The organism is Tabrizicola sp. (genome assembly GCF_030694085.1).
In the GTDB taxonomy this organism is placed as follows: domain Bacteria; phylum Pseudomonadota; class Alphaproteobacteria; order Rhodobacterales; family Rhodobacteraceae; genus Tabrizicola.
Window position 1 is genome coordinate 165902 of record NZ_JAUXZE010000073.1, and the last position, 47367, is coordinate 213268.

The following is a 47367-nucleotide window of genomic DNA, read 5'->3' on the forward strand; positions in this document are numbered from 1 at the left end:
TCCGCGATGGCGTGTCGTCGTTTCATCAGGCAACGCTGAACTTCCCGGTCGAACTGACGGCAGAGACGCTTGACCCGAAGGGCAATCGCAGCCGAGAAGAAATGGTCAAGGTCACCACGGTCGGCTACCAGAAGGTCTTGTCCCAGGCGCTTCTCGCCGAACTTCAGGCCCGCGGCATTACGCAAGAAGGCGTCACAGACAAGCAGATCGCCGACCTGATCTCGAAGGACGCGGCTGGCGCCCTGCGGGCCAGGATCCTTGCGAACCCGGATCTGGTCGGAACCACGATCGACGCAAACATCCTGGCCGCCGGTCGGGTTGACGGCTTCCTGAAAGGCCGGGTGACCTATGGGACGGCCGAGCGTGACAACCAGATCAGCCCCGACCAACTGCGGCTTGTCGAACAGTTGCGCGATGCGGGGATCGTCCAGTCCTCGTTCAACTGGACCTTCTTCACCAACCCCGACGCCTCCGACCAGCGTCCCGAAGCCGCGGGCCTGGGCGTCGCCCTCCTTGGCTCGGCCTACATGATGCTCATGGTCCTGGTGATGTGTGTGCCCGTCGGCGTCGCGGCCTCGATCTACCTGGAGGAATTCGCGCCGAAGAACCGCTGGACCGACGCGATCGAGGTCAACATCTCGAACCTTGCTGCCGTGCCCTCTATCGTCTTCGGTATCCTGGGCCTTGCGATCTTCATCAACTTTGCCGGGATGCCGCAGTCTTCCTCGGTCGTGGGCGCCCTGGTCATCAGCCTGATGACGCTGCCCACCATCATCATCGCCACAAGGGCCTCGATCCGCGCCGTGCCGCCGTCGATCCGCGATGCGGCGCTTGGGGTCGGCGCATCGAAGATGCAGACCGTCTTCCACCACGTCCTGCCGCTTGCCATGCCGGGCATCCTGACCGGCACGATCCTTGGCCTTGCCAGCGCGCTGGGTGAAACCGCGCCGCTCCTTCTGATCGGCATGGTCGCCTTCGTCGACAACTATCCCTCGGCCCCGCCGGAGGGCTTCCTTGACCCCGCGACCGCCCTGCCCGTGCAGGTCTATTCCTGGGCCAGCCGCGCCGATCCGGCCTTCATCGAACGTTCGAACGGCGCGATCATCGTGCTTCTGGTGTTTCTCGTCGTGATGAACGTGGCAGCCATACTCCTCCGCCGCCGGTTCGAGCGGCGCTGGTAAAGCCGCTTACAGCAAAGGCAGCATCAGCGCGAAAAGCTCGGCCTGGGACGAGATTCGGCAGCGCGCGTAAAGCTGCTTGCGGAAGACCTTCACCGTCTGCGGCGACAGCCCCAGGTGCAGCCCAATGGACAGCGTCGAATGACCTTTCAGGATCAAAAGCGCAACCTGAGCCTGCCGGGGTGACAAACCGATCCCCAAGGTCCGCTCTGCCGCTGCCGCAAGCTTAGCCGGCGTATCCTCGATCGGCTGCGCGGCCAGCTTCGGCACCGGCCAGTGCGCCCGCGCCAGTTCGGCGACGACGGGGGCTATCCGGCGACAGGCTGCCAACTCGTTGGCAGAGAAGACTTTGCCCGACTGACCATCCCGACCCAGGAACAGGTTCAGCGACAGCCCCGCGCCCAGCCAGACCGTGAAGGCCAGCTCGTCGATGATGGTCGTCTGCCCGAAATACTCGACATAGAACCGGCTCCGCTGGAACGCATCCGGGGCGATGTCCCGCAGCCGGTAAAGCCCCTCCTCGGAACGCTGAAGGTGCAAGCCGTAGAACGGGCTCAGCCGAAACGCGCCCGCCATGTAGGTGCTTTGCAGCCGCGCAAAGACCCGCACGTCCCCGGCCCGCCGGAACAGCTCCAGCGCCGGCCCGCCATCGCTGTAGGCCAGCACCAGCATGTTGTCGGGCCGCGCCAGGGCGTGAAACATCTGCCACAGCGCCTCTTCGAACCCCGGCCGACCGAGGGTCGCTATGACCTTTGCCAATAGCGGCTCGACGCCTTGTGCCGGGTCCCTCATGCATACCTCGCTGGGGGTATATACCCCCCCAGGGCAATTAAACTAGCACTGTCCCGAAGTCCAAGGGGTATGGCCTAAGCACCGGGCCCGCTTAGGATTGCCGAACTGAAGAAGGAGCACCCGATGCGTTTGGCACTCTGGCAGGGCACATCGCCCGCCTCCGACCTCAACACGGCCTGCGACCAGGCCGAAGCTGCCCTGGCCGCCGCCGCCGCGATGAGGGCCACTGCCCTCGTCCTGCCCGAGGTCTGGCTGCCCGGCTACAACCAGCCCGACATCGCCGCCCGCGCGCTGCCCCTGGACAGCGCCCCCCTCCACCGCCTCGCCGCCGCCTCCAGACAGCACCGCACCGCGCTTGTCATCGGCTATGCCGAGCGCGACGGCGACCGCCTCTACAACTCTGCCGCCTGCTTCGGCGCAGACGGGACACTCCTTTGCAACTACCGCAAGGTCCAGCTCTACGGTCCCCACGAAGCCGCGCTCTACACGCCCGGCGACACCCTTCCCACCTTCCGCCTTGGCGAAGCAACCGCCGCAATCCTGATTTGTTACGACGTCGAGTTCGCTCCCCACGTGAAGTCCCTCGCCACCCGCGGCGCGTCGGTCATCCTCGCCCCAACGGCGAACATGGCCCCCTTCACCCATGTCCCCCGCGCCACCGTCCCTGCGATGGCCGCGAACCACGGGGTGACCATCGCCTACGCCAACTATTGCGGCACCGAGGGCGACCTGACCTATATCGGCAACTCCGTCATCGCGGGCCCCCACGGCGAAATCCTCGCCCAGGCCGGAGAGACACCCACCCTCCTCGTCACCGACCTGCCCCCCCGCGACCCGGCGCGCCTGTCCACCCAAGCCGCCGACTTCCGGGCCCTCTGATGCGCGATCCCCGCCACGACATCCTCTTCACGCCGCTTCAGATCGGGCCGAAGATCGCCAAGAACCGCTTCTACCAGGTCCCCCACTGCAACGGCGGCGGCTACCGCGACCCCTCCGCCGTGGTCGAGATGCGCCGCACCAAGGCCGAGGGCGGCTGGGGCGTGATCTTCACCGAGCAGACCGAAATCCACCCGACCTCGGAAATCACCCCCTTCATCGAGCAGCACCTCTGGGACGACCGCGACATCCCCGCCCTCGCGCGCATGGCCGAGGCGATGAAGTCACACGGCGCGCTTGCCGGCATCCAGCTGGCCTACTCCGGCATCAACGGCCCGAACCTCTACAGCCGCGAGGTCCCCCTGGCTGTCACTGGTGGCCCGATCCTGACCTTCACCTCCGACCCCGTCCAGGCGCGCACTATGGACAAGGAGGATATTCGAAACCTCCGCCGCTGGTTCCGCAACGCCTTCCGCAGGTCGCAGCAGGCCGGCTTCGACCTGATCTGCCTCTACGGCGCACATGGCTTCGGCATCCTGCAGCATTTCCTCTCCCGCGCCACCAACCACCGGACCGACGACTACGGCGGCACCCTCACAAATCGGGCGAGGTTTCTGCGCGAGATCGTTGAAGATGCTCGGGAAACGACAAAGGGCGAACTCGCTGTCACCCTGCGGATGTCGCTGCACGAAGCCGGGGCCTACGGCTTTTCCAATGCCGAGTTGCGCGACTTCATCGCCATGCATAGTGACCTCCCCGACCTCTGGGACCTCGCCAACGGCACTTGGGAAGACTGCTCGGGCACCTCGCGCTTCAGGGACGAGGGCGCGCAGGAAGACCTAGTGAAAGGCATCAAGGACCTGACCCCGAAGCCGATTGTCGGGGTCGGCCGCTTCACGTCGCCCGATGCGATGGTCCGCCAGATCAAGGCCGGTATCCTCGACTTCATCGGGGCCGCAAGGCCCAGCATCGCCGACCCTTTCCTGCCGCTCAAGGTCCAGGAAGGTCGCTCCGAAGACATCCGCGAATGCATCGGCTGCAACATCTGCGTCAGCGGCGACATGACCCAAGGCATCAGCCGCTGCACCCAGAACACTGCCTTCATGGAGGAATGGCGCAAAGGCTGGCACCCCGACCGCGCCCGGCCCAAGGGCGCATCGGAAAGCGTCCTTATCGTCGGCGCAGGCCCCACCGGGCTCGAAGCCGCCCTGCAGGCCGCCAAACGCGGCTACAAGGTCACGCTGGCCGAAGCGACAACCACGCTCGGCGGCCGCGTGGCGAAGGAACGCCAACTCCCCGGCCTCTCCGCCTGGGGCCGCGTTGCCGACTATCGCAGCGGCCAACTGGCTCCGATGCCGAACGTCGAGATCTACCGCGACAGCCCGCTCTCTCCCCAGGACATCCTCGCAATGGGTGCCGATCACGTCGCCATTGCGACCGGCGCCACCTGGCGCAGCGATGCTGTCGCCCGCCTCCACCTCCACCCGATCCCGACCGACCCCGCGATGCCGATCCATACCCCCGACGACCTGATGGCGGGCCGCATCCCCGAAGGCCAGACCGTCGCGCTTTATGACGACGACCACTTCTACATGGGCTCGGTCCTGTCCGAACTTCTTGTTGCAAGGGGCAACAAGGTCCACTTCATCACCCCCGCAGTGAAAGTGGCGGAATGGACCGACAATACGCTGGAACAGGGTGCGATCATGCGCCGCCTGCTGGAGATCGGCGTCGAAATTCACCTGAGCAAGGCCCCGGAAACCATTGGTGGAAATGAGATTACCCTTGCCTGTACCTGGACCGGCCGCCAGACGGCTCAGCCCTGCGAGGCGCTTGTCTACGTCACCTCCCGCAGCCCGAACGACCGGCTCTTCCACCAGACGAAGGCCCTCGACTGGCAGGACACTGGCCTCAAATCCCTGAAACTCATCGGCGATGCCGCCGCCCCCGGCCCCATCGCCTGGGCCACCTATGCCGGTCGCAACTGGGCCGAAAGCCTTGATCAGCCCGACCCCGGCGACGCCCTGACCTTCCGCCGCGAGATCACCGCACTCGATCCGGGCGAAACGCTCCTGCCATGACCTCCCCATGCAAATTCACCTGTTCGCAAATATCCCCGCCGGAGGCACCTCCGAGCGTTTCTGCGTCCTTCACGCAGAAACGCGAGACAAAAGGCTCGCGCCGCAAGGCGCTCATTTCGATAACCGCCCTCACCCAGGACCCGACATGACCCACTTCCGCCACCGCAAGTTCAACACCCGCGACACCTACCCCGAACAGAAGCTCGACAACGACCTGGCCCAGGCGGTCGTCGCAAGGGGCAGTATCGTCTTCCTGCGCGGCCAGTGCCCGCAGGACCTCGACACCGCGAAAGACATCGGCAGCCACGACCCGGTCGAACAGACCCACAAGGTGATGCAGAACATCCGGCAGCTCTTGGAGGAGGTTGGCGGCAACATGAGCCACCTCTGCAAGGTCGTGGTCTACCTGACCGACGTCCGCCACCGGGAAGCTGTCTACCGCACGATGGGCGAATACATCAAAGACGTGCACCCGGTCTCGACCGGGGTGGTCGTCACCGCGTTGGCCCGGCCCTCCTGGCTGGTCGAGATCGACGGAACCGCCGTGATCCCGGATGCCGAAGCATGACCTTCTCTATCGTCGCGCGCTGCGCCCGGTCCGGGCAGTTCGGCATGGCCATTTCCTCCTCTTCCCCCGCTGTCGCGGCGCGCTGCGCGCATGTCCGGGCGGGGGTGGGGGCGGTGGCCAGCCAGAACATCACCGACCCCGCGCTGGGTCCGCTGGTCCTGGATCAACTGGAGGCCGGTCTCCCGGCAACCGAGGCACTTGCAGCTGTGACCGCCGACCGTTCCCACATCGACTACCGACAGCTTCTGGTCGTCGACCGCGAGGGGCGAACGGCAATCCATTCCGGCCGACAGGTCCTGGGTGTCTGGGGTGAGGCGCGGGCAACGGACTGTGTGGCGGGTGGAAACCTGCTGGCGGCGGACCTTGTGCCAATGGCGATGGTCAAGGCTTTCACGCTGGCCAAGGGCCACCTCGGCGAACGCCTGATGCGGGCGCTGGAGGCCGGCCTCGCGGCTGGCGGCGAAGCGGGGCCGGTATTTTCGGCGGGGCTGAAGGTCGCCGACACGCTGTCGTGGCCGCTGGTCGATCTGCGGATCGACTGGTCGCCTGATCCCATCGGACTGCTGCGTGTGGCGTGGGACGTCTATGCCCCGCAAATGGCCGCATACGTCCAGCGCGCCGAGGACCCGACGCAGGCTCCTTCCTACGGCGTGCCGGGAAATGAGTAGGTTTCCACAGATGAAGAAACAGTTAACGACCACGCTTAAATATATGATTTATAGTATTAATACGAAAATGTCCACCGTGGACACTGGACCTGTCGGGGGCCTGAAAGCATGACCGAAACCATCCACACCCTTGTTATCGGCGGCGGGCAGGCGGGCGTCGCGACCTCGGCCCATCTGCAAAAGCGGGGCATCCCGCACCTCGTCCTGGAACGCGACCGGATCGCGGAACGCTGGCGGTCGTGGCGCTGGGACAGTCTGGTTGCCAATGGCCCCGCCTGGCATGACCGCTTCCCCGACGCCGAGTTCACCGACCTCGACCCCGACAGCTTCGCGCCCAAGGAGGCCGTGGCCGACTATTTCGCCCGCTTCGCCAGCGACCGGAACCTGCCGATCCGCACCGGGGTCGAGGTGACAAATCTCAAGCGCCAGGGCAGCTCCTTCCATGCCACCACCTCGACCGGCATGATCGCTGCGCGGAACGTCGTCGTTGCCACCGGGCCGTTCCAGAAGCCGGTGATCCCGACGGTCGTGACCGGCTCCGACATTACCCAGCTGCACTCCAATGGCTACCGGAACCCCGCAGCCCTGCCCCAGGGCGCGGTCCTGGTCGTCGGTGGCGGCTCTTCGGGTGCGCAGATCGCCGAAGAGCTTGTTCGGGCTGGTCGCCGCGTCTACCTGTCGGTCGGCCCGCACGACCGCCCGCCTCGTCGATACCGGGGGCAGGATTTCGTCTGGTGGCTGGGCAAACTCGGCAAGTGGGACATGAAAGCACCCACGCCGGGCACGGAACACGTCACCATCGCGGTAAGCGGGGCTTACGGCGGTCACACGATGGACTTCCGCCGTCTTGCGGAGTTGGGCATCACTCTGCTGGGGCGGGCGGGCAAGTATCACGACGGGGTGCTGCATTTCGCGGACGATCTGGCGACCAACATCGCCAACGGCGACCGGAATTACCTGTCGGTGCTGGACGAAGCCGACGCCTATGCCAGGGCCAACGGACTTGACCTGCCCGAGGAGCCAGCGGCACGGGCGCTTCTTCCCCTGCCCGACTGCGTCACGACCCCGACACTGGCGCTGGACCTGAAGCGCGAGGGCATCGCCACCGTGATCTGGGCTACCGGCTTCCAGCTGGACTTCGGCTGGATCGACCTGGACATCTTCCAGAAGGACGGCCGCCCGCGCCATCAGGATGGGGTGACCGAGGTCCAGGGCCTTTACTTCGTGGGCCTGCCCTGGCTGTCCTGCCGTGGCTCGGCCTTCATCTGGGGGGCATGGAAGGATGCTGATCGGCTTGCGGCCCATATCTCGGCGCGCGGCTGACGGCGCATCCCCCACATGACGCCGTCTTGTCTTGCCCTGCGGGCCCTGCCGGCGGCGTCATGAAACCTTCAGCACCCCGCGGTCGATCTGGTCCTGCTCGATCGATTCGAACAGCGCGCGGAAATTGCCTTCGCCAAACCCCTCGTCGCCCTTCCTCTGGATGAACTCAAAGAAGATCGGGCCGATCACGGTCTTCGAGAAGATCTGCAGCAGGATCTTGGTCTCGCCACCGTCCACAACACCTTCTCCGTCGATCAGGATGCCGTGCTTTGCCAGCTTTTCGATCGGCTCGTCGTGACCCGCAACGCGGGTTTTCGACAGTTCGTAATAGGCCATCGGCGGCTTCGGCATGAATTTCAACCCGGCCTCGGCGATCGCGTCCGTCGCGGAATAGATGTCGTCGGTGCCGACCGCGATATGCTGGATCCCCTCGCCCTTGTATCGCTTGAGGTATTCGACGATTTGCCCTGTCTCGCCCCGGTCCTCGTTGATCGGAATGCGGATGCGGCCGCAAGGGCTGGTCAGCGCGCGCGAATGGAGCCCGGTGAACTTGCCCTCGATATCGAAAAAGCGGATCTGGCGGAAATTGAATAGCCGACCGTAGAAGTCGAACCAGGTGTCCATGTTGCCGCGATGGACGTTGTGGGTCAGGTGGTCGAGGTAGTGGAAACCCACACCCTTCGGCTTTGCAGCCGTCAGCCAATCGAATTCGGCGTCATAGGGATTGGTGGCGCCGTAGCGATCCGTGAAGTAGATCAGCGATCCGCCAATACCGCGAATCGCGGGAAGATCCAGAGTTTTTCCTGATCCATCATAGGGTTCAGCACCGTTCTTCACAGCATGGTTGAAGGCATGGTTCGCGTCGGCGACCCGCCAGCCCATCGAGGGGGCACAGGGACCGTGTGCATCGACGAAGGTTCGGGCGTGGCTTCCTGGCTCGTCGTTCAGGATGTAGGTGATGTCGCCCTGCTGCCAAAGTTCGATGGCCCTGGTCTTGTGCCGGGCCGTCAGCTGGTAGCCCATGCGGGTGAAGAGCGACCGCAGGTCCTCGGGGTTGGGATGGGCGAATTCGACGAATTCGAATCCGTCGGTCCCGGCGGGGTTCTCGGTTGAGATCACTGCGCGGGGGGCGTCGTGCGGAAAGGGGCCCATGATTGTTCCTTTGGGAAAACCTGATCCCATTCAGGATGACACGTTGCGTGCGTGAATGGCGCGCATTTTAGTGCTTGCATTGCCGAAGATGTGCGCGCTTTCTTCATGTTATCTGAAAAATGCGCGAGAAACCCGCATGATCGACGCTACCGATTCCCGCCTGTTGGACGCCTTGCAGGCCGATGCCCAGATCACCGCCCAGGACCTGGGAGAGCGTGTCGGCCTGTCCGCCAGCCAGGCCGCCCGCCGTCGCGCGAAGCTGGAAACCGATGGGCTGATCATCGGCTATGCCGCGCGCCTTTCGCCTGCCAAGCTGGGACTGACTGTGCAGGCTTTCGTGCAGGTGCAGATGGCCGCGCACTCTCCCGAGGCAGCGCGGGAGTTCCTGCGCCTGATCGCTACCCTGCCCGAGGTCGTGGCCTGCTGGACCCTGACGGGCGAGGCGGACTATCTCTTGCGGGTGTGGTGCGCGGACCTGCCGGCGCTGAACCTGCTGATCCACCACAGGCTGCTTCCCAACCCTGCAGTCGCACGGGTGCAAAGCCAGATCGTCATGGACCAGCCCAAGGCCGATGCGGGGCTTCCGGTCTAGGCTCCTGGCAGGCAGCGGAGCAGTACATCCCGAATCATCGCTTCCCGCGCTGCAGGGGATTTACCCTGCAAAGTCCGCATCTTATGCCCGGCAGAGAGGTCGGCGATGCCGTGGCTGGTGGCCCAGAGTGCGAGGACATCCGTCTCGCCTCCGCCCAGGGTCGTGACCAGCCCGACAAGGTGCTCATAGGCCCGGTTGGCGGCTGCAATCAGGTCGGGTGAGGCAAAGTCGGGCCGGGCAGACGAGAATATCAGCCGGAAAAGCGCCGGTCGGGCCAGCGCGAACTCAAGGTAGCCAAGCCCGGCCCTGACGGCCTTGTCACGGGCATCCGTCGCGCCGACCTCGCGGGCGTCAAGGGTGTCCTGGAACTGGGTGAAACCCTCGGCTGCCAGAGCGGTCAGAAGCCCCCCGGTGTCGCCGAAGTGATGTGCCGGGGCGGCATGACTGACCCCGGCCCGCTTGGCGACCGACCGGAGCGAGAAGCCCTCGACGCCCTTTTCGGTCAGTTCATCTTCCGCAGCGGCCAGAAGCGCCGCGCGCAGATCGCCGTGGTGATAAGGTTTTTCCGCCATGTCCAAGGCTTATCGGGCCATCTTTCCACCGTAAAGATTTTTCTTGACGTCATGCCCGCTCACACCGTAATCCTGACAGTGTAAAGATATGAGGCAGCGATGACCCCCGACCAGATCTTCGAACTTTCCAACCCGCTGGCCCTGCTGGGCTGGCTGGTGCTTCTGGCCTCGCCGCTCGCTCCCCGGGCAGCACAAGCCGTTTCGGCCGCCGCGATCCCGCTGCTCCTGGCGCTGGCCTATACAGGCCTGGTGCTCGCCTACTGGTGGGAGGCGCCCGGCGGGTTCGGCTCCTTGTCCGAAGTGCAGGCACTATTCACCCACCCCCACATCGCGCTGGCCGGGTGGGTCCATTACCTGGCCTTCGACCTTTTCCTTGGTGCGTGGGAGGTCCGTACCGCCCGCGCCGAAGGCATCCCGCACTGGGCGGTAATCCCCTGTCTGGTGCTGACCTTCCTCTTCGGTCCCGCAGGCCTTCTGGCCTTCGCGATCCTGCGTTTCACCCTTGTCAGAAAGGTTCTGCCATGACGGCCATCCTGACCGCACCGCGCATTGCCGCCCTCTCACTCCCGAACGTCCAGCTTGTCCGGTTGACGTCTTTCATCGCCCTCGCCGCGCTGCCGCTGCTGGCGGCCTACGGGCTGGACGACCGGCAGTTCCAGGGCGACAGCGTCTGGTTGAAACCGTTGAAGTTCCATCTGGCGCTGGTCGTCTATGCCGGGACGCTGGCGCTATACGCCATGTTGCTGCCGGAAGGCAGGTTTTCTTCCCGTCGCTGGCGGATCTATATCGGCGTCGTCAGTGCCGCCATTCTGGCCGAACTTGTCTGGATCGGAGCTGCCGCCGCCCTTGGCACGGCTTCGCACTTCAACCAGTCCGGCCTTTGGGGGGTGATCTATCCGGTGATGGGGGCGGCGGCGGTGATCCTGACCTCGCTGTCGCTAGCGATGGGGGTGGCGTTCTGGCGGCATCGGGCCGACCCGCTGATGCTGTCGGTCGCGGTGGGGCTGATCCTGACCTTCCTGCTGACCGTCCCGATCGCCGGCACGATGTCCAACGGCACGGGGCATCTTGTCGGCACGCCCGTGACGGATGCGCGGTTTCCGCTGATGGGCTGGTCACGTGAGGTGGGCGACCTGCGCCTGCCGCACTTTCTGGCGACGCACGCGATGCACTTTGTGCCGCTGGCAGGGCTGACCGGCAGCCGTGGGGCGGTTTGGGCTGCGGCGGCGGGGTTCACGGCGCTCACCCTGTGGTGCTTTGTCCGCGCGCTGATGGGCCTGCCGCCCTTCTGACGCTTTCCCTTCCGCGCGGGTCAGGCTAGAACCCGCGCGGACGCAAGGGGATTGCCAAATGCCGATGGAAAAGACCTTCAACGCCGCCGAGGCCGAAGCCCGGATTTCGAAGACCTGGCTTGACGCCAAGGCGTTCAAGGCGGGCGCGAATGCCAAGCCAGGCCACCCGGCCTTTTCCGTGATGATCCCGCCGCCGAACGTCACCGGCTCGCTTCACATGGGCCACGCCTTCAACAACACGCTGCAGGACATCCTGACCCGCTGGCACCGGATGATGGGCGACGACACCTTGTGGCAGCCCGGCACCGACCATGCGGGCATCGCGACCCAGATGGTGACCGAGCGCGAGATGGCTTTGAACCAAGAGCCCGACCGCCGCACCATGGGGCGCGAGAAGTTCCTCGCCCGCGTTTGGCAGCAGAAGCAGAAGTCTCGCGGCAACATTCGCGGCCAGTTGGAGCGGCTGGGGGCGTCGTGTGACTGGGACCGTGAGGCGTTCACCATGTCGGGCGCTCCGGGGGCTCCGGCGGGTGAGGAGGGCAACTTCCACGACGCGGTGATCAAGGTCTTTGTCGACATGTACAACAAGGGCCTCATCTACCGCGGCAAGCGGCTGGTGAACTGGGACCCGCATTTCGAGACCGCGATTTCGGACCTTGAGGTCGAGAATACCGAAGTCCCTGGCCATATGTGGCACTTCAAGTACCCGCTCGCCGGGGGGCAGACCTATGAGTATGTCGAGAAGGACGCCGAAGGCCGCGTGACCCTGCGCGAGACGCGGGATTACATCTCCATCGCCACGACGCGTCCCGAAACCATGCTGGGCGACGGCGCGGTTGCGGTTCATCCATCGGATGAGCGTTACGCGCCAATTGTCGGGAAACTTTGCGAAATTCCGGTGGGACCTGCTGAACACCGGCGCCTGATACCGATCATCACCGACGAATACCCGGACCCCACCTTCGGCTCCGGTGCCGTCAAGATCACCGGCGCGCATGACTTCAACGACTACGCCGTCGCCAAGCGCGGCGATATCCCCTGCTACCGCCTGCTCGACACCCGCGCCCAGATGCGCTCCGACGGCGCGCCCTATGCCGAGGCGGCGGAAATTGCTGGCCGCATGTCCCGCGCCTGGCTGGTCGCCAAGGGCTACGCCACCCCGGGCATCGCCGAACAGCCCTTCACCCTGTCGGAATCCGAGATCGACGCGCTGAACCTCGTCCCCGACGACCTCCGGGGCCTTGACCGGTATGAGGCCCGCAAGCGCGTGGTCGAGGCGATCACGGCCGAGGGGCTGGCGGTCACCACCCTGAAGAAATCCGTCGACAAGGAAACCGGCGCGGAGCACCTGGAACTGGTGCCTTACGTCGAGTCGAAGCCGATCATGCAGCCCTTCGGCGACCGCTCGAAGGTGGTGATCGAACCGATGCTGACCGACCAGTGGTTCGTCGACACCGCCAAGATCGTGGAACCCGCGCTGGAGGCGGTGCGTACCGGCCGCACCAAGATCATCCCGCCCTCGGGCGAGAAGACCTATTATCACTGGCTGGAAAACATCGAACCCTGGTGCATCAGCCGCCAGCTTTGGTGGGGGCACCAGATTCCGGTTTGGTATGGTCCTAGCCTTGTTCGCGGAGGTAGCGGGAAGAAATACCGGAACCAATATTGGAGCTACGACCCGGACCAGCGCCAACCATTTTGCGCCGCCACCTTCGAAGAAGCGGCGGAAATGGCACGGAAGGCCTACTTCAGGTTTGAAGATGACGCCAAAGACGCCAAATTCTTTGAAGCAGAGTCCTACGAGACCGCAGAGGTTGAGTGCTACAGGATTGGTCAAGAGGCTGAGTCCAGCGCTGTCACACTGGCTCTAGTCCGCGACCCCGACGTCCTTGACACCTGGTTCTCCTCCGGCCTCTGGCCCATTGGCACGCTCGGCTGGCCGGAGCCCACGCCGGAGCTGCAGAAATACTTCCCGACCTCGGTCCTCGTGACCGGGCAGGACATCCTCTTCTTCTGGGTCGCCCGGATGATGATGATGCAGCTCGCGGTGGTGAACGACATTCCGTTCCACACCGTCTACCTGCACGGCCTTGTCCGCGACGCCAAGGGCAAGAAGATGTCGAAGTCGCTTGGCAACGTCATCGACCCGTTGGAGATCATCGACGAATACGGCGCCGACGCGCTGCGGTTCGCCAATGCCGCGATGGCCTCCCTCGGCGGCGTGTTGAAACTGGATACCCAGCGCATCGCGGGCTACCGGAACTTCGGCACCAAGCTGTGGAACGCCTGCCGCTTTGCCGAGATGAACGGGGTTTGGGAGGGTCACGCGACCGGCCCTGCCCCCAGCCCGAAAGCCACCGCGAACAAGTGGATCATCGGCGAGACGGCGCGGGCGCTGGCTGAGGTCAACGAGGCTTTGGAGGCGTTCCGCTTCGACACCGCCGCTGATGCGCTGTACAAATTCGTCTGGGGCAAGGTCTGCGACTGGTATGTCGAATTCGCCAAGCCCCTGTTCGACGGCCCCGACGCCACCGAGACGCGGGCGACGATGGCCTGGGTCCTCGACCAGTCGATGATCCTCTTGCACCCCTTCATGCCCTTCATTACCGAAGAGCTGTGGGGCACGACTGGCAAACGCGAGAAACTCCTGGTGCACACCGATTGGCCAGAGCTTCCGGCGACCCTGATCGACCAAGCCGCAAGCCGCGAGATGACCTTTGTCACCACGCTGATCGACGACATCCGGTCTGCCCGCGCGCAGGTGCATGTGCCGGTGGGGTTGAAGGCCGACCTGGTGGCGACCAGCCTGACGGATGAGGCCCGCGCGGCGTTTCAGCGGAACGAGACGCTGATCAAACGGCTGGCGCGGGTGGACAAGGTCACTGACGGCCCCGCCCCCAAAGGCTCTATCGCCGTGGCGTCGGAAGGGGCGGCCTTTGCGATCCCGCTGCAAGGCCTGATCGACATCGCCGAGGAGAAAGCCCGTCTGCAAAAGGCGCTCGACAAGCTGATGAAGGAAATCGGCGGCCTCAAGGGGCGGCTCGACAACCCGAACTTCGCCAAGTCCGCGCCCGAGGATGTGGTGATGGAGGCGCAGTCGAACCTGGAAGCGCGCGAGGACGAGGCGGCAAGGATTCGCGCCGCATTGGTCCGGTTGGCCGACCTTGGCTGACCGGTCGGCAGCGGCCACCGGTTAACGATTTATGAAAGCCCGCAGCCAAGCCCTTGAAAAGGCTTGGCCGCTGCATCCGTCCACGTGGGGCAGCCCCCTTGCCTGCCGCCCCCGCCCGTGCCAGCCTGCCGCCATGAGCCGCTTTCTCACCCCCCACGCTGCCCAACTGCCCTCGACCGTGCCCTTCACCGGCCCCGAGACGCTGGAACGCCGCACCGGCGTCCCGTTCCGCGCCCGCCTCGGAGCGAACGAGAGCCTCTTCGGCCCTTCCCCCCGCGCCGTCGCCGCGATGAAGGAAGCCGCAGAAGGGGTCTGGATGTACGGCGACCCGGAAAACCACGACCTGAAGCAGGCCCTTGCGGCCCACCACGGCGTGACCCCGGCCCATATCGCCGTCGGTCCCGGGATTGACGGCCTTCTGGGCCTTGTTTGCCGCCTGGTGCTGGAGCCGGGGACCCCGGTGGTCACCAGCCTTGGGGCCTATCCGACCTTCAACTTCCATGTCGCCGGCTTCGGCGGGATGCTGACCCGGGTGCCCTACAAGGGCGACCAGGAGAACCCGGAAGGGCTGCTTGCTGCCGCGAGATCCACTGGCGCGAAGCTGATCTACCTGGCGAACCCGGACAATCCGATGGGCAGCCACCACCCGGCTTCCATCATCGAAGACATGGTGGCGAACCTTCCCGACCACAGCGTCCTGATTCTGGACGAGGCCTATTCCGATCTTGCCCCGTCCGGTACGGTACCCGAGATCCCCGCGGACCACAGCCAGGTGATCCGCATGCGGACATTCTCCAAAGGCTACGGGCTGGCGGGCGCGCGGGTCGGTTATGCGATCACCAATCCCGACCTGGCGCTGGCCTTTGACAAGGTGCGCGACCATTTCGGGATGAGCCGGATTTCGCAGGCCGGAGCACTGGCGGCGCTGAAGGACCAGGACTGGCTGAAAAGCGTGCAGAGCCGGACGATTGCAGCGCGTGAGCGGGTGTCAGCCATCGTCCGGGCCAACGGCCTGACACCGCTGACCTCGGCCACGAACTTCGTCACCGTCGATTGCGGCCGGGACGGGGACTATGCGCGGAAGGTTCTGACCGAACTGGGAAGCCGGGGGGTGTTCATCCGCATGCCCGGCGTCGCCCCGCTGGACCGCTGCATCCGCATCAGCCTGGGCGACGATCAGGCGCTTGATATACTTGAGGAAACATTGCCGCTTGCTCTGAAAGCGGCAGGCTGATCACTCGGCCGCGAGGTCCGGTTTCGCCGGGCCAACCGCGGGCGCCTTGCCGGGAAAAGGCGTCTCGGCGGGACCAAGCCGTGGCGTAGCAGGCACGGCGTCTTGGAGTATCAGCCGGTTCGACGCCGGCGCCTCGGCCGTGACGGACAGGATAGTGCGGCGGAAGACAAGCACATTCAGGAAAGTGGTCTTGGTGCCGGTGAACCCGGTCCTCTCCTCACAGGGCAGCGAATCGGCGCGGACGTAGTCCCAACCCTCGGCACCCAGTTCATTCATCAGGTTGGTCAGGGCCAGAGCGAAGCGGTCTTCGGTGGTCTTGACCCCCCGCGCCTTTTCACCCCGCTTGGGGGCCGGAATGACCTTGAACTCGTAACGCTGCATCCGATTGCTCCCAGCCATGATTTGCGGAAGGGATATGAGATTCCGACGGATAGCGCAAATCACCAAGAGAAATCCCGGCAGAACCGTGCCGCCGGGAGATTTTGGAGACCAGTATCTTTCAAAGGATTTTGCAGGACTTCTCGAAAAGTCCTGGTCCCGACCTGACGTTACAGCCCCAGCTTCTGCGCAACCAGCGCGTTGACCGTGGCGGGGTTTGCCTTGCCGCCAGAGGCCTTGATGACCTGGCCGGTGAACCATCCGGCAAGCTTGGGGTTCGCCTTGGCTTTCTCCACCTGCTCGGGATTCGCGGCAATGATCTCGTCCACGGCCTTTTCGATCGCTCCCGTGTCGGTGACCTGCTTCATGCCGCGCGCCTCGGCGATGGCCGCAGGGTCACCGCCTTCGGTGTAGACGATCTCGAACAGGTCCTTGGCCATCTTGCCGCTGATCGTGCCCGCAGCGATCAGATCGATGATCCCACCCAGCTGCGCAGCTGAAACCGGGCTTGCGGTGATGTCGTGGCCTTCCTTCTTCAGGCGGCCAAACAGCTCGTTGATGACCCAGTTCGCCGCCATCTTGCCATCGCGGCCCTTGGCCACCTCGTCGAAGTAGCGCCCGCTGTCCAGTTCTGCGGTCAGCACGTTGGCATCATAGTCGGTCAGGCCGTAGTCGGCCATGAAGCGGGCCTTCTTGGCATCGGGAAGCTCGGGCATCCGGGCGTGGATGTCGTCGACCCAGGCCTGCTCGATCTCTAATGGCAGAAGGTCCGGGTCGGGAAAGTAGCGGTAATCATGCGCCTCTTCCTTGGACCGCATGCTGCGGGTTTCGTTCTTGTCCGGGTCGTAAAGGCGGGTTTCCTGCACGACCGAACCACCATCTTCCAGAATGGCGATCTGGCGGCGCGCCTCATAGTCGATGGCCAACTGAATGAAGCGCATCGAGTTCATGTTCTTGATCTCGCACCGGGTGCCGAGATGCGAGAAATCCTGCGTGGCCTGGTATTTCTCGTACTGGCCGGGACGGCAGACCGACACGTTCACGTCCGCCCGCAGGTTGCCGTTTTGCATGTTGCCGTCGCAAGTGCCGAGATAACGCAGGATCTGGCGGAGCTTGGTTACATAGGCGGCCGCTTCCTCGGGTCCCCGGATGTCGGGACGGCTGACGATTTCCATCAGTGCGACGCCAGTGCGGTTGAAGTCGACGAAGCTAAGGTTCGGGTCCATGTCGTGAATGGATTTCCCGGCGTCCTGTTCGAGGTGGATGCGTTCGATGCGGACCAGACGGGCCGTTCTTTCACCATTCGAGCCGGGAGCCAGTTCGACCAGAACCTCGCCCTCACCCACGATGGGATGATAAAGCTGGCTGATCTGATAGCCCTGCGGCAGGTCGGGGTAGAAGTAGTTCTTTCGATCGAAGGCTGAGGTCAGGTTGATCCGAGCCTTCAGGCCAAGGCCGGTACGGACTGCCTGCTCGACGCAGAATTCGTTGATGACCGGCAACATTCCCGGCATCGCCGCATCGACGAAGGAGACGTTGGAATTGGGTTCCGCCCCGAAGGTGGTCGATGCGCCCGAGAACAGCTTGGCGTTCGAGGAAACCTGGGCGTGGATCTCCATCCCGATGACAAGTTCCCAGTCGTGCTTGGCCCCGGCGATCACCTTGGGCGTGGGCGCGGTATAGGTCAGGTCGAGCATGGAGTGCCTCCGAGTGGTCTTGAGGCCGGGTTTAGGCCGCAAGGACCGTCAGGGCAAGAGGGTGAGGCTGGCGGGTCAGGTCCGGCGAACCAGGGTGCCAAGGCCGTCGCCGCGCCGCACGATGCGGGCGCCACGTTTCAGCGCGGGACCGAAGACTTCGGCCATTGCAAAAGCAAGGGTCTGATTGCCCGAGTCCCAGCAATCGAGTTGGATTTCGCGGAGCCGGTTCCACAGCATATCAGAGAGCGCGGCGCGAGTCTTGGTCAGGTGCCATGCAGCAGTGGGGCCTGCCTTGCGAAAACCCATCGCCATGCCGGACAGAAGATGCGCGCCGACATTGGCGCGGACCTGGCAGCCGGTGGAGGATTGGTAGTCGGCCAAAGCCTCGAAGAAGTATTCGTGGTCAAGCGTGGGCGAAAGGTCGCCCAGCGCCTCGGCCGCGGCGATGTGGAAGATTGCGTAGGCGGCCTTGCCGGTGACGCCATCGGTCAGACGGACGGCGCGGCGGGCTTCGCGTTCGAAGGCGGAGAGCGATCCGTACCATCCGGGCAGCATGTTCACCGCATGAGCCGCGTGGACCGAGGCGTCCTCGGGGTCGAGGTCGACCCAGTCCTCGTACCATTCGCGGCAGACCGAACCGCCGTCCTCGATCCCCGGCACAAGTGCATAGCGCGTAACGGCGAGAAGCGGCGACATCTCTTCGATCGGGTCGAAGAGTGTGACCAGCAGTTCCGCCTGCTCGTAATGCGCCGCAGCCTCGGTCCAGGCGTCGCGCGACAGGTCGGCCGCAGTGGGCTTTCGTTTGGCATTGGCCAGGTCGACATGTGCCTGGGCCAGGACCTGCGCGGCACAGTAGTCTTCGGAGTTGCGGTCGTAGACGTCTTCCAGAAGCGCAAGCTCGGCCTTGGCAGCGGCCCAGTCCGACCGGGAGATCGCCCGACTGAGGCCCGCGCGCATCCCGTCGCTGATGAGCGGCGCCACCCGGCGACCGCCAGACGCCATGACGCGTTCCTGGTCAGTGTAGCGCAGGGCTTCCAGCAGGTCGGACCATTCTCCGGCTTCGGCCATCGCAGCGTGATCGTCGCGCACACATTGCCATTCGGTCTTTTCCGGGCCGGTGCGCATCACCGGAACATCGACGCGGGCAAGCACCTGGTCGGCCGTCAGCCCGTCCAATAGTTCTGCCGCCGGTCCCGACAACGGACGCAGCAGAACGGCGTCTTCTTGCTGACTGCGACCCGTCCGGGTTTTCACATGCATAAGTGACGGTGTAACTAGCATCGACTTGCCCTCCGGGCCGGTTTCGCCCGACCCACGCTTAGACTGACGCGTGATCAGGGCGGAAAAATGGAAATGCGGTGATCTTCAGGTGACCTACTCATGCTGCTGCGTGTGATTTTCGGTGTGTGTGCAACCGCTTCGCTGGTTGCCTGCGTTCAGACAAAGCCCGAGGAGAGCCTGTCCTTCGTGGCACCTCCGATGCAATGGGATCACCATCCCGAAGCCGAGGAATGGACCGAATCAACCCTTGTCGCCCTGTCAACCAAGGATCAGCTTCTGTCCGAGCGGGTGCCGGCCGACATCGAAACCTGGTGCCCGGGCTACCGGACCGCTTCGGTGGAAGAGCGTCGCGCCTTCTGGGCGGGCCTGCTGTCGGCGGTCGCAAAATACGAAAGCACCTGGAACGAACGCGCCTCGGGCGGCGGCGGGCGCTGGATCGGGCTGATGCAGATCGATCTGAGGTCGGCGGCAAACTACGGCTGTGAGGCGACGTCGGTAGGCGCTCTGAAGGATGGTGAGGCCAACCTGGAATGCGCGGTAGAGATCATGTCGACGCAAGTGGCCAAGGATGGGCTGGTAGCCGGCGGCGGCAACCGCGGCATCGGGCGTGACTGGGCTCCGCTGCGGTCCAGCGAGAAGCGGTCGGCGATGGCGGCCTGGACCAGCCAGCAGCCCTATTGCCAGGCCACCTGACCTTAGCTGATCCGAAAGAGCCGGGCGATTTCTTCGAGCGCCTCGCGCTGGCGGGTCGAAATGGCACCGTCGCGGCTGGCGGCGGCCACATCCTTCAGGACTGACATCAGCGGCTGGAAGCTTTGCGCACCCTTCAGTTTGTGCAGCCGCCGGGTCAGCCGTTCCAACCCCTGCTGCGCCCCCCCGCTTTCTGCAACCAGCCAGCGGCCCAGGATCGCCGCCTCCTCTGCCTTGTCCTGACTTTGGCCAAGGTGGCTTTGCAGGCTGACGATCAACTTGTCCTGCTGTTCCGCCGAGGGCAGGCCGCCAAGCTCCAGAAACGCCACCCCCGCCCCGGCGATGGCGACGTCGGGGTCCTCCAGCGATTCCACCGGGTGCAGGTTCAGCTTGCGGCGGAAGCCGAAGCGACGGGCGGCGGCCATGACATCCTGGGCCACCCCGGCCAGGTCCTGCGTCGCCTCGGCCGCCATCCGGGCGCGCTGGACCCAGAAATAGGCGCCGATCACCAGGCCAAAAAGCGCAATCAAATAGGGCATATCGTTACTCCCGCACCAAATGCCCTATCGGTGCCACGACCCCCCGCCCCGCGTCAACGGAAAGCTCAGCCCGCCGCGAGCATCCGTTCCACCATTTCGCGCAGGTCGCCGGAGAGGGCCGGGGCGGCCAGCATGCGTTCAAGCTCCTTCCGCGCACGCTTGCGCCGGGTGGCGTCGTAGCGCGGCCATGTCTCGAAGGCGGTCGAGACGCGGGCAGCGGTCTGCGGATTCAGGGGGTCAAGCTTCAGAAGCCAGTCGGCAACCAGCCTGTAGCCCGCGCCCGAGCGGTGATGGAAGCCCGCATGATTCGCCGCCAACGCGCCGATCACGGTGCGGAAGCGGTTGGGGTTCTTCCAGTCGAAGCCGGTGGTCTGGATCAGGCGGTCGGCCACTGCGGCTGCGTCACCCGGTTCGGCATAGGCGATCTGCAATGCGTACCATTTGTCCATCACGTTCGCATCGCGGCCCCAGCGGGCGGCGAAACTGATCAGTTCCGCTTGGCCTTGATGGGCGTCCAGAAGCGCGGCAAGGGCACCAATTTCCTCGGTCATCGACCGCGCGCGGGCGAAGGCCGACGCAGCCAGCTTGCCGCCGTCACGGCGGGTCAGAAACTGGAGTGCCGCGATCTTCAGTGCACGGCGGCCTGCCTGCGCAGCCGAGGGCGAGAACGGTGCGTTGTCATCCAACTCTTTGTAAATCCTTGCCAATCCGTCGCCAAGACGGATTGCCAGCGCGCCTGACATTTCGCGGCGCGCAGCGTGGATCTTGGCTGGGTCCGGGATCCGGCCCATCGCATGAATGGTCTGAGCGATCTCGTCCTCGCCCGGAAGCCGCAGGCAGAGCGCGCGGAAGGCCGGGTCAAGCGTGTCGTCGAAGGTTACGGCGGCCAAAGCGTCCAGCCAGTCGGATCGGACCGGCGTGCCTTTCAGCGCGATCTCGGCCATCACTTCCTTCGCCAGCGCCCGGCCTGCTTCCCACTTGTTGAAGGGGTCGGTGTCGTGGGCCAGAAGGAAGGCGTGTTCGCCGGGGGCAGGCTTGCGGTCCAGCACCACCGGGGCCGAAAAGCCGCGCAGGATCGACGGCACGGGCTTCGCCGCCAGCCCTTCAAAGCGGAAGGACTGCTTGGCCCGTGTCATCTCCAGCATGATGGTCGGCACGACCTCATCGCCGTTGGGGTTCAGAAGTCCGACCTTGATCGGGATCACCTTCGGCTGCTTTTCCGCCTGGCCGGGGGTGGGCGGGTTCTTCTGGGTGAAGGTCAGGGTATAGACGCCGTTCTCCCAGGCGTCGGTGACCTTGAGGCGGGGGGTGCCGGCCTGGGAATACCAGAGCTTGAATTGGGACAGGTCGCGGTCGGTCGCGTCCTCGAAGACCTTGAGCCAGTCCTCGATGGTGGCGGCGTCGCCGTCGTGGCGGTCGAAGTATAGCTCGAGCGCACGCTTGTAGGCCCCGTCGCCGACCAGCGACTTCAGCATCCCGATGACCTCGGCCCCCTTCTCGTAGACGGTGGCGGTGTAGAAGTTGTTGATCTCGACAAAGCTTTCGGGGCGGACGGGGTGGGCGAGCGGGCCGTCATCCTCGCGGAACTGGCGGCTGCGGAGGGTCACCACGTCCTCGATCCGGCGGACGGCGGCGGACCGCATGTCGCCGGAAAACTGGTGGTCGCGGAAGACGGTCAGGCCCTCTTTCAGGCATAGCTGGAACCAGTCACGGCAGGTGATGCGGTTGCCGGTCCAGTTGTGAAAGTATTCGTGGGCAATGATCGCCTCGATCCGGGTATAGTCGTCGTCCGTGGCGGTTTCGGGCGAGGCCAGGACGTAGCGGGAGTTGAAGATGTTCAGCCCCTTGTTCTCCATCGCGCCCATGTTGAAGTCGTCGACGGCGACGATGTTGAAGACGTCCAGGTCATATTCCCGGCCGTATACCTGTTCGTCCCAGCGCATGGATCGGATCAGGCTGTCCATCGCATAGGCGCAGCGGTCCTCATCCCCGGGGCGGACCCAGATGTGCAGATCGACCGGACGGCCCGAGGCGGTGGCGAACTTGGCCGAATGGGCGCGGAGGTCGCCGGCGACCAGGGCAAACAGGTAAGCGGGCTTCGGCCATGGATCGTTCCATTCGGCCCAACCTGCGCCGCTCGCGGTCGGATTGCCGTTGGACAGAAGCACCGGCAGGTCGCTTTCGATCCGCACCTTGAAGCGGCTCATCACGTCGGGGCGGTCGGGGTAATAGGTGATCTTGCGGAAGCCCTCGGCCTCGCACTGGGTGCAGTACATGCCATTGGACATGTAAAGGCCTTCGAGGGCGGTGTTGGCCTGGGGCGCGATCTCGACCTCGGTGTCCAGGGTGAACGGGCCGTCGGGCAGGTCCTTGGCGAAGAGCGTCAATGAACTGGCGTCGACGCTGGCTGCGGCGGGCGTGCCGTCCACTGTGCAGGAAATAAGCGTCAGCCCCTCGCCATCAAGCCGCAGGTCGTGGCGTCCCGGTCGCGCCGGGTTCGGTCGCAGCGAGAGCCGCGCCTTGACCCGGGTTGCGGTGGGCGACAAGCCGAAGGTCAGGTCCACGCTGTCGACGACATGGGTATAAGGTTGGTAGTCGGCGAGATGGACTGTCTTCTGCTCGGTCATTGAGGGCTCCCTTTCCGGCAGAAGCTACGGGCAAACGCCCCAGACGCAAGGGGCAGGCCGGGAACAGTCTTTTGCCGCTTTACGAATCTGCGCGCGTGGCTACATCTGTGTTCCATGAATGTTCTCATCTGGTTCAAGCGCGACCTGCGCGTCCACGACCATCCGGCGCTGTCCCTTGCGGCGGGGCTGGGGCCGGTGCTGCCGGTCTATGTCGTGGAACCGGAGTTGTGGGCGCAGCCCGATGCCTCGGCCCGTCAGTGGGAGGTCGTGGCGGAAGGTCTTGCCGACCTGCGCGAGGCCCTGGCCGGGATCGGCGCGCCGCTGGTGGTGCGGGTGGGCGGCGCGGTGCAGGTGCTGGAGGCCTTGTGTCGACGGCATGGGATCGCCCGGATCGTCAGCCATGAGGAGACAGGCACCCTCTGGACCTATGCCCGTGACCGGCGGGTGGCGGCCTGGGCGCGGTCGGCGGGGGTGGAGTGGACCGAGGTGCCGCAGTCTGGCGTCGTGCGGCGCTTGCCGACGCGGGACATCTGGGCGGCCAGCCGGGATGGGTTCATGGCGCAGCCGGCGCTGTCCGTCCCTGCCCTGCGCGCGGTTGCGGGGGTGGAACCGGGGCTGATCCCCTCGGCCCGGGCGCTGAAGCTGGCCCCCGACCCCTGCCCCCACCGCCAGCTGGGCGGGCGGGCGCAGGGGTTGGACCTGGTGGAAAGCTTCCTTGCCCGCAGGGGAGAGCCGTATCGGGTGGCGATGTCATCGCCGTTGACCGCCGAGCGGGCCTGTTCCCGGCTGTCCCCACATTTCGCGCTGGGGACACTGTCGATCCGTGAGGTGGTGCAGGCGACGGCGGCGCGGCAGGCCGAACGGCCAGGCGGCAAGTGGGGCGGATCGCTGGCCAGCTTCCAGTCGCGGCTGGCCTGGCGGGATCACTTCATGCAGAAGCTGGAGGATCAGCCTTCGATCGAGATGCGCGACCTTCATCCTGTCGCGGTGACGAGGCCCAGGGATACCGATGCGGCGCGGCTGGCGGCCTGGGGGACCGGTGAGACGGGGCTGCCCTTCCTGGATGCCTGCCTGCGCTATGTCCGGGCGACGGGATGGCTGAACTTCCGCATGCGGGCGATGGTGATCTCGGTCGCCTCTTATCACTTGTGGCTGGACTGGCGGGCCTCCGGGGCGCATCTGGCGCGGATGTTCACCGATTATGAGCCCGGCATCCACTGGCCGCAGGTGCAGATGCAGTCGGGGACGACGGGGATCAACATTCCCCGCATCTACAATCCGGTGAAACAGGGGCTTGACCAGGACCCGACCGGCGCGTTCACCCGGCGTTGGCTGCCGGAGCTGGCGGGTGTGCCCGACGCTTTCCTGCAAGAGCCCTGGCTTTGGCCCGAGGCGCGACGGTTGCTTGGCCACCGCTACCCGGAACCCATCATCGACGTCGCCTCTGCCGCGCGAGAGGCGCGGGACCTGATCTGGGCTGCCCGCCAGTCGGCAGGTTTTGCCGAGGTCGCCGGTCAGATCGTCCAGCGCCACGCCAGCCGGTCGGGCAACCGCGAGGGGCGGCGGCCGGTGAAGAAGGCCCCGCAGGCGCAACTGTCCCTGCCCTTCTAGGCTTGACGCGGTCTGCGCGGCCCTCTTACTGTACGATCATTCAACAAGGATGGTCTGATGCCCCGCGACCCCCGCTACGACATCCTGTTCGAACCCGTCCGCATCGGCCCGGTCACCGCCCCCAACCGCTTTTACCAGACCCCGCACGCGACCGGCTTTGGCTGGCAGCGCCCGCAGTCCGGTGCGGCGCTGCGCGGGGTGAAGGCCGAGGGTGGCTGGGGCGTGGTCTGCACGGAATATTGCTCGATCCACCCTTCTTCGGATGACAGCCCCTATGCGTTCCTGACGCTGTGGGATGACGACGACATCGCGCCGCTTGCGCTGACGGCTGACGCCATCCACGCCCATGGCGCGCTGGCCGGGATCGAGTTGTGGCACGGGGGCGCCCATGCGTCGAACCGGATGACCCGGGTGCCGGGGATCGCGCCGGATGCGCAGCCCGCGCTTTACCACCTGCCCGCGACGGCGCGGGCGATGGACCTGTCGGACATCCGCGCCTTCCGCGGCTGGCAAAGGGATGCGGCGAAGCGCGCGAAGCGGGCGGGGTTCGACATCGTCTATGTCTACGCCGGGCATGATTACCTGCCGTTTCAGTTCCTGTCACGGCGCAGCAATCACCGGGGCGATGCCTATGGCGGGTCTTTGGAAAACCGCGTCCGCCTCTTGCGCGAGATGATCGAGGATACCAAGGACGCCGTGGGCGACACCTGCGCCGTGGCAGTCCGGCTGGCGGTGGATGAGTTGCATGGGCCGGAGGGGATCACGTCTGAAGGCGAGGGCCGCGAAGTCATTGAAATGCTGGCAGAGCTGCCGGACCTTTGGGATGTGAACGTCGCCGGGGCCTTGGGCAACGACTCGCGGTCGGCGCGGTTCTCTGGCGAGGGGTTTCAGGAGGAGAACGTTGCCTTCGTGAAGTCCATGACCACGAAGCCCGTGGTGTCGGTGGGCCGCTTCACCTCGCCCGACCGGATGGTCAGCCAGATCAAGCGCGGGGTGCAGGATTTCATCGGCGCGGCACGGCCGTCCATCGCCGACCCGTTTCTGCCGATGAAGATCCGGGAGGGGCGCGAGGACGAGATCCGCGAATGCATCGGCTGCAACATCTGCCGGGCGGCGAACAATGAGGGCGTTGGGCTCCGCTGCACGCAGAACCCGACGATGGGCGAAGAATGGCGGCGTGGCTGGCATCCCGAGCGGATCGCCGTCCATCCGCGCCGGGAAAAGGCGCTGGTGATCGGCGGCGGCCCGGCGGGGCTGGAGGCGGCGCTGACGCTGGGGCGGCGGGGGCTGGAGGTCACGCTGGCCGAGGCGTCCGAGGCATTTGGCGGGCGGCTCCTGCGCGAGGCGACCCTGCCGGGGCTGGCGACCTGGATGCGGGTGCGCGACTGGCGGCTGCACATGATCGGCAAACTGTCCAACGTGACGCTCTATCCCGCAAGCCGGATGGGCGCGCAGGATGTGGCCGCGTTCGGGGCGGATCATGTGGTGCTGGCGACCGGGTCGCACTGGCGGCGGGATGGGGTCGGGGTCTACGCGATCCGGCCCTTGTCCCTGCCCAAGGCGCTGACGCCGGATGATGTGCTTGCCGGGGCCGGGATCGCCGGGCCGATCGTGATCTACGACGACGAGCATTACTTCATGGGCGGGGCGCTGGCCGAGAGGTTGGCCGGGGCGGGGCATGAGGTGCATTATGTGACAACGGCCCCGGTGGCGTCGTCCTGGACGGTGCTGACCAACGAGCAGGATTTCCTGCAGGCCCGGCTGATCAAGGCGGGGGTGCGCCTGCATCCTCTCAAGTCCTTGAAAGCGCAGGGGAATGGGGAAGTCACAATTTCTTGCGTCTACACGGGTCGGGAAGAGCCCCTGCCCTGCGGCACGCTGATCCTGTGCACCGGGCGGCTGCCCGACACCGCCCTGCACGACGAGATGATCGGGCATGGCATCCCCGCCTCCCGGATTGGCGACTGCCTCGCGCCGTCCTCCATCGCGGATGCCGTCCATTCCGCCCACCGCTACGCCCGGCTGCTGGGCGAGCCCGACTTGCCCCCGCGCCGGGAACGCGCGCCCATAAGGAGCCTTTGATGCGCCAGCGTCGCCCCGCCCGGACCCCGAACGCCATCCCGCAGCCGCCCTTCGGCCAGGTGCCCAGGGTCTATGATCCGATCAGGGTGATCAGCGACGATCAGGTCGAGGCGATCCATCAGGCGGCGCTGCGATTGCTGGCTACCCAAGGGATGCGGGTCCTGAACGGGCGGGCGCTGGACCTGTTCCGGGGCGCGGGCGCGCGGATCGACGGGCAGATGGTCTACCCCGAGCCGGGCCTGATCGAAGGGCTTCTGGCCACGGTCCCGCCGACGTTTCGCATCGCGGCGCGGAACCGGGCGAGGGACCTGCGCTTTGGCGGCACTGACATGGTTTTTGCCAGTGTCGGCGGGCCGGCCTATGTGATGGACCTTGACCGGGGTCGCCGCGACGGGACCTTGCAGGACCTGCAGGACTTCCTGCGCCTCTGCCAAAGCCTGAACGTGATCCAGCAGGAATCTGGCGGCCCGCTGGAGCCGATGGACCTGCCCGCCGCGACCCGGCATCTGGACCTTTATCTGTCGCAATGCACCCTACTGGACAAAAGCTGGCAGTTGAACGCCCTTGGTCGCGAGCGGACGATGGACGGGATCGAGATGGCAGCGATCTCGATGGGCTGGTCGCTGGATGATCTGGCGCGCCAGCCGATGATGATGGGGGTGATCAACACCAACTCGCCCCGGCAGCTGGACGTGCCGATGGCGGAGGGGCTGATCGCGCTGGCGGAACATGGGCAGGTGGCGATCGTGACGCCTTTCACGCTGGCAGGGGCGATGGCCCCGGTTTCACTGGCGGGGGCGCTTGTCCTGCAGCATGCCGAGGCGATGTTCGGGGTGGCGTTGACGCAGATCGTGCGGCCCGGGGTGCCGGTGATGTATGGCGGGTTCACCAGCAATGTCGACATGAAGACCGGCGCGCCCGCCTTTGGCACGCCGGAATATGCCAAGGCGGCGCAGGCATCGGGTCAACTTGCACGCCGGATCGGGGTGCCGTTCCGGTCCTCGAACACCACGGCGGCCAATGCGCTGGATGCCCAGGCGGCTTACGAATCGATGATGTCGCTCTGGGGCTGCCTGATGGGCGGCGCGCATCTGGTGATCCACGGCGCGGGCTGGATGCATGGCGGGCTGACGGCAAGCTTCGAGAAGCTGATCCTGGACGCCGAACTCTTGGGGATGATGCAGAGCTATTTCCGGCCCATCGCAGTCAGCGACGAGGCGCTGTCGCTGGACGCCATCGCCGAGGCCGGGGTCGGCGGTCATTTCTTCGGCACGGCGCAGACGATGGCGATGTATGAAACCGCTTTTCACCCGCCGATGCTGTCGAACTGGGACAGCTATCCGAACTGGCAGGCGCGGGGGTCGGAGGAGGCTCCGCAGCGGGCCAACCGGATCTGGAAGGAGTTGCTGACGAACCATGAGGAGCCACCCCTCGACCCCGGCATCCGCGCGGCGCTGGAGGATTTCGTCGCCCGCCGCAAGGCCGAGGGCGGGGCCCCGACGAACTGATGGCGACGAACTGATGGCCAAGTTCACCAGACTTTCCAGCGAGGAACGCCGCGCGCAATTGATCGACGTGGGGTTGGCCTGTCTGTCCGAAGGCGGCATCCTGCATTTCACTGTCGACCGCATCTGCCAGCGGGCGGGAGTGTCGCGCGGGCTGGTGCTGCACCATTTCGGTTCGATGGCCGAGATGCTGGCGGCCGTCTACGCGCGCATCTACCGCGATACCGTCCCCGATCTGGGCTTGCTTCCGCCCGAGGCCCGGCTGGAGGCGCTGCTCGACGGGATCTTCGCCCCGACGGCCTTCAGCCGCGACACGCTGGCCGCCTGGCTGACGCTATGGGGCCAGGTCGCGGTCACCCCTGCCCTGCAGGCGGAACACCAGCGGCAATTCCGCGTCTACCAGGCGCAGGTTCGTGACGCGATTGCGGCAATGGCGGAAGCACGGGGGCGGAAGGTCGAGGCCGACCGCCTTGCCAGCTCACTTGTCTGCCTGATCGACGGGTTATGCCTGCAACGCTGCATGGACCCCGACGTGATCAGCGCCGAGGCCGCGAAAGCCGCATGCAGGGACCTCCTTGCGCCCCATCTCGGCTAGGGTCACTCGGCCCCGATGATCTTCGCCAGCTTGCCGAGCGTCTGAAGACCCAGTTCCACCGCGCCAAAGCCCTTGGCGTCGTGGTACTCCTTGGCCGTCGCCATCACCATGCCCAGCGTCACCTTCGTCGCCCCGTCCTGATCCTCGAACGTTGCCCAGGCATCGGCATGTTTCGGCCCGTTCTCGCCCCAGTGCAGCGTGTAGTCGAGGCGCGCTTCGGGAATCATCGCGCCGTATTTGTGGTGGTTCGGGAAGACCGTGCCGTCCGGCCCGATCATGTCGAACACCCACTCGCCCCCGGCCCGCAGGTCGATGCGGGAGGTGCGGCACGAAAACCCGTCCGGCCCCCACCATTTCGGCAAGGATTCGGAGTTCATCCACGCCCCCCAGACCACCGGAACCGGGGCCTTGATGACCCGCTGCAACAGCAAGGTCCGTTCCGCAACCGCGCGCAGGTTGTCGATGCCCGCGTTGAAGCCTTGGCGATACCCGTCGGCCATGTCCGCGGCCAATGAGGCCAGCTGGACCGTGACCTTGATCCGGCTGGTCTCGCCCTCGGCCGCGAAATCGGCGGTGACAAGGGCCGCGGACTGTCGGTCCCCTTCCTTCGAGACAACCTCATAGCCGACGGTCCGCGCCTCGGGCACGAGGTCAAGCCAACCGCCCTCGACCCTTAGGTCCGGCTCTCCGGCCACCTTGCAAAGCGAAACCTCACGCCCGCCAACCCTGCTGTCGGCTTCAAGGAACTCCACCGTGACCGAGGGGGCCGTCGCGGCCCAGACCGCCCGCGCGGCAGGTGAGATCCAGGCGGCGTAAAGCGTGGCCACCGGGGCCGCGATGCTGCGCTCGAAGGTCAGGGTTGCGAAACGGTCTGACACCTGATCGCGGCTCATTTCATCAATCCTTGTGCATATTCCTCAAGCTGCGTGACCACCGTGCCCCAGCCATCATAGAACCCCATGTCCTTGTGCGCCTTCGCAGTATCCGCGTTCCGGTGCCGGGCGATGGCGGTATACTTGGTGCGGCCGCCCCCGATGTCCTCGAAGGTCAGGATCGCGGTCATGAAGGGTTCGGGCGCGGGCTTCCAGCCTTCGGTGTAGGCGTCGGTGAAGACGAGACGCTCGTTCGGCACGACCTCAAGATAGACGCCGTTGTTCTGCATCTCGTTGCCTTCGACCAGAAAGGTCGTGTTGCACTTGCCGCCGACGCGGACGTCCAGGTCGCAGGCCGTCACCTTGTGCGGTTTCGGGACGAACCAGTGGACCAGATGCTCGGGCGTCGTCCAGCACATGTAGAGGATGTCGCGCGGGGCGTTCACTTCGCGGGTCAGGACGAGGTCAAGTTCCGGGTCAAGGTCGGGTTTCATTTCTCACGCTCCTTCATGAGGTTCATCACGTAGTCGTCCAGCCGATCCAGCCGCGCCTCCCAGACCTTGCGCTGCGCGTCGAGCCAGTCGGTCATCGGCTCCATGGCCTTGGGCTGGAAGACGCAGGACCGGACGCGCCCGTCCTTCTGGGTCGAGACCAGCCCCGCCTCTTCCAGCACCGAGAGATGGCGCAGGATGGTTGGCAACTTGAACCCGGTCGGGCCGGCCAGTTCAGTCACCGGCGCCGGACCGCGCGCCAGTCGGTTCAACATCATGCGTCGGGTCGGATCCGACAGCGCATGGAACAGGAGGTCGAGGTGTGGATCATGCTTAGCCATGTTGCTAACTATACACCCATTGCAGCGTGAGGAAAGAAAAACTTAGCAAGTTGGCAAAGTTTTTTACCTTCGCGATTTTCCGACAAGTGATTTTCGGCCCGGCTTGGAATTGCCCCCCTGCTTTCCTTTGCCCGGCCTGTCCCTCTCGCCTATTGTGTGCCACAGCATACAGAGCGGCCCGAAGGCCCAGGGAGAACAAGCGATGGCGGAACGTCTGGATCGTTCGGGGCTTCAGGTGGATGCGGTGCTGGCCCGCTTTGTCGAGGACGAGGCGCTGCCCGGCACCGGACTCGAGGCTGCGAAGTTCTGGTCAGGCCTGGCCGGGATGCTGGCCAACTTCGCCCCGCAGAACCGGGCGCTCTTGGCCAAGCGGGACGACCTGCAGGCAAAGATCGATGTCTGGCACGTGGCCCGGCGCGGCCAGCCGCATGACCATGGCGCCTACAAGGCGTTCCTGGCCGAGATCGGCTATCTCTTGCCCGAAGGTCCGGCCTTCAGCATCGAGACGACCAACGTCGACCCCGAAGTTGCCAAGGTTCCGGGCCCTCAACTGGTGGTTCCGGTGACCAATGCCCGCTATGCCCTGAATGCCGCCAATGCCCGCTGGGGCAGCCTTTACGACTGCCTTTATGGCACCGACGCGATGGGCTCGTTGCCCCCTGCGGGCGGCTATGTGCGGGGCCGCGGCGCGCGGGTGATCGCCCGGGCGCGGGTGTTCCTGGACGAGGCTTTCCCGATTGCCGGCACAAGCCATGCGGACGTGCGGCGCTACGTCGTGAAGGACGGGGCGCTGCTGGTGGACGATCTGCCGCTAGTGGACCCGTCGAAGTTCGCGGGCTACCGGGGCAATCCGAAAGCCCCGGACGCGGTTCTGTTGCGCAACAACGGGTTGCATGTGGAACTGGTCTTCGACCGCGCGCATTTCATCGGCTCGCGGGATCAGGCGCTTTTGGCCGACGTGCAACTGGAAAGCGCGTTGACGGCGATCATGGACTGCGAGGATTCGGTCGCCTGCGTCGATGCCGGCGACAAGGTCGGGGCCTACCGGAACTGGCTGGGGCTGATGAAGGGAACCCTGTCCGAGGTCTTTGAAAAGGGCGGCCGCCCGGTAGAGCGTCGGCTGGCGGCGGACCGGGAGTATCTGGATCCGAACGGCAGCCCGTTCACGCTGAAGGGCCGCGCGCTGATGTGGGTCAGGAACGTGGGTCACCTGATGACCAATCCGGCGATCCTGCTGCCGGATGGGACCGAGGTGCCCGAGGGTCTGATGGATGCGATGATGACGGTGGCCATCGCGCTGCATGACCTGCGGAAGACCGAGGGGATGCGGAACTCGGTCCAAGGCTCGGTCTATGTGGTGAAGCCCAAGATGCACGGGCCGGAGGAAGTGGCTTTTGCAGACGCGGTGATGGCGCGGGTGGAGGAGGTGCTGGGGCTGCCCAAGGCGACGGTGAAGCTGGGGATCATGGATGAGGAACGGCAGACGTCCGTGAACCTCAAGGAGTGCATCCGCGCGGCGAAGGGGCGGGTTGCGTTCATCAATACCGGCTTTCTCGACCGGACCGGGGACGAGATTCACACCTCGATGGAAGCCGGGGCGTTCAGCCGGAAGGACTTCATCAAGCGGAAGTCCTGGATCACGGCCTATGAGAACCTGAACGTCGACATCGGGCTGGAGTGCGGGTTGTCGGGTCGCGCCCAGATCGGCAAGGGGATGTGGGCGATGCCGGACCTGATGGCGGCGATGCTGGACGAGAAGATCGCCCACCCCCGCGCGGGGGCGAACACGGCCTGGGTTCCGTCGCCGACGGCTGCCACCTTGCATGCCCTGCACTATCACAAGGTCGATGTCTTCGCGGTGCAGGCGCGGCTGGCGAAGGGCGGGCGGCGGGCGCATGTGGACGGGATCCTGGACATTCCGCTGGCCAGCTTTCAGGCCTGGAACCGGGCGCAGGTGCTGCGCGAGGTCGAGAATAACGCGCAGGGGATTCTGGGCTACGTCGTGCGCTGGATCGATCAGGGGGTGGGCTGTTCGAAGGTGCCGGACGTGAGTGATGTCGGGCTGATGGAGGACCGGGCGACCTGCCGGATCTCGGCCCAGCATGTCGCGAACTGGCTGCATCATGGGGTCGTCAGCGAGACCGAGGTGATGGAGGCGATGAAAAAGATGGCCGCCGTGGTGGACCGGCAGAACGCGGGCGATCCCTTGTATCGGCCGATGGCCCCGGCCTTCCAGGGGGCGGCTTTCCAGGCGGCCTGTGATCTGGTCTTCAAGGGCCGGGAGCAGCCTTCGGGGTACACCGAACCCCTCCTCCACGCCTGGCGGTTGCGGGTGAAGGCAAGGTAGTGTCCACGGTGGACATTTCTGGTTGATCGTTTGTAATCAATGGCTTGGTCGCGGGCGTTAGGGGTTTCTTAACACCTGCCCACAGCGCGGATCGGGGCGGTTTTCAAGCGGAGCGCTGGCGCGCCAGCCTTTGTCTCGCCTCTGGCGCAAGCGCCAACCGGCTCGGGCATTGGGGGGGTTTGACCCCCCAAACCCCCGGAGGATATTTGCGAACAGGTGAATGGCATGCAGGCTTTCCGTCTGGCGGGGCGGGTGACAGGTGTTTCCGCCTTCTGTAGCTTGCCCGCCAATGCCATTCGAAGACTGGTCAGCCGAGGAGAACGACCGGATCGTCGCGGATTACTTCGCGATGCTGGCCGAGGATATTGCACAGCGGCCTTACAGCAAGGCCGAGCATCGGCGCAGGCTGCGGCAGGGGCTGAATGGGCGCTCGGACGGATCGGTGGAGTTCAAGCACCAGAACATCAGCGCCGTCCTGAAGGGGCTGGGGGAGACGTGGATCACCGGCTACAAGCCTGCCTTCAACTTTCAATCCTCCCTGGAAGATGCTGTTCTACGCTGGCTTGGGCAGAACAGCGTGTGGCTGGACCGCACACCCGCCCCGCTTCCCGAGACTGTCTTTCAGGATGAAGCGACGATCTGGATCGGTCCCTCGCCGACGTTGTCGAACCAGCCGCAGCCGAAGGAGCTGGAGCAGATGCTGCGGATCGCGCGGAAGTTCGACGTGGCGGGCCGCGATGCGCGCAATCGGGCGCTGGGGCGTGCGGGAGAGGACCGTGTCCTGCGTCATGAGCGGGCGGTTCTGCGGGCGTCGGGTCGCGACGATCTGGCGCGCAGGGTGCGCTGGGTGTCCGAGGCGGATGGCGACGGCGCGGGATACGACATCGCCAGTTTCACCCCCGAGGGCCGGACGCGGCTGATAGAAGTGAAGACCACGAACGGCTGGGAGCGGACGCCGTTCCATATCAGTCGGAACGAATTGGCGGTCGCGGAAGAGCGGCGGTCGGACTGGAGTCTCTTCCGTCTGTTGAACTTCGGGCGTGCCCCGCAGGCCTTCGAATTGCGCCCACCGCTGGACGCGCATGTGTCTCTGGCTGCAACGACCTTTCAGGCCAGTTTCCAGTGAGCAGGCGGTGCCGGGGTCAGCGCCGGTCAGGCGGCGCCTGCCCCATCAGGCCGACCTCGCGCGAACGTCTCGGGCGGAGGTAGGCCCAGTTGAGGAGCGCGGCCGGAACGCCGATCACCAGGCCTGCAAGCGCGGCCCAGAGGAAGGTGGACCAATGGTACTGGCCCAGCGCAAGCCCGGCGATGACGACGGCCCCCGCAATGGATGAGGTCCAGAGGGCGAGGAGCCAGATACGGAGATGGGGGAACATGGCGGTTCTCCTGCGATGGGTGGTCGCAGGGTAAACCCGTTCCATGCGGTCGGGTTCCTACCCTAGCCGATATCGAGTGCAATCGCGTGGATGCGCTGGTTGAGGTCCCCCAATGCCTTTTGCACAGCGCGGTGCCGGGCGACGCGGGACATCGGCGCGAAAGCTTCGGCGCGAATGGTGATGTGGAAGTGGCTGGCGCCAGAGCCGTCGTCGCCGGCGTGGCCTGCGTGCTTGTGGCTTTCGTTTTCCACCTTTAGGACCGAGGGCTGGAACGCGGCGGTCAGGCGGTCCTCGATTTCGTCTTTCACCGTCATGTCAGGCCAGCCCCCTTCTAACTTCCGGGAAAAGCCCTAAACTCATGCCCCCGAGTCGGAAAGGCCCAGTTCGCATGTCCAGTCGCCCGCCATTCGAGTTCAACATCAGCGCCGCCGCTGACAAGAAGCGCAAGAAAACCGGGCGGCGCGGGATGTCCGGGGCGTTCGATACCGCGGACAAGCCCTGCGATTACCCGGGTTGCAAGGAGAAGGCGGCGTTCCGCGCGCCGAAATCGCCGGACCTGCTGGATGAGTTCTTCTGGTTCTGCAAGGACCATATCCGCGAGTACAATCTGAAATGGAACTTCTTCCAGGGCACCACGGACGAAGAGTTCCAGAAGTTCCTGGACAAGGACCGGGTCTGGGAGCGGGAGACCAAACCCTTCAGCCGGATCGGTGACGGCAATGCCTGGGCGCGGCTGGGGGTGAATGACCCGATGGCGCTTTTGGGCGAGAAGGCGACGCAGAACCCAGGGCGGCCGAGTTCGGCCGCGACGCGGAAACTGCCGCCGACCGAGCGGAAGGCGATCGAGATCCTGGATGCCCGCGACACGATGTCCAAGACCGATATCCGCAAGGTCTACAAGGGGTTGATCAAGGTGCTGCACCCCGACATGAACGGCGGCGACCGCAGCCACGAGGAGCAGCTGCAAGAGGTCGTATGGGCCTGGGAGCAGATCAAGGACAGCCGGTACTTCCGGGACTAGGCGGGTCGGAAGGTCAGCGCGGCACCGTTCATGCAGTAGCGCAGTCCGGTGGGCTTGGGCCCATCCTCGAACACATGACCGAAATGGCCGCCGCAGCGGCGGCAATGGACTTCGGTCCGCGCGCCGAAAAGGCCGCCGTCTTCTCGGGTGCGGATCGCATCCGGGAGCGGTTGCCAGAACGAAGGCCAGCCAGTGCCGCTGTCATATTTCGTCCTGGACGAAAAGGCGGCAAGGTCGCAGCCCGCACAGTGGTAGGTGCCGGGGCGCTTTTCCAGGTTGAGCGGGCTGGTGTGCGGGCGTTCGGTCGCTTCCTCACGCAACACCTCGTAGGCCGTATCGGAGAGGCGGGCACGCCATTCGGCCTGGGTCAGGGTGAATTCGAAGGTGTCGGCCCGGGCCATCGGGGCGGCGAGGATGGTGAGAAGAAAGAGGCGGCGGTGCATGCGGGGTCCTTTCGTCTTGCAGGGTATGCCCAAGCTACGCCGGCACGAAGTCGCAAGTTTCAGGGTCACGCAAACGGGAAGACGGCCCTTCCCCTTGAACCCCCCGGCGTTATGTTCCAAGGATGACCGGGTGCGGTGCAATGGGGCGCTGCCGGCGAAAGATGGACCTTCACGATGCTGGATCAGGCGATGAAACCGACCGAGGAAATCTCGGTCCGCGATGTGTTCGGGATCGACACCGACATGCGTGTGAAAGGCTTCGCCGAGCGGACCGATCGGGTGCCGGAGATCGACACGACCTACAAGTTCGACCCGGATACGACTTTGGCGATCCTGGCGGGCTTTGCCTATAACCGCCGGGTCATGATCCAGGGTTATCACGGGACGGGGAAATCGACCCACATCGAGCAAGTGGCGGCGCGGCTGAACTGGCCTTGCGTGCGGGTGAACCTGGACAGCCACATCAGCCGGATCGACCTGATCGGCAAGGACGCGATCAAACTGCGCGACGGCAAGCAGGTGACCGAGTTCCATGAGGGGATTCTTCCGTGGGCGTTGCGCAACGCGGTGGCCATCGTGTTCGACGAATACGATGCGGGGCGGGCGGACGTGATGTTCGTGATCCAGCGGGTGCTGGAGCATGACGGAAAGCTGACGCTGCTGGACCAGAACGAGATCATCACGCCGAACCCCTATTTCCGGCTGTTCGCGACGTCCAACACGGTGGGTCTTGGCGATACCACGGGACTTTACCACGGGGTCCAGCAGATCAACCAGGCCCAGATGGACCGCTGGTCCCTGGTCGCGACGCTGAACTATCTGAGCCATGACGCGGAAACCGCAATCGTGCTGGCGAAGAACGCGCATTACAACACCGACAAGGGCCGCAAGGTCATCAGCCAGATGGTCACCGTCGCGGATCTGACCCGGACTGCCTTCATGAACGGGGACCTGTCGACGGTGATGTCGCCCCGGACGGTCCTCAACTGGGCCCAGAACGCCGAAATCTTCCGCAACGTGGGCTATGCCTTCCGGCTGACCTTCCTGAACAAGTGCGACGAGCTGGAGCGCCAGACCGTGGCCGAGTTCTACCAGCGCTGCTTTGCCGAGGAGCTGCCGGAGTCGGCGGCCAGCATGGCGATGAGGTAAGTGCGGAGGGTTTGGCAGAGCCGGGCCCTCGCCTCGCTTCTCGGGGTCTACCTTGTTGCAGGATGCGTTCCGTCGACCGATGGGATCACCGCCAGCCCTTCACCTGCCGAGGGCAATGGTTGCCGGGTCACCTATATCGCCGACGGCGACACTGTGCACATGGCCTGCTCCGGCGCGGGTGAAGTGAAGGCGCGGCTTCTGGGATACGATACGCCCGAGGTCCATTCTCCAGGCTGCGGTGCTGAGCTTGCAGCAGGTCGGCAAGCCACGGCCATCCTGCGCCAGATCATCCAGTCGGGACCCATCACGGACGCACGTTTTCAGGGGCTGGACCGCTATGGTCGTTCATTGGTCCGGCTGGAAGTCGGTGGACGGGATGTCGCGCGACAGATGATCTCGACGGGTTATGCCGTGCCATACTCTGGCGGCGCCAGCCCGATCTGGTGCCGCATGCTGTGAGGGCGAAGGCTGGAACCGCCCTGAGCGATCCGCAGCCTCTGTAGATTTTCGTTCTCATTCTGCCTTGAAAACGTGCGGCTTTCAGCGCCCAATGCTGAAATGGCGCGCGGTTTGGAAACTTTTCTGGCTGCTCTCGCTGTGGGGTTTGTGGCTGACAGCCCCGCAACGGCCGACCCGCTTTTGCGACAGTTCGCCATCTGCACCGGGCGCTATTCGGCGCTGGTGGAGCATCAGTGGCTTGTGGATGGCCCGGCCTCCGAAGGCTCGGCCGGGGTGCGGGACAGTCTTTGGACGCTGGCTGAGGCGGTCGCAGGGCCGGCCGAAGCCGCAGCCGCGATGGGGTGGCGCATCGATGCCAAGGTGGCGCAGCGGGGGCTTCTGGACCGGGCGTATTTTGCACGTGACGCGGCGGCAGAAAAAAGGTCGGCGCAGCTTTTGCAAGCCTGCGCCGACCTGATTGGTCAATCTTGAAACTTCCGCGAGAAGCTTAGGCCTTGGCGGCTTTGGTCGCCTTGGCCCACCAGATCACGTCATCCAGCATGGCCGTCGCCGACGGAGCGATCGAACCTTCGATGTCCGCGAGGTTGCCCGAGCCACCGAAACCGGGGTGCACCTTGAAGAAGTCACCGCCGCCGATGCGGACATTGTTGCGGGTGGGAACCATCTGCAGCTCGACGCCAATGTTCTGCAGGTGACCCAGCGCGTTGGCGCCGCCCATCGAGCCATAGGCGACAGCGCCCATCGGCTTTTTCGCCCATTCGACATAGGCCTGGTCCAGGGCGTTCTTCAGGACCGCAGTGATCGAGCGGTTGTATTCGGCCACGACGAAGATGTAGCCGTCGAATTCACCGACTTTCTTCTGCCAGGCAACGGCTGCCGGGTCCTGCGAGGGCGCCCAGGCGTTCGAGGCGACTTCGGCGAAGAAGGGAAGCGGGTGGTCGCGGAGGTCCACGACCTCGACATCGATGTCGCCACGGGCATCGGCCTGAGCCTTGATCCAGGCGGTCGGGATGTCGGCAAAACGGGTCGGGCGGGTCGACGACACGATGATCGCGATTTTCGGATTGGCCATTGATCAGGCTCCTCGGCTGGAATTGAATTCTGTGCGCTGTTATCTGGGGCCTGGGGGTCCTCTGCCAACTCCTCAGGGCCGCGCCGGGTCTGTGCAATGGCGCACGTGAGGCATGTGGGATTGCCTTAGGGTGTCTGTCGGCCCCTGCGCAGCCCCGGGTCTGATGCTCGGTCGGCTTTTCCTGCCCACAGGCTTTCGGTCGGGCTTGCCGATGCCGGGAGGGGGTGCTTTATCTTCGCTATGAACAAGCCCACCGACAATCCCGCCGATCCCTTCAAGAAGGCCCTGGCCGAGGCCACCCGCACGATGGCGGATGACCCGGAAATGTCGGTGACCTATTCGGTCGACCCGGCGGGCATGAACAAGGAGGGCGTGCGCCTGCCGCAGGTGTCGCGCCGGATGACGCGGGACGAGGTGCTGCTGGCCCGCGGGACGGCGGATGCCTTCGCGCTGCGGCGTCGGTATCACGACGACGGCGTGGCCGCGCGCTATGCGCCGACAGGTCCCCTGGCGCGGGACATCTACGAAGCAATGGAGAACGCCCGCTGCGAGGCGGTTGGCGCGCGTGACATGCCTGGGACGGCAGGCAACATCGACGCGAAGATCGCGCATGAGGCGGACCGCAAAGGCTATGGTCAGGTGACTCAGGCGTCGGAGGTGCCGCTCCCGGTGGCGGCCGGGTACCTCGTGCGTCAGATGGCGACGGGGCGGGCCCTGCCGAAATCGGCGGAGCATGCCGCAGACCTCTGGCGCGGCTTTGTCGAGGAACAGGCGGGGGCAACGCTGTCGAGCCTGGACGATGTTCTGGCCGACCAGGCGGCCTTTGCCCGGCTGGCGCGGAAAGTCATCGCGGATCTTGGGTATGGCGACCAGCTGGGCGATGACCCGGACGCGCCCGAGGATGCGGGCGACGACCAGGCGGAGGAAGATCAGGACAGCCCGGATTCGGCGGGGGATGAGCAGGAGGAGAGCGAGGACTCCGAAGCCTCGCCCGAGCGGAGCCAGGAAGAACAGCAGGACCAGTCCCAGGCGCAGGTCACGATGGAAGACAGCGCCGACATGGAGCAGGGCGACGAGGCGGAATTGCCCGAGGGCGAGGCGCCGCTGGAGCCGCCTCCTCCGGCGCCCTATTCGGATGCGGACCCGAACTATTCCGTCTATACGACGGACTTCGATGAAGAAATCAAGGCGGAGGAGTTGGCTGAACCGGCCGAGCTGGAACGGCTGCGCGCCTATCTGGACCAACAGCTTGAACCCCTGAAGGGCGCGGTATCGCGGCTGGCGAACAAGTTGCAGCGCCGGTTGCAGGCACAGCAGAACCGGTCGTGGCTGTTCGATCTGGAGGAAGGCACGCTGGACGCAGGCCGTCTGGCGCGCGTGGTGGCGAACCCGACGACCCCCTTGAGCTTCAAGCAGGAGAAGGACACCGAGTTTCGCGATACCTGCGTGACGCTGCTTCTGGACAACTCGGGCTCGATGCGGGGGCGGCCGATTTCCATCGCGGCGATCTGTGCCGATGTGCTGGCGCGGACGCTGGAGCGGTGTTCGGTGAAGGTGGAAATCCTGGGCTTTACCACACGTGCCTGGAAGGGCGGGCAGTCGCGCGAGCGGTGGCTGGCACAGGGCCGGCCACAGATGCCGGGGCGGCTGAACGACCTGCGGCACATCATCTACAAGTCGGCGGATGCTCCGTGGCGGCGGGTGCGGCCGAACCTTGGGCTGATGATGAAAGAGGGTCTTCTGAAGGAGAACATCGACGGCGAGGCGCTGGAATGGGCACATCGGCGGATGCTGGCCCGACCTGAAGCGCGCAAGATCATGATGGTGATCAGCGACGGGGCGCCGGTCGACGATTCAACTTTGTCGGTCAACCCCGCGAATTACCTGGAGAAACATCTGCGCGACGTGATTTCGATGGTCGAACGCCGCCGCGCGGTGGAGCTGATCGCCATCGGGATCGGGCATGACGTGACCCGCTACTACCAGCGCGCGGTAACGATCACCGATGTCGAGCAGCTGGCCGGCGCGATGACCGAGCAGCTGGCAGGCCTTTTCGAGGTGGACCCGAAGAAGCGCGCCCGGGCGCTGGGGATGCGGCGGGCGGGGTAAAGGGGGCCGTCGACCCCCTCGGAGCTGACGCTCCTCACCCCCGAGGATATTTGGTCAAAGATAGAAAGGCCTGCGGGATGTTCCAGAGCTTCGAGAGCCATGCCTCGCCGGATCAAGGCCCGCCGCGGTTGGCCGCTTTGCGGGCGAAGCTGGGGGCGATGGGAATTGCCGGGTTCATGGTTCCCAGGGCGGATGTGCATCAGGGCGAATATGTGGCCGCCCGGGACGAGCGGCTGCAGTGGCTGACAGGGTTCACCGGGTCTGCCGGGTTCTGCATCGTGTTGCCCGAAGAAGCCGGTGTGTTCATCGACGGGCGGTATCGCACACAGGTGAAGGCTCAGGTGGATCTTGCGGCCTACACTCCGGTGCCTTGGCCTGAAGTGAAGGCGGGCGACTGGATACGGGAGAAGCTGTCGGCGGGCGTGGTGGGGTTCGATCCCTGGCTGCACACGGCGGACGAGATCGACAAGCTTGAGAAATCGCTTGAGGGAATCGGCGTAAGCCTCTCTGCAATCGATGAAAACCTTGTGGACGCGATCTGGCCCGACCAGCCTGATGCGCCCTGCGGCAAGGCTTTCGTGCATCCGGTGGAACTGGCCGGGGAACACCATGACGCCAAGCGCGCCCGGCTGGCCGAGGGACTGCGGAAGGCCGGGCAGAGGGCAGCGGTGGTGACGCTGCCGGATTCGCTGTGCTGGCTGCTGAACCTCCGGGGGGCCGACGTGCCAAAGAACCCGGTGCTGCAGGGTTTTCTTGTGCTGCATGATGACGGGCAGGTGGACCTGTTCGTCAACTCTGCAAAGCTGGATGCGGACGTGCGGGCGCATCTGGGGCCCGCGGTCCGGGTGCATCCGACAGAGGGCTTTGCCCAGGCGCTGAAAAGCCTGACCGGATCGGTGCGGGTGGACAAGGGGACGGCTCCGCTGGCGGTTTCGGACATTCTGAAAGGCGCGGGTCTGGACGTTGTCTGGGGGGATGATCCCTGCCGTCTGCCCAAGGCCTGCAAGAATACCGCCGAGATCGCCGCCACGCGCGAAGCGCATCTGCGCGACGGGGCGGCTATGGTGGAGTTCCTGCGCTGGCTGGACGAAGCTGCGCCCAGTGGCGGGCTGACCGAGATCTCGGTGGTGCAGGCGCTGGAGGGCTTCCGGCGCGCCACCAATGCGCTGCATGATATCAGCTTTGACACGATCTGCGGCGCGGGTCCGCACGGCGCGATCATGCACTACCGGGTGACGGAGGAAACGAACCGGCCCGTCGGGCAGAACGAACTGCTTCTTGTCGATTCGGGGGCGCAGTATCTGGACGGGACGACGGACATCACCCGCACCGTGGCGGTGGGTGATCCAGGCCAGGAAGCGCGGGAGTGCTATACGCGGGTCCTGCAAGGCCTGATCGCGATCAGCCGGGTGCGGTTCCCGAAAGGCTTGCCGGGCCGGGACATCGACGCGCTGGCGAGGTTCAACCTGTGGGTAGCGGGACAGGACTATGATCACGGGACGGGGCATGGCGTGGGGGCCTTCCTGTCGGTACACGAGGGGCCGCAGCGGATTTCGCGCGTCTCGGAGGTGCCGCTGGAGCCCGGCATGATTCTGTCAAATGAACCGGGTTACTATCGCGAAGGGGCCTTCGGCATCCGGCTGGAGAACCTGATCGTGGTCGAGGAGGCCCCTGCCCTTGGCGACAACCGGGCACAATTGTCTTTCGAGACCCTGACCTTTGTCCCCTTCGACCGCCGCCTGATCCTGCGCGAGGAACTGTCGCCAGGCGAGGTTCGGTGGCTTGATGCTTATCATTCGATGGTGCTGGAAAAGCTTGCCCCTCGGGTCGCGGGCGCTACCCTTGCCTGGTTGAGGCACGCCTGCGCCCCGATCTGAAGGAGGCACCAATGGCCGAACACATCACAATTACCGCAATCGCCGAGCCAGTCACGGTCAGCGTTGGCGGCGTAACCCTTGGCGAAAGCCACAAGGCGCTGGAGCTGAAGGAGGGGAGCTATCCCCCCGTCACCTATGTCCCGCGCGAAGATATCGACATGTCGCTTCTGAAGCGGACCGAGAAGTCGACCACCTGCCCATGGAAGGGTCGAGCCAATTACTATTCGGTCCGGGGCGAGGACGCGGTGCTTGAAAACGCCGTCTGGACCTACGAGGAGCCGCTCGCGGATGTGGCCCCGATTGCAGGGCACCTGGCCTTCTATACCGACCGGGTCACCGTCAGGCGCGGCTAGCGGCCTCTTCGCGGATGCGCTGGACCATCGCGCGCACCCCGTTCGAGCGCTGGCTGGACAGGTGTTCGTTCAGGCCCAGGCGGCCAAGTTCGGCCGTGGCGTCGATCCTGCCGACCTCGGCCAGCGGAACGCCTGAATAAAGCGCGTGGAGGACCGCGATCAGGCCGCGGACGATCATCGCATCCGAGTCGCCCTGGAAGTCGAATTTGCCCCCGTCGACCATCGGTCGCAGCCAGACCTGGCTGGCACAACCCTGCACCTTCAGCGCCGGGACCTTGAAGCTGTCGTCCAAGGGAGGCATCGCCTTGCCCAGTTCGATGACATGGCGGTAGCGGTCTTCCCAATCATCCAGGAAGTCGAAGGTTTCCGCGATCTCTTCGAAGGCTTCGGTGGCCATGCGCTGCTCCTTCTGTCCGGGGTGAGGTAAGCCCGCCGAGGCCAAAGGTCCAGTCCAGAGAAGCGCTTTTCAAATGCGGTCCCATCGGCTACCCAAGAGGCAGTTGTTCAGGATACTCACCCATGCCTCTTTCCCGCCGTCTTGTCGTTCTTGGCCTTGGCCTGACCCTTGCGGGCTGTGGCGGGTTGCGAGACAGCAGGCTGAACCCCTTCAACTGGTTCCGACGGTCCGAGCCGCGCGAGACGATCGTGCTGCCCGGTAAGGAAACCGATCCGCGGGGTCTGGTCCAGACGGTGCTGTCGATGGAGGTCGAACCGATCCCCGGCGGTGCGGTGATCCGCGCGCGCGGACTGACGCCGACCCAGGGTTGGTGGAATGCCGAGCTGGTAGCGCGCGATCTGGGCGACGACGGCGTTCTGGTCTACGAATTCCGGCTTCTGCCCCCGACCGGCCAGACGGACGTCAACACCCAGCGGTCACGCGAGATAGACGTCGCGATCTACATATCGGACGTAAAGCTGCAGAACGTCAGCGAAATCGTGGTGCAGGGCGCAACCAACGCACGTTCGGCGCGGCGCTAGAGGGGCGCTCCTCGTGCGACTGCGTCTTCTCGTCGCAAGCGCGGCGTGACGAAATCCGCAACGCGCCGTCAGAGCTGGACGACGCGAACCTCGCTGCCCCTGGCCGAAAGGGCGATTTCGCCCTTGCAGAGCCGGATCGCATCATCCCCGAAGGCTTCGCGCCGCCAGCCATTCAGGGCCGGGACCTCGCGGTCGCCGGCTGCAATCTGGTCAAGCTCAGCCGACGAGGCGATGAGCCGCGGGGCAACGCCAAGGGACTCGGACTTGGCCTTGAGGAGGACCCGCAGAAGGTCGGCAAGTGCGGGGTTCACCTGCATCTGTTCGCGCGAGGCGTCGATCTTCGGCATGTCCTCGGGCTTCATTTCCAGGCCCTCCTTCACCGCAGCCAGAATTCCGTCGGCGATCTCGGGCTTGCGGCCCTCGCGCAGGAGGAGGCGGGAGCGGCCCAGTTCTTCGACCGTCGTCGGCCGGGTGGAGGCGAGTTCCAGAAGCGCATCGTCCTTCATCACGCGGGAGCGGGGGACGTTCTGGCCTTGCGCATAGGCTTCGCGGAACTTCGCCAGCGCCTTCACCACCGCCAGGAAGCGGCCCGACGTAGTGCGGGTCTTGATGCGCTGCCAGGCCTCTTCCGGGTTGACGGTGTAGGTCGCGGGATCGGTGAGAAGGGACAGCTCCTCGGCCACCCAGTCGGCGCGGCCGTTTTTCTTCAGCTGGGCGGCGAGAAATTCGTAGATCACCCGCAGGTGCGTGACATCGGCAAGGGCATAGTCCTTCTGGGCATCGGACAGCGGGCGGCGCGACCAGTCGGTGAAGCGCGAGGTCTTGTCGAGGTTCGCCTTGGCGATGCGCTTGACCAGCGTCTCGTAGCCGACCTGTTCGCCGAAGCCGCAAACCATCGCGGCGACTTGCGTGTCGAACAGGGGTTTGGGAAATACGCCACCTTCGACGAAGAAGATTTCAAGGTCCTGCCGGGCGGCGTGGAAGACCTTGACGGTCGCCTCGTGCCGGAAAAGGTCGTAGAGTGGTTCCATCGACATCTCGTAGCCCTCGATCGGATCGATCAGGACCGCCTCTCCCGCGCCGGGAAGTGCCATCTGGATCAGGCAGAGCTTGGACCAGTAGGTGCGTTCGCGCAGGAATTCGGTGTCGATGGTGACGAAGGGCTGGGACTTGGCAAGCGCGCAGTAGGCGGCGAGGTCTTCGGTCGTGGTGATCGTGCGCATTTGACTTGCCTTTCGCTTGCGGGGTCATCCCGCCCATTTTACGGGCCGCTATAGGCGGATCGGGGGGAAAAGGGAAGAGCGGGGTTGTCGCGGCGGGGTTGGCGTGGCTTGGTGGCCCTTTCGGAGGCACGGATGCGGGGTTTCTGGCTTGCGGCGGGAGGGCTTTGCCTGGGGATGGGCCTCTTGGGCGTAGTGCTGCCGGTGCTGCCGACGACGCCGTTTCTGCTACTGGCTGCGGGGTGCTTTGCCCGGTCCTCACCCCGATTGCATGGCTGGCTGCTGGGCCATCCGGTCTTCGGGCCGCCGATACGGAACTGGGAGGAGAACGGCGCAATCTCGCGCAGGGCCAAGTGGCTGGCCGTGGGAAGCATGGCTGGGGTGCTGGTCGTGTCGATGATGCTGGGGCTGACCTGGAAGGTACTGCTGGCGCAATCGCTGCTGATTGCGGTGGGATCAGCCTTCATCCTGACGCGGCCGGACGGGCCGTCAGGGAAGTAAGAGCGGGGTGCGGTCTCCGGTCGCAAAGCGGCGCAGGACCTGCGGGTAAAGACGATGCTCCTGCGTCAGGACGCGGGCCGCGAGGGTGTCTTCGGTATCTCCGGGCAGGACGGGAACGCGGGCCTGGCCGATCAGGGGACCGGCGTCAAGCTCGGCGGTGACTTCGTGGACGGTGCAGCCGGCTTCGCTGTCCCCGGCAGCAAGGGCGCGGGCATGGGTGTGCAGGCCCGGATATTTCGGCAGCAGCGAGGGATGGATGTTCAGCATCTTCCCCTGATAACGGCGGATGAAGCCGGGGGTCAGGATGCGCATGAAGCCCGCGAGACACAGGATGTCGGGGTTTGCGGCATCGATTTCTTTGGCGAGCGCGGTCTCGAACGCCTCACGGTTCTTGCCGAAGGGGCGGTGATCGACGGCGGCGATGGTCACACCAAGGTCTGCGGCTTTCTCCAGGCCCTTTGCCTGCGGGTCGTTGGAGACGACGAGGACCGGGCGCGCGTAACGGCCCTCGACCATGTCCCGCACCAGCGCCAGCATGTTCGAGCCACCCCCGGAAATCAGGATGGCGACGCGTTTCATAGAAGGCGGCCCTGGTAGACAACCCCCTGCCCTTCCACGATGCGGCCAAGGCGGGTCACCGTCTCGCCTTCCTGGGTCAATAGTTCGGTCAGCGCCTCGGCGCGGTCTTCCGCCACGACAAGGATCATGCCGATGCCGCAGTTGAAGGTCTTGAGAAGTTCAGGTTCCGACATGTTGGCGGTCTGGGCCAGCCAGCGGAACACCGGGGGCAGCATCCAGGCACCAAGGTCGATCTCGCAGGCAAGGCCTTCGGGCAGGACACGGGGCGGGTTCTCGGTCAGGCCGCCGCCGGTGATATGGGCAAGGCCGTGGACCCCCCCGGCGCGAACGGCGGCGAGGGCTTGTTTCACGTAAAGCCGCGTCGGCGCAAGCAGGGCTTCCCCGAGCGTGCCTTCGCAGAAGGGTGAGGCGGCGTCCCAGGAAAGGCCGCTCAGTTCCACGACCTTGCGCACGAAGCTGTAGCCGTTGGAATGGACGCCGCTGGATGCAAGGCCGAGGAGGACATCGCCCTGCTGCACGTCGCGTGGCAGGTCCTGACCGCGTTCCATCGCGCCTACGGCAAAGCCCGCAAGGTCGAAGTCGCCCTTGTGATACATGCCGGGCATTTCCGCCGTCTCGCCGCCGATCAGCGCGCAACCGCTGTCGGCGCAGCCCTTGGCGATGCCGGTGATGATGCGGGTGGCTTCCTCGACCTCAAGCTTGCCGGTGGCAAAGTAGTCAAGGAAGAACAGGGGTTCGGCCCCCTGGCAGACAAGGTCGTTGACGCACATGGCGACCAGGTCGATCCCGATCGTGTCGACGTGGCCGGTGTCGATGGCAATGCGCAGCTTGGTGCCCACCCCGTCGGTCGCGGCCACCAGGATCGGGTCCTGGTAGCCTGCGGCCTTGAGATCGAACAGCGCTCCGAACCCGCCAAGGCCGCCCATCACGCCCGAACGGCTGGTGGACTTTGCGGCGGGCTTGATCCGGTCGACCAGCCGGTTCCCGGCGTCGATGTCCACGCCTGCATCGGCATAGGTCAGCCCGTTGTGGCCCTTGGTCATCTGCCTGTCCCCCGCGCGGATTCGATCTTGCGGCCCGCATAGACGATTGCCCGCAAGGGTGCAACGAGGCCCGCTTGACCCCTCGCCCGGTTCTGGTAGGCAAGGCCATGCTACGGGCCTGTAGCTCAATTGGTTAGAGCAGGGCGCTCATAACGCCTTGGTTGGGGGTTCGAGTCCCTCCGGGCCTACCAGCTTTCACAGCCCCGGATAGATCGGGAAGGCCTGGCACAGGGCCTCGACTTCGGCTTTCACCTTGGCTTCCACCGCGCCGTTGCCGTCTTCACCGTTGGCGGCGAGGCCTTCGGTCACCTCGATGATCCAGCGGCCGATCTGGCGGAATTCGGGTTCGCCGAAGCCGCGGGTGGTGCCTGCCGGGGTGCCGAGGCGGACGCCGGAGGTGATCGTCGGCTTTTCGGTGTCAAACGGGATGCCGTTCTTGTTGCAGGTGATGTGGGCACGACCGAGGGCCTTTTCCGTGGCGTTGCCCTTGACGCCCTTGGGGCGCAGGTCGACCAGCATCAGGTGGGTGTCGGTGCCGCCGGTGACGATGTCGAGACCGCCCTTCATCAGCTCATCCGCGAGGGCCTGGGCGTTCTTGACGACCTGGGCCTGGTAGGTCTTGAACTCGGGC

At 65.2% G+C, this 47367-nt stretch carries 46 protein-coding genes, 1 tRNA gene and 1 pseudogene (1 of these 48 running past the window's edge); 28 read left to right on the forward strand and 20 right to left on the reverse strand.

Annotation, left to right across the window (positions count from 1 at the left end):
• Positions 1–1181, forward strand: the 3' portion of a protein-coding gene (gene pstA, locus Q8M85_RS17705; protein ID WP_305547033.1) for a phosphate ABC transporter permease PstA. The gene continues 172 nt to the left of window position 1, outside the view; the window shows 1181 of its 1353 coding nt (coding positions 173–1353); its start codon lies off the left edge, out of view; its stop codon occupies positions 1179–1181.
• A gap of 6 nt (positions 1182–1187) precedes the next feature.
• Here pstA and Q8M85_RS17710 read toward each other — a convergent pair whose 3' ends face one another.
• Positions 1188–1970, reverse strand: coding sequence for a helix-turn-helix transcriptional regulator (locus tag Q8M85_RS17710; RefSeq protein ID WP_305547035.1), 783 nt, complete (start codon positions 1968–1970; stop codon positions 1188–1190).
• Positions 1971–2093: 123 nt separating this feature from the next.
• On the opposite strand from Q8M85_RS17710, the gene Q8M85_RS17715 reads away from it, so the two are divergent.
• From Q8M85_RS17715 to Q8M85_RS17735, 5 genes are all read left to right on the forward strand, one after another.
• Complete coding sequence (locus Q8M85_RS17715) at positions 2094–2849, forward strand: nitrilase-related carbon-nitrogen hydrolase (protein ID WP_305547037.1); 756 nt, start codon at positions 2094–2096, stop codon at positions 2847–2849.
• Positions 2849–4927: an FAD-dependent oxidoreductase gene (locus Q8M85_RS17720; RefSeq protein WP_305547039.1), complete on the forward strand. Its 2079-nt coding sequence runs from the start codon at positions 2849–2851 to the stop codon at positions 4925–4927. The genes Q8M85_RS17715 and Q8M85_RS17720 overlap by 1 nt, the downstream gene beginning before the upstream one ends.
• 145 nt (positions 4928–5072) lie before the next feature.
• Positions 5073–5495, forward strand: coding sequence for a RidA family protein (locus Q8M85_RS17725; protein WP_305547041.1), 423 nt, complete (start codon positions 5073–5075; stop codon positions 5493–5495).
• Positions 5492–6163 (forward strand): DUF1028 domain-containing protein, encoded by a 672-nt coding sequence (locus Q8M85_RS17730; protein ID WP_305547043.1) that lies wholly within the window; start codon positions 5492–5494, stop codon positions 6161–6163. The genes Q8M85_RS17725 and Q8M85_RS17730 overlap by 4 nt, the downstream gene beginning before the upstream one ends.
• 108 nt (positions 6164–6271) lie before the next feature.
• A complete protein-coding gene (locus Q8M85_RS17735) occupies positions 6272–7486 on the forward strand; it encodes an NAD(P)/FAD-dependent oxidoreductase (RefSeq protein WP_305547044.1) in 1215 nt (404 codons plus the stop codon).
• Between the two features lie 57 nt (positions 7487–7543).
• On the opposite strand, the gene hppD is transcribed toward Q8M85_RS17735, so the two are convergent.
• Positions 7544–8638, reverse strand: coding sequence for a 4-hydroxyphenylpyruvate dioxygenase (gene hppD, locus Q8M85_RS17740; protein ID WP_305547046.1), 1095 nt, complete (start codon positions 8636–8638; stop codon positions 7544–7546).
• Between the two features lie 136 nt (positions 8639–8774).
• On the opposite strand from hppD, the gene Q8M85_RS17745 reads away from it, so the two are divergent.
• Positions 8775–9230, forward strand: coding sequence for an Lrp/AsnC family transcriptional regulator (locus Q8M85_RS17745; protein WP_305547048.1), 456 nt, complete (start codon positions 8775–8777; stop codon positions 9228–9230).
• Here the strand turns inward: Q8M85_RS17745 and Q8M85_RS17750 are convergent.
• The gene (locus Q8M85_RS17750; protein ID WP_305547050.1) at positions 9227–9802 is read right to left on the reverse strand and encodes a TetR/AcrR family transcriptional regulator; all 576 of its coding nucleotides are present in this window, start codon (positions 9800–9802) and stop codon (positions 9227–9229) included. The genes Q8M85_RS17745 and Q8M85_RS17750 overlap by 4 nt on opposite strands.
• Before the next feature lie 99 nt (positions 9803–9901).
• On the opposite strand from Q8M85_RS17750, the gene Q8M85_RS17755 reads away from it, so the two are divergent.
• The 4 genes from Q8M85_RS17755 (at position 9902) to Q8M85_RS17770 (ending at position 15500) form a co-directional block, all read left to right on the forward strand.
• Positions 9902–10327: an ABA4-like family protein gene (locus Q8M85_RS17755; RefSeq protein ID WP_305547052.1), complete on the forward strand. Its 426-nt coding sequence runs from the start codon at positions 9902–9904 to the stop codon at positions 10325–10327.
• Positions 10324–11094, forward strand: a complete 771-nt coding sequence (locus Q8M85_RS17760) for a hypothetical protein (RefSeq protein WP_305547054.1) — start codon at positions 10324–10326, stop codon at positions 11092–11094. Before Q8M85_RS17755 ends, Q8M85_RS17760 begins: the two co-directional genes overlap by 4 nt.
• A 58-nt stretch (positions 11095–11152) precedes the next feature.
• Positions 11153–14266, forward strand: coding sequence for a valine--tRNA ligase (locus Q8M85_RS17765; protein ID WP_305547056.1), 3114 nt, complete (start codon positions 11153–11155; stop codon positions 14264–14266).
• Positions 14267–14399: 133 nt separating this feature from the next.
• Entirely contained in the window at positions 14400–15500 is a 1101-nt protein-coding gene (locus Q8M85_RS17770; RefSeq protein ID WP_305547058.1) for a pyridoxal phosphate-dependent aminotransferase, read from the forward strand.
• On the opposite strand, the gene Q8M85_RS17775 is transcribed toward Q8M85_RS17770, so the two are convergent.
• The 3 genes from Q8M85_RS17775 to Q8M85_RS17785 form a co-directional block, all read right to left on the reverse strand.
• The gene (locus Q8M85_RS17775) at positions 15501–15881 is read right to left on the reverse strand and encodes a DUF4177 domain-containing protein (protein WP_305547060.1); all 381 of its coding nucleotides are present in this window, start codon (positions 15879–15881) and stop codon (positions 15501–15503) included.
• A gap of 167 nt (positions 15882–16048) precedes the next feature.
• Positions 16049–17575, reverse strand: a complete 1527-nt coding sequence (gene gatB / locus Q8M85_RS17780) for an Asp-tRNA(Asn)/Glu-tRNA(Gln) amidotransferase subunit GatB (protein WP_305547062.1) — start codon at positions 17573–17575, stop codon at positions 16049–16051.
• Between the two features lie 75 nt (positions 17576–17650).
• Positions 17651–18856 (reverse strand): hypothetical protein, encoded by a 1206-nt coding sequence (locus Q8M85_RS17785; protein ID WP_305547064.1) that lies wholly within the window; start codon positions 18854–18856, stop codon positions 17651–17653.
• A 99-nt stretch (positions 18857–18955) separates the two neighbouring features.
• Here Q8M85_RS17785 and Q8M85_RS17790 point away from each other — a divergent pair, with 99 nt between their 5' ends.
• Positions 18956–19549, forward strand: coding sequence for a transglycosylase SLT domain-containing protein (locus Q8M85_RS17790; protein WP_305547066.1), 594 nt, complete (start codon positions 18956–18958; stop codon positions 19547–19549).
• A 2-nt stretch (positions 19550–19551) separates the two neighbouring features.
• Here Q8M85_RS17790 and Q8M85_RS17795 read toward each other — a convergent pair whose 3' ends face one another.
• Together Q8M85_RS17795 and pepN are read right to left on the reverse strand one after the other, a co-directional pair.
• The gene (locus tag Q8M85_RS17795; protein ID WP_305547068.1) at positions 19552–20085 is read right to left on the reverse strand and encodes a hypothetical protein; all 534 of its coding nucleotides are present in this window, start codon (positions 20083–20085) and stop codon (positions 19552–19554) included.
• 65 nt (positions 20086–20150) lie between these two features.
• Positions 20151–22712: an aminopeptidase N gene (gene pepN, locus Q8M85_RS17800; RefSeq protein WP_305547070.1), complete on the reverse strand. Its 2562-nt coding sequence runs from the start codon at positions 22710–22712 to the stop codon at positions 20151–20153.
• A gap of 114 nt (positions 22713–22826) precedes the next feature.
• Between pepN and Q8M85_RS17805 the strand changes: the two genes are divergently transcribed.
• From Q8M85_RS17805 to Q8M85_RS17820, 4 genes are read left to right on the forward strand one after another with little or no spacing between them, the layout of a single operon-like run.
• On the forward strand, positions 22827–24323 hold the full coding sequence (locus tag Q8M85_RS17805; RefSeq protein WP_305547072.1) for an FAD-binding domain-containing protein: 1497 nt from the start codon (positions 22827–22829) through the stop codon (positions 24321–24323).
• A gap of 57 nt (positions 24324–24380) precedes the next feature.
• On the forward strand, positions 24381–26405 hold the full coding sequence (locus Q8M85_RS17810) for an FAD-dependent oxidoreductase (RefSeq protein WP_305547074.1): 2025 nt from the start codon (positions 24381–24383) through the stop codon (positions 26403–26405).
• Positions 26405–27913, forward strand: a complete 1509-nt coding sequence (locus tag Q8M85_RS17815; protein WP_305547076.1) for a trimethylamine methyltransferase family protein — start codon at positions 26405–26407, stop codon at positions 27911–27913. Before Q8M85_RS17810 ends, Q8M85_RS17815 begins: the two co-directional genes overlap by 1 nt.
• A 13-nt stretch (positions 27914–27926) precedes the next feature.
• On the forward strand, positions 27927–28505 hold the full coding sequence (locus Q8M85_RS17820) for a TetR family transcriptional regulator C-terminal domain-containing protein (protein ID WP_305547078.1): 579 nt from the start codon (positions 27927–27929) through the stop codon (positions 28503–28505).
• 2 nt (positions 28506–28507) lie between these two features.
• On the opposite strand, the gene Q8M85_RS17825 is transcribed toward Q8M85_RS17820, so the two are convergent.
• From Q8M85_RS17825 to Q8M85_RS17835, 3 genes are read right to left on the reverse strand one after another with little or no spacing between them, the layout of a single operon-like run.
• Positions 28508–29398: an SRPBCC domain-containing protein gene (locus Q8M85_RS17825; RefSeq protein ID WP_305547080.1), complete on the reverse strand. Its 891-nt coding sequence runs from the start codon at positions 29396–29398 to the stop codon at positions 28508–28510.
• Positions 29395–29871 carry an SRPBCC family protein gene (locus Q8M85_RS17830; protein ID WP_305547082.1) on the reverse strand — a complete coding sequence of 159 codons (477 nt, stop codon included), beginning with the start codon at positions 29869–29871 and terminating at the stop codon, positions 29395–29397. Before Q8M85_RS17830 ends, Q8M85_RS17825 begins: the two co-directional genes overlap by 4 nt.
• Entirely contained in the window at positions 29868–30209 is a 342-nt protein-coding gene (locus Q8M85_RS17835) for a helix-turn-helix transcriptional regulator (RefSeq protein ID WP_305547084.1), read from the reverse strand. The genes Q8M85_RS17830 and Q8M85_RS17835 overlap by 4 nt, the downstream gene beginning before the upstream one ends.
• A 202-nt stretch (positions 30210–30411) precedes the next feature.
• Here Q8M85_RS17835 and Q8M85_RS17840 point away from each other — a divergent pair, with 202 nt between their 5' ends.
• Both Q8M85_RS17840 and Q8M85_RS17845 read left to right on the forward strand, forming a co-directional pair.
• Positions 30412–32556 (forward strand): malate synthase G, encoded by a 2145-nt coding sequence (locus tag Q8M85_RS17840; RefSeq protein ID WP_305547086.1) that lies wholly within the window; start codon positions 30412–30414, stop codon positions 32554–32556.
• Positions 32557–32845: 289 nt separating this feature from the next.
• Positions 32846–33682, forward strand: coding sequence for a DUF3883 domain-containing protein (locus tag Q8M85_RS17845; RefSeq protein ID WP_305547088.1), 837 nt, complete (start codon positions 32846–32848; stop codon positions 33680–33682).
• 16 nt (positions 33683–33698) lie between these two features.
• Here the strand turns inward: Q8M85_RS17845 and Q8M85_RS17850 are convergent, their stop codons facing one another.
• Together Q8M85_RS17850 and Q8M85_RS17855 are read right to left on the reverse strand one after the other, a co-directional pair.
• On the reverse strand, positions 33699–33932 hold the full coding sequence (locus tag Q8M85_RS17850) for a hypothetical protein (protein ID WP_305547090.1): 234 nt from the start codon (positions 33930–33932) through the stop codon (positions 33699–33701).
• 62 nt (positions 33933–33994) lie between these two features.
• Positions 33995–34246: a BolA family transcriptional regulator gene (locus Q8M85_RS17855; protein WP_305547092.1), complete on the reverse strand. Its 252-nt coding sequence runs from the start codon at positions 34244–34246 to the stop codon at positions 33995–33997.
• 74 nt (positions 34247–34320) lie between these two features.
• On the opposite strand from Q8M85_RS17855, the gene Q8M85_RS17860 reads away from it, so the two are divergent.
• Entirely contained in the window at positions 34321–34953 is a 633-nt protein-coding gene (locus tag Q8M85_RS17860) for a J domain-containing protein (RefSeq protein ID WP_305547094.1), read from the forward strand.
• On the opposite strand, the gene msrB is transcribed toward Q8M85_RS17860, so the two are convergent.
• Positions 34950–35396 carry a peptide-methionine (R)-S-oxide reductase MsrB gene (gene msrB / locus Q8M85_RS17865; protein WP_305547096.1) on the reverse strand — a complete coding sequence of 149 codons (447 nt, stop codon included), beginning with the start codon at positions 35394–35396 and terminating at the stop codon, positions 34950–34952. The two genes, Q8M85_RS17860 and msrB, sit on opposite strands and share 4 nt — an antisense overlap.
• Before the next feature lie 174 nt (positions 35397–35570).
• Between msrB and cobS the strand changes: the two genes are divergently transcribed.
• The 3 genes from cobS (at position 35571) to Q8M85_RS17880 (ending at position 37475) form a co-directional block, all read left to right on the forward strand.
• On the forward strand, positions 35571–36545 hold the full coding sequence (gene cobS, locus Q8M85_RS17870) for a cobaltochelatase subunit CobS (RefSeq protein WP_305547099.1): 975 nt from the start codon (positions 35571–35573) through the stop codon (positions 36543–36545).
• Positions 36546–37004: a thermonuclease family protein gene (locus tag Q8M85_RS17875; protein ID WP_305547101.1), complete on the forward strand. Its 459-nt coding sequence runs from the start codon at positions 36546–36548 to the stop codon at positions 37002–37004. It begins immediately after the preceding gene.
• A gap of 147 nt (positions 37005–37151) precedes the next feature.
• Complete coding sequence (locus Q8M85_RS17880; protein WP_305547103.1) at positions 37152–37475, forward strand: hypothetical protein; 324 nt, start codon at positions 37152–37154, stop codon at positions 37473–37475.
• A 16-nt stretch (positions 37476–37491) separates the two neighbouring features.
• On the opposite strand, the gene Q8M85_RS17885 is transcribed toward Q8M85_RS17880, so the two are convergent.
• On the reverse strand, positions 37492–38076 hold the full coding sequence (locus Q8M85_RS17885) for an NADPH-dependent FMN reductase (RefSeq protein ID WP_305547105.1): 585 nt from the start codon (positions 38074–38076) through the stop codon (positions 37492–37494).
• Positions 38077–38316: 240 nt separating this feature from the next.
• Here Q8M85_RS17885 and cobT point away from each other — a divergent pair, with 240 nt between their 5' ends.
• From cobT to Q8M85_RS17900, 3 genes are all read left to right on the forward strand, one after another.
• On the forward strand, positions 38317–40185 hold the full coding sequence (gene cobT, locus Q8M85_RS17890) for a cobaltochelatase subunit CobT (RefSeq protein ID WP_305547107.1): 1869 nt from the start codon (positions 38317–38319) through the stop codon (positions 40183–40185).
• Positions 40186–40262: 77 nt separating this feature from the next.
• On the forward strand, positions 40263–42062 hold the full coding sequence (locus Q8M85_RS17895) for an aminopeptidase P family protein (protein ID WP_305547109.1): 1800 nt from the start codon (positions 40263–40265) through the stop codon (positions 42060–42062).
• An 11-nt stretch (positions 42063–42073) separates the two neighbouring features.
• Positions 42074–42415 carry a DUF427 domain-containing protein gene (locus tag Q8M85_RS17900; protein ID WP_305547111.1) on the forward strand — a complete coding sequence of 114 codons (342 nt, stop codon included), beginning with the start codon at positions 42074–42076 and terminating at the stop codon, positions 42413–42415.
• On the opposite strand, the gene Q8M85_RS17905 is transcribed toward Q8M85_RS17900, so the two are convergent.
• Complete coding sequence (locus Q8M85_RS17905) at positions 42402–42812, reverse strand: SufE family protein (protein WP_305547113.1); 411 nt, start codon at positions 42810–42812, stop codon at positions 42402–42404. The genes Q8M85_RS17900 and Q8M85_RS17905 overlap by 14 nt on opposite strands.
• A 122-nt stretch (positions 42813–42934) precedes the next feature.
• On the opposite strand from Q8M85_RS17905, the gene Q8M85_RS17910 reads away from it, so the two are divergent.
• Positions 42935–43393, forward strand: coding sequence for a hypothetical protein (locus Q8M85_RS17910; RefSeq protein ID WP_305547115.1), 459 nt, complete (start codon positions 42935–42937; stop codon positions 43391–43393).
• 68 nt (positions 43394–43461) lie between these two features.
• Here Q8M85_RS17910 and rnd read toward each other — a convergent pair whose 3' ends face one another.
• Positions 43462–44616 (reverse strand): ribonuclease D, encoded by a 1155-nt coding sequence (rnd, locus tag Q8M85_RS17915; RefSeq protein ID WP_305547117.1) that lies wholly within the window; start codon positions 44614–44616, stop codon positions 43462–43464.
• Between the two features lie 132 nt (positions 44617–44748).
• Here rnd and Q8M85_RS17920 point away from each other — a divergent pair, with 132 nt between their 5' ends.
• Positions 44749–45114 carry a YbaN family protein gene (locus tag Q8M85_RS17920; RefSeq protein WP_305547119.1) on the forward strand — a complete coding sequence of 122 codons (366 nt, stop codon included), beginning with the start codon at positions 44749–44751 and terminating at the stop codon, positions 45112–45114.
• Here Q8M85_RS17920 and purN read toward each other — a convergent pair.
• Together purN and purM are read right to left on the reverse strand one after the other, a co-directional pair.
• Positions 45103–45693: a phosphoribosylglycinamide formyltransferase gene (purN, locus tag Q8M85_RS17925; protein ID WP_305547121.1), complete on the reverse strand. Its 591-nt coding sequence runs from the start codon at positions 45691–45693 to the stop codon at positions 45103–45105. The two genes, Q8M85_RS17920 and purN, sit on opposite strands and share 12 nt — an antisense overlap.
• Positions 45690–46736, reverse strand: coding sequence for a phosphoribosylformylglycinamidine cyclo-ligase (gene purM / locus Q8M85_RS17930; RefSeq protein ID WP_305547123.1), 1047 nt, complete (start codon positions 46734–46736; stop codon positions 45690–45692). The genes purN and purM overlap by 4 nt, the downstream gene beginning before the upstream one ends.
• 114 nt (positions 46737–46850) lie before the next feature.
• On the opposite strand from purM, the gene Q8M85_RS17935 reads away from it, so the two are divergent.
• Positions 46851–46927 (forward strand) — tRNA-Ile (locus Q8M85_RS17935).
• Positions 46928–46931: 4 nt separating this feature from the next.
• On the opposite strand, the pseudogene glyA reads toward Q8M85_RS17935, so the two are convergent.
• Positions 46932–47367 (reverse strand): annotated as a pseudogene (gene glyA, locus Q8M85_RS17940) (serine hydroxymethyltransferase); the annotation flags it as partial.

What these genes read in the sequence shown, in the direction of transcription:
- Q8M85_RS17910 (WP_305547115.1), top strand. Translation starts at nt 42,935, where the DNA reads ATGCCTCTTTCCCGCCGTCTTGTCGTTCTTGGCCTTGGCCTGACCCTT.
- Q8M85_RS17745 (WP_305547048.1), top strand. Translation starts at nt 8,775, where the DNA reads ATGATCGACGCTACCGATTCCCGCCTGTTGGACGCCTTGCAGGCCGAT.
- purN (WP_305547121.1), bottom strand. Translation starts at nt 45,693, where the DNA reads ATGAAACGCGTCGCCATCCTGATTTCCGGGGGTGGCTCGAACATGCTG.
- Q8M85_RS17920 (WP_305547119.1), top strand. Translation starts at nt 44,749, where the DNA reads ATGCGGGGTTTCTGGCTTGCGGCGGGAGGGCTTTGCCTGGGGATGGGC.
- purM (WP_305547123.1), bottom strand. Translation starts at nt 46,736, where the DNA reads ATGACCAAGGGCCACAACGGGCTGACCTATGCCGATGCAGGCGTGGAC.
- Q8M85_RS17725 (WP_305547041.1), top strand. Translation starts at nt 5,073, where the DNA reads ATGACCCACTTCCGCCACCGCAAGTTCAACACCCGCGACACCTACCCC.
- cobT (WP_305547107.1), top strand. Translation starts at nt 38,317, where the DNA reads ATGAACAAGCCCACCGACAATCCCGCCGATCCCTTCAAGAAGGCCCTG.
- Q8M85_RS17825 (WP_305547080.1), bottom strand. Translation starts at nt 29,398, where the DNA reads ATGAGCCGCGATCAGGTGTCAGACCGTTTCGCAACCCTGACCTTCGAG.
- Q8M85_RS17755 (WP_305547052.1), top strand. Translation starts at nt 9,902, where the DNA reads ATGACCCCCGACCAGATCTTCGAACTTTCCAACCCGCTGGCCCTGCTG.
- Q8M85_RS17805 (WP_305547072.1), top strand. Translation starts at nt 22,827, where the DNA reads ATGAATGTTCTCATCTGGTTCAAGCGCGACCTGCGCGTCCACGACCAT.
- Q8M85_RS17835 (WP_305547084.1), bottom strand. Translation starts at nt 30,209, where the DNA reads ATGGCTAAGCATGATCCACACCTCGACCTCCTGTTCCATGCGCTGTCG.
- Q8M85_RS17885 (WP_305547105.1), bottom strand. Translation starts at nt 38,076, where the DNA reads ATGGCCAATCCGAAAATCGCGATCATCGTGTCGTCGACCCGCCCGACC.
- rnd (WP_305547117.1), bottom strand. Translation starts at nt 44,616, where the DNA reads ATGCGCACGATCACCACGACCGAAGACCTCGCCGCCTACTGCGCGCTT.
- Q8M85_RS17905 (WP_305547113.1), bottom strand. Translation starts at nt 42,812, where the DNA reads ATGGCCACCGAAGCCTTCGAAGAGATCGCGGAAACCTTCGACTTCCTG.
- Q8M85_RS17775 (WP_305547060.1), bottom strand. Translation starts at nt 15,881, where the DNA reads ATGCAGCGTTACGAGTTCAAGGTCATTCCGGCCCCCAAGCGGGGTGAA.
- Q8M85_RS17820 (WP_305547078.1), top strand. Translation starts at nt 27,927, where the DNA reads ATGGCCAAGTTCACCAGACTTTCCAGCGAGGAACGCCGCGCGCAATTG.
- Q8M85_RS17795 (WP_305547068.1), bottom strand. Translation starts at nt 20,085, where the DNA reads ATGCCCTATTTGATTGCGCTTTTTGGCCTGGTGATCGGCGCCTATTTC.
- Q8M85_RS17720 (WP_305547039.1), top strand. Translation starts at nt 2,849, where the DNA reads ATGCGCGATCCCCGCCACGACATCCTCTTCACGCCGCTTCAGATCGGG.
- Q8M85_RS17715 (WP_305547037.1), top strand. Translation starts at nt 2,094, where the DNA reads ATGCGTTTGGCACTCTGGCAGGGCACATCGCCCGCCTCCGACCTCAAC.
- Q8M85_RS17730 (WP_305547043.1), top strand. Translation starts at nt 5,492, where the DNA reads ATGACCTTCTCTATCGTCGCGCGCTGCGCCCGGTCCGGGCAGTTCGGC.
- Q8M85_RS17840 (WP_305547086.1), top strand. Translation starts at nt 30,412, where the DNA reads ATGGCGGAACGTCTGGATCGTTCGGGGCTTCAGGTGGATGCGGTGCTG.
- Q8M85_RS17760 (WP_305547054.1), top strand. Translation starts at nt 10,324, where the DNA reads ATGACGGCCATCCTGACCGCACCGCGCATTGCCGCCCTCTCACTCCCG.
- Q8M85_RS17895 (WP_305547109.1), top strand. Translation starts at nt 40,263, where the DNA reads ATGTTCCAGAGCTTCGAGAGCCATGCCTCGCCGGATCAAGGCCCGCCG.
- cobS (WP_305547099.1), top strand. Translation starts at nt 35,571, where the DNA reads ATGCTGGATCAGGCGATGAAACCGACCGAGGAAATCTCGGTCCGCGAT.
- Q8M85_RS17765 (WP_305547056.1), top strand. Translation starts at nt 11,153, where the DNA reads ATGCCGATGGAAAAGACCTTCAACGCCGCCGAGGCCGAAGCCCGGATT.
- Q8M85_RS17855 (WP_305547092.1), bottom strand. Translation starts at nt 34,246, where the DNA reads ATGACGGTGAAAGACGAAATCGAGGACCGCCTGACCGCCGCGTTCCAG.
- Q8M85_RS17735 (WP_305547044.1), top strand. Translation starts at nt 6,272, where the DNA reads ATGACCGAAACCATCCACACCCTTGTTATCGGCGGCGGGCAGGCGGGC.
- Q8M85_RS17810 (WP_305547074.1), top strand. Translation starts at nt 24,381, where the DNA reads ATGCCCCGCGACCCCCGCTACGACATCCTGTTCGAACCCGTCCGCATC.
- hppD (WP_305547046.1), bottom strand. Translation starts at nt 8,638, where the DNA reads ATGGGCCCCTTTCCGCACGACGCCCCCCGCGCAGTGATCTCAACCGAG.
- Q8M85_RS17710 (WP_305547035.1), bottom strand. Translation starts at nt 1,970, where the DNA reads ATGAGGGACCCGGCACAAGGCGTCGAGCCGCTATTGGCAAAGGTCATA.
- Q8M85_RS17815 (WP_305547076.1), top strand. Translation starts at nt 26,405, where the DNA reads ATGCGCCAGCGTCGCCCCGCCCGGACCCCGAACGCCATCCCGCAGCCG.
- Q8M85_RS17850 (WP_305547090.1), bottom strand. Translation starts at nt 33,932, where the DNA reads ATGTTCCCCCATCTCCGTATCTGGCTCCTCGCCCTCTGGACCTCATCC.
- gatB (WP_305547062.1), bottom strand. Translation starts at nt 17,575, where the DNA reads ATGCTCGACCTGACCTATACCGCGCCCACGCCCAAGGTGATCGCCGGG.
- Q8M85_RS17750 (WP_305547050.1), bottom strand. Translation starts at nt 9,802, where the DNA reads ATGGCGGAAAAACCTTATCACCACGGCGATCTGCGCGCGGCGCTTCTG.
- Q8M85_RS17785 (WP_305547064.1), bottom strand. Translation starts at nt 18,856, where the DNA reads ATGCTAGTTACACCGTCACTTATGCATGTGAAAACCCGGACGGGTCGC.
- Q8M85_RS17790 (WP_305547066.1), top strand. Translation starts at nt 18,956, where the DNA reads ATGCTGCTGCGTGTGATTTTCGGTGTGTGTGCAACCGCTTCGCTGGTT.
- Q8M85_RS17830 (WP_305547082.1), bottom strand. Translation starts at nt 29,871, where the DNA reads ATGAAACCCGACCTTGACCCGGAACTTGACCTCGTCCTGACCCGCGAA.
- msrB (WP_305547096.1), bottom strand. Translation starts at nt 35,396, where the DNA reads ATGCACCGCCGCCTCTTTCTTCTCACCATCCTCGCCGCCCCGATGGCC.
- Q8M85_RS17860 (WP_305547094.1), top strand. Translation starts at nt 34,321, where the DNA reads ATGTCCAGTCGCCCGCCATTCGAGTTCAACATCAGCGCCGCCGCTGAC.
- Q8M85_RS17845 (WP_305547088.1), top strand. Translation starts at nt 32,846, where the DNA reads ATGCCATTCGAAGACTGGTCAGCCGAGGAGAACGACCGGATCGTCGCG.
- Q8M85_RS17900 (WP_305547111.1), top strand. Translation starts at nt 42,074, where the DNA reads ATGGCCGAACACATCACAATTACCGCAATCGCCGAGCCAGTCACGGTC.
- Q8M85_RS17770 (WP_305547058.1), top strand. Translation starts at nt 14,400, where the DNA reads ATGAGCCGCTTTCTCACCCCCCACGCTGCCCAACTGCCCTCGACCGTG.
- pepN (WP_305547070.1), bottom strand. Translation starts at nt 22,712, where the DNA reads ATGACCGAGCAGAAGACAGTCCATCTCGCCGACTACCAACCTTATACC.